Genomic DNA, 57,057 nt, shown 5'->3' on the forward strand with positions numbered 1-57,057 from the left:
GGTCTGCGTCACATCGGATCGCGGAACGGTTCGCGGCAACGCGACCGGAGGGGAGCGTGTACATGTGTGATGTTCTGGGACGGCTGCACACGGCCGGAGTGTCCCGACGAAAGTTGTTGGCCAGTTTCGCCGTCGGCGCGACGGCCGTGGCGGCCACCGCATGCAGTCCCGGTGCCGACATCGCTGTGGCGGCGCCGTCGTCCGATCGCCGGTTCGCGCCGGAACCGTATCGGGGACAGCGGACACGCCTGGTCCTGCTCGGCACCTCGGGCGGTCCTCCCTACTGGCCCGGGAGCGAACGTGAAGGCATCTCCTCCGCCGTCGTGGTCGGAGACCGGTACTACCTCGTCGACGCCGGTCACGGTGTCATGCGACGCCTACGCGGGGCCGAACTCGGACCCAACTTCGACACCGACCTCGACGGACCCCTCGACGCGCTGGGCGGCATCTTCCTGACGCACCTGCATTCCGATCACGTCGTCGACCTCAACAACATCCTCACCGAGGGGATCTACAACGGACTGCAGCACGTGGAGAAGATCCCCGTCTACGGCCCCGGCAATCGCGGAGTGCTTCCACCCCTGTTCGGGGAGGGCCCCGCACCGGAACCCGTGGCACCGGGCAATCCCACACCGGGCACCCGGGAGATGACCGACCTGCTCGTCCAGGCATTCGCCACCGACTTCAACGACCGCCTGTTCGACAACCGCAAGCCCGCCCCCGACGCCCTGTGGGAGGCCTTCGACGTTCCGGTACCGGCGCAGTATCTGGCCGATCCGAACGGCAACCCCTGTCCCGATATGGAACCGTTCACCTTCTTCGAGGACGACCGCGTCCGGGTGTCCGCGACCCTGGTCGACCACGCTCCCGTCTTTCCCGCTCTCGCCTACCGTTTCGACAGCGACGACGGGTCGATCGTCTTCTCCGGGGACACCGGCCCCACCCCCAATCTGGTGAAGCTCGCACGGGGAGCAGATGTTCTGATGCACGAGGTGATCGACCCCGCCTGGCCCGAATCGTTGTTCCCCGAACCCCGCACGGATGCCCAGGAAGGGCTCTACCAGCACCTCGTCCAATCGCACACTCTCATCGAGGATCTCGGCCCGATCGCCCAGGAAGCCGGCGTGGGAACCCTGGTGCTCTCGCACATGGTCCCGGGCAATCGACCCGATTCCACCTGGGAAGGATGCGGCGCCGGATTCGACGGGCGCCTGGTCATCGGCCACGACCTCGACGTGGTCGGCGTCGGAACTCCTGCCTGATCCGGCCCTCTATCCACCCGTGTAGAACGCGCTCGTCCGCTCGGCGGCGGCGCGTGCCTGTTCGGGGTCCTCGCCCGCGGCGATGTCGGCCTCGCACCAGGCCGCGCTGCTGTCGCGGACGAACTGCAGACCTTCCTCGGACATCGACCAGGTCTCGAACTCCTTCGGATCCACCGCCTCCCCCGATTCGATGTGCAGGCCGAGTCCGAGAAGTGCCTGATCCCAACCGATTCCGACCGCACCGGGTCCGTACTGCTCCCAGTGCTCGTCGGGGCGGGCGATGTGTGTCAGCTCCAGGCGCGCACGGTCTCCCGGTTCGGGCAGGACCGATACCTCGATCCAGCTCACCTGGCCTGCGAATTCCCAGGTGGCCGTGAACGTCCGGGGCGGTTCGCAGGTGAGGACCTCGCCACCGGCGTTGCCCTGGAGTTGGTACCGGCCACCGACCTCGAGGTCGCCCTCGACGGGCAGGAACCAGCGGGGGATGCGCCGGGGGTCGGTGCACGCCTCCCACAGGTCCTCGGCGCTCGTGCGGTAGCTGCGCGAGATCGTGACGACCTTGGCCTCGTGGCCCTCGACGGTGCGACGACCGACCGTGCGGCGACTCGTCTCGTTGCTCGTGATCACGTTCTTCATGAGGATTTCCTTCTCTCGTCGGAAGCAGGGAGCGCGGGCGGGACGGCGTCGCGGCTCCGCCGCTCACGCTTGCCGCGCGCGATCTCGGTCTCCAGCGCGTCCAGAGCCGCGAAGACCGGGGGATGCAGACCCGCGAGCCAGTCCTCGAGTTCGACGAGGACCGCGGGATCGAGTTCGTAGTAGCGGCGGGTGCCGTCCTTGTGGACGACGGCGAACCGCTGGTCGCGCAGGATCTTGAGATGTTGCGAGACCGCCGGCTGGGAGATCGAGAACTCCCGGCCGATCGCCGCGACGATCTCGCCGGCCGCCTGCGGACCGCCCGCGAGCAGTTCGAGGATGCGGCGGCGAACCGGATCTGCGAGGACCTCGAACCCGTGCATGGCCCCACTATATAAGTTCCTACTTATATTAGCCAGAAGGACGGTTCCGCTACCTAGACTTCGAGTATGACGACAACGACGCGCGTCTCCGAGGAAAAGGTCGACCGAGCGGTCATCGACAAGCGGGCCCCCTCGGTCGCCCGCCTGTTGATCGATCGAGTGGCCGCCACACCCGACGCCGAGGCCTTCCGCTTCCCCGACGGGAAGGACGGCTGGACGTCGGTCACCTGGGAACAGACCGGCGATCGGGTACGCCTGCTCGCGGCCGGCCTGATCTCCCTGGGTATCGAGCCCGAGGACCGCGTGGCCCTCGCGTCGTCCACCCGCTACGAATGGGTGCTCGGCGACCTCGCCGTCATGTGCGCGGGCGCCGCGACCACCACCGTCTACCCCACCACCCACGCCGACGACGTCGCGTTCATCGTCGCCGACTCCGGCAGCCGGATCGTCATCGCCGAAGACGCCGGTCAGGTCGAGAAGCTCGTGGGCCACCGCGGTGATCTACCCGACGTGGCGAAGGTCGTGGTCCTCGACGGCACCGGCGACGGCGACTGGGTCATCACCTTCGACGAGCTCGCCGAACTGGGCCGCGGCCTGCTCGCCGAGGACTCCGGAGCAGTGCTGAACCGGATCCACAGCATCAGGGCCGAGCACTTGGCGACCCTCATCTACACGTCGGGCACCACCGGTAAGCCCAAGGGCGTACGCCTGCCGCACTCGGCGTGGACCTACGAGGCCGCCGCCATCGACGCGCTGCACATGCTCACCTCCGGCGACCTGCAGTATCTGTGGCTGCCGCTGTCCCACGTCTTCGGCAAGGTGCTGCTCACCCTCCCCCTGCAGATCGGCTTCCCCACCGCAGTGGACGGACGCGTCGACAAGATCGTCGAGAACCTCGCGGTCGTCCGCCCGACCTTCATGGGTGCGGCCCCGCGCATCTTCGAGAAGGCCCACGCGCGTGTCGAGGGAATGATGGAGGAGGAAGGCGGCGCCAAGAAGAAGATCTTCGACTGGGCCGTGGGCGTGGGCCGGAACGTGTCGAAGGCGAAGCAGGCCGGCAGGTCGCCCGGACTGCTCGACAAGCTGCAGCACGGCCTCGCCGACAAGCTGGTCTTCTCCACCGTCCGCGAACGCTTCGGCGGCCGTCTGCGGTTCTTCATCTCCGGTTCGGCGGCGCTCAATCCCGAGGTCGGCGAATGGTTCGACGCCGTCGGCATCCCCGTCCTCGAGGGATACGGCCTCACCGAGACCTCCGCCGCGACGTTCGTCAACCGTCCCTACGCCAACCGCATCGGCACGGTGGGCTGGCCCGTCCCCGGCACGGAGGTCCGCATCGCAGAGGACGGCGAGGTGCTCGTCCGGGGCCCCGGTGTGATGACCGGCTACCACAACCGGCCCGACGCGACCGCCGAGTCGCTCTCCGACGACGGATGGTTCCACACCGGCGACATCGGCAGCCTCGACGACGACGGCTACCTGCGCATCACCGACCGCAAGAAGGACATGTTCAAGACGTCGCAGGGCAAGTACGTCGCCCCGTCGTCGCTGGCAGCGACCTTCAAGGGCATGTGCCCGTATGCCTCGGAGATCGTCGTCTACGGCGAGGGCAAGCCCTACTGCGTGGCGTTGGTGGCGCTCGACCCGGAGTCCATCGGCGAGTGGGCGAACAAGAACGGCGTGAGCGGGTCGTTCGAGGACATCGCGCGGCACGAGAAGACCCACGGACTGGTCTCCGGATACATCGACGAGCTGAACCTGCAGCTCAACCGGTGGGAGCAGATCAAGAAGTTCACGATCATCGAGCGCGAACTGTCGGTCGAGTCGGGCGACCTGACGCCGAGCATGAAGCTGCGCAGGAAGGTCGTCGTCGACAACTTCGCCGACAGGCTGGCAGGCCTCTACGAAGGGTGACGGCCTATCCTGGGTTCCATGATGAGTAGTGCACGACCGAATTTCCTGCAGCGGATCGGCTACATGTTCGGTCGCGCGCTACCGCCCGAGATGCGCGAGTGGGTACGCGAGGACGTCCTCGGGCCCGGCGGAGCACGTCGCTACCTGCTGCGATGGAACCTGCCGATCATCCCGCTGCTCCTGCTGTTCCTGTTCATCCCGGGGCCGGTGTGGATCCCGATCGCGATGATGCTGTTGCTGCTGCTGCCGTGGATCTACTTCTCGGTGGCGTTGATGCCTATCTGGCAACGGCACCGGCTCCAGCAGCACGGCCTCGATCCGGAACTGCTCAGCGCGAAGGCACGCGCCCGCGCCGCGCGCGAACGTGAGGACTACGAGCGCCGTTTCGGCCGCGCGTCCTGACCGGACCTCCCACCGTGCGGGGAACCGCGCCCGCTTATCCTCGCACCATGAGTGACGCCCCTGCCTTCACAGCCACCGCAGACCTCGCCGACGAGATCGGCCCGGACATCCGCAGCTGCGACACGCAGTTCATCCAGTTCGGCGGCCGCACCGAGTTCGTCGGCCCCATCACCACCATCCGCTGCTTCCAGGACAACCTGCTCGTCAAGCAGACCCTCTCCGAGCCGGGCAACGGCGGCGTGCTCGTCGTCGACGGCGGCGGCAGCATCCACACCGCGCTCGTCGGCGACATCATCGCCGGTCGCGGTGTCGACAACGGCTGGGCCGGGGTCATCGTCAACGGCGCGGTCCGCGACTCCGCGATCCTGCGCACGCTCGACATCGGCATCAAGGCCCTCGGCACCAACCCGCGCAAGAGCACCCAGACCGGCTCCGGCGAGAAGAACGTGCCCGTCGAGATCGGCGGCGTGACGTTCAATCCGGGCGAGATCGTCTACAGCGACTCCGACGGCGTCGTCGTCCGCGCCGAGAACTGATCGGCCGAGCGCGCGGGTCGACCCTCTATTCGTGCGCGACCCGCGCGCTCGCCCCGGCGATCTCCACCACGTCGCCCACCTTCAGCTGACGGCCGCGACGCACCTCCACCTCACCGTTGACCGACACCAGCCCGTCGGCGATCACTTCCTTGGCCTCCGCACCCGACTCGATGAGGCTTGCGAGCTTGAGGAACTGACCGAGCCGGATCGACTCGTCACGGATCGGTACATCGAATGCGTCGGACATGGCACCCATTGTCCCCGACACTGGATCCATGGCCCGCCCCAGCATCATCTGGTTCCGTCGTGATCTCCGACTGAACGATCTGCCCACCCTGCTCTCCGCCACCGAGGCCGCCGACGACGTCCTCGCCCTGTTCGTCCTCGACGACGCACTGCTCCGCCCGTCCGGGGCCCGCCGGCGCGACTTCCTCATGGGATGCCTGCGAGCCCTCGACCGGGATCTCGGCGGGCGCCTGCTCGTCGTCGAGGGAGACCCGGTGAAATTGGTGCCGCAGGTCGCCGCCGAATTCGATGCGACCGCGGTCCACATCAGCTCCGACCACGGCCCCTACGGCACGCGACGCGACCGGGCGGTCGCCGAGGCACTCGGCGACGTCCCGTTGGTGGCCACCGGTTCCCCCTACGCCGTCACGCCGGGCCGCGTGACGAAACCCGACGGCTCTGCATACAAGGTGTTCTCGGCCTTCCGTCGCGCCTGGAACGACCACGGATGGCACTCCCCCGCGGCGACCGGCCCGGACACCGCCGACTGGGTGGACCCGAGCGGCTGCTCCGCTCGCGTGCCGATTCCCGAGGCGGGCGACGAACCCGTACCGCCCGCCGGCGAGGCGGCCGCGCTGGAGCGGTGGCGCGAGTTCCTCGACGACGGTCTCGAGCGGTACGCCACCGACCGCGACCGGCCGGCCTTCGACGGCACGAGCGGCCTGTCGCCCTACCTGAAGTTCGGCTGCATCCATCCGCGGACCCTGCTGCACGACATGAGGAACCGGTCGGACGAGGGTGCCGTCACCTTCCGCAGCGAACTGGCGTGGCGCGACTTCTACGCCGACGTCCTGTTCCAGCGGCCCGAGACCGCCCGGACCAACTACAACAGCGACTTCGACGCCATCACCTACGATTCCGGACCCGATGCCGATGCCCTGTTCGCTGCGTGGTGCGAGGGCCGGACAGGATTCCCGATCGTCGACGCCGGGATGCGGCAGCTCCTCGCCGAGGGTGTCATGCACAACCGGGTGCGGATGATCGTCGCGTCGTTCCTGACGAAGGACCTGCACCTGCCGTGGTGGCGCGGGGCACGGCATTTCATGAAGCATCTGGTGGACGGCGATCTGGCGTCCAACCAACACAATTGGCAGTGGACGGCGGGCAGCGGCACCGACGCCGCTCCCTACTTCCGGGTGTTCAATCCGACCCGGCAGGGTGAGAAGTTCGATCCGACGGGTGAATACGTGCGCAGGTGGGTACCCGAACTGCGGAGCATCGACGGCGCTCGTGTGCACAGCCTGCCCGACGGCCCTCCGGACGGATATCCGGAACCGGTCGTCGATCACGCACACGAACGTCGCGTCGCTCTGGACAGATACGAGCGGATTCGCTCGGCCCGATGAAAAAGACGGCGAAACGACCCATCCGGTCGTGGCGGTGCTCCGAACAACTTCTGGACGGACAACGTGTTCGCCGTACACCCAACGAAAGGACACCGCAGTGCGCGCTCTCGTCGAGGCAGCTTTCATGGCCATCCACACCCCGCTCGTCGATGCATACACCTTCCTGATCAGCGTCCTTCCTGCTTGAGTGGATACGGCGCCGGAGTTCGCTCCGGCGCCGTCACCACCGGGTGAGCACTCTGCAAACGGAGGTAGGGCATGGGCATCGAATTCTCGAGCGTCGTCGACGCACCGCGTGACGAAGTGTTCGACTGGCACTCCCGTCCCGGCGCCATCCTCCGTCTGATCCCGCCCTGGCAACCGATGAGCGTCGTCGCCGAGGCCGACTCCCTCGAATCCGGTACCGCCGTCCTCGGTCTCCCCGGCGGACTGCGCTGGATCTCCCGGCACAGACCCGACGATTACGAGCCACCAGCACGTTTCGTCGACGAACTCTCACACGACGGCCTGTGGTCGCGCCCCGCCACCGTCATCGGCTCGTGGCGCCACGAACACCGCTTCGACGTCGTCGACGAATTCCGCACCCGCGTCACCGATCGCGTCGACACACCGGTACCGGGTCGTTTCCTCACCCAGACCTTCCGTTACCGGCACCGTCAGCTCGCCGACGATCTCGCGAGCCACCGCTGGTCGCACGCGCAGGGCATCCGGCCCGCGACGGTCGCGGTGACCGGATCGAGCGGGCTCGTGGGCACCGCCCTGACAGCCTTCCTGTCCACGGGTGGCTACCAGGTCGTCCGCCTGGTGCGCCGGGAACCGCGACGGTCCGACGAACGTCGCTGGGACCCGCAGGATCCGGCGCCCGATCTGCTCGAAGGTGTCGACGCCGTCGTCCATCTCGCGGGCGAGTCGATCGCGGGACGGTTCACCGACTCCCACAAGGCCGCGATCCGCGACAGCCGCATCGAACCGACACGCCGACTCGCCGAACTCGCCGCGAGGACACCCAACGGTCCCGCGACCTTCGTCTCCGCATCCGCGATCGGTCTCTACGGCTACGACCGGGGAGACACGCCACTCGACGAGAACGCATCGCGTGGAACGGGTTTCCTCGCCGACGTCGTCGCCGACTGGGAGGCCGCAGCGTATCCCGCGGAGAAGAAGGGCCTGCGGGTCGTGCACGTACGCACCGGCATCGTCCAGACACCCCGTGGTGGAACGCTGCAGTTGATGCGACCGCTGTTCGCGAGCGGACTCGGAGGCCGGCTCGGCGACGGCCGACAGTGGTTCTCCTGGATCGACATCGACGACCTCCTCGAGGTCTACCACCGCGCCCTCACCGATCCCGGGCTGGCCGGGCCGGTGAACGCCGTTGCACCGCAACCGGTGCGCAACGAGGAGTACACCCGGGTCCTGGCGTCGGTGCTGCACCGTCCCGCGCTGCTGCCCGTCCCCGGTTTCGGCCCCCGTCTGTTGCTCGGCGACGAGGGTGCGCGGGAGGTCGCCCAGGCCGATCAGTTCGTCGTCCCGAAGGCGCTGATCGACGTCGGGCACCGGTTCCGGCGTCCCGATCTCGAAGCGTCGCTGCGCCACCAACTCGGCCACATCCTGGAGGAGCCGTGAGCGGAAAGCGTGTCCTGGTCACCGGAGCGACCGGCTACATCGGTGGCCGGCTCGCTCCGCGCCTGCTCGAGGCGGGTTACCGGGTACGGGTGCTCGCGCGCAGCCCCGACAAACTGCGCGACGTGCCGTGGGCCGGCGACGTCGAGATCGTCCGCGGCGACCTCGACGACGCCGAATCGCTGCGCGAGGCGTGCCGCGACATCGACGTCGTGTACTACCTGGTGCATTCGATGGGTGGCCGCGACGAGTTCGTCGACGCGGAGAAGCGAGCGGCGCAGAACGTCGCCGACGCGGCACGCGACAACGGCGTCTCCCGCATCGTGTACCTCGGTGGGTTGCACCCGGAGTCGGGTGATCTCTCACCGCACCTGTATTCACGTGCCCAGGTCGGACGCATCCTCATGGATTCCGGTGTGCCGACGCTCGTGTTGCAGGCCGGCGTCGTGATCGGTTCGGGTTCGGCGTCGTTCGAGATGATCCGGCACCTGAGCAACCGGCTCCCGGTCATGACGACCCCGCGCTGGGTGAACAACCGGATCCAGCCCATCGCGGTGCGCGACGTCCTGCACTATCTGCTCGCCGCCGCCGATGCACCCCTCCCCCGCAGCGGCACCTACGACATCGGTGGGCCCGACGTGCTGCGGTACGGCGAGATGATGCAGCAGTACTCGGAGGTCGCCGGTCTGACGAAACGCCGGATCCTCGTCCTGCCCGTCCTCACCCCGAAGCTCGCCGGCCTGTGGATCGGTCTGGTCACACCGATCCCTCCGCCCCTCGGTCGCGCGCTCCTCGAATCGCTGTCGACCGACGCGGTGATGCGCAACCACGACATCGACTCGATCATCCCCCCACCGGAATCCGGCCTCACCGGCTACCGCGACGCCGTCCGGCTCGCCCTCGGCCGTATCGAACGGGGAGAGGTCGAGACGACGTGGACGAACGCGTCCCCGGTCGGCGCACCCGCCGATCCGCTTCCGTCCGACCCGGACTGGGCCGGTGAGGTCGTCTTCACCGACGAACGGTCGCTCGAGTCGGATTCGTCTCCGGAGAAGGTGTTCGCCGTCGTCGAGAGCATCGGTGGCGAGAACGGGTGGTACTCCTTCCCGTTGGCATGGACCATCCGGGGCTGGCTCGACCGCTTCGTCGGCGGTGTCGGTCTCGACCGGGGTCGCCGCGACCCGAAGACCCTGCACACCGGCGATGCCCTGGACTTCTGGCGCGTCGAACTGATCGAACGCCCGACGCTGCTGCGTCTGCGCGCGGAGATGCGGGCACCCGGCGGAGCGTGGCTCGAGTGGCGGGTCGAACCGCTGGAGTCGGGGCGGTCGCGCGTGCACCAGCGGGCGATCTTCTTCCCACGTGGAGTCGCCGGCCGTCTCTACTGGTACGTGCTGGTTCCCTTCCACGGCATCATCTTCCGGGGAATGCTCGAGAACATCGCAGGCACCGCCGGCCGCTAGAGCGATCCGCTACGTTCTTCGCCATCCGCCGCAGCAATTTGCCGTAGCGGATGGCGAATTCGTGAGCGGATAGTGCAGAGACAGCGAATCGGGGTGGTGTGCGGATCTTCCTCGGGATCCGCACACCACCCCGGTCGCCCCGAGAGCTACACGGTGCAGAGCGGTCTGATGTCCTGCAGTCCCTCGGTGGTGGGCGAGGTGAGCATCAGGCACGAGTTGTACCCGCTCGCCTCGACGACGTTCCGGATCTCGCGCCACGCGTCGTCACCGACGACGGGTGAACGCGACAGCACGAATCCGGAGATGCGCGTCGGGTCACCGACGAATGCCCACGAGTAATCGTCCGCGAGGTACGTGACGATGTAGTTGCTCGGTCCGTCGAGCGAATCCTGGAACGGCACCCCCGGGAACGACACGTGCAGTGCGGCAGTGTCGTTCACACGGGCGTTCCCGATGATCCCGCGACGATCACCGGTGAACGTGGTGCACGAGTTCTCCACGCGCACGTTGCGTTCGTCGAGCAGCGTGTAGAACGCCGTCGTGTCGCGAGCGCAGTCGATGTTGTAGGGAGCCGGATTGGCGGCGAGCTGATACCACTGCCCCACATACCGGTTCACGTCGAGCTGGGGAACCGGGGTGAGCGGCGCTGCGGCGGCGGGCGTGGCGAACAGGAGCGCGCCTGCGGCGGCGCCGATCGCCGCCGCAAGCCCCCGAACGCCGTGTCGGGACCAACGCATGTCTTCTACCTTTCCGTCGACCGGGTGGTGATTACTGGGGCTGGAGGACACCGTCGATCAGGTACACGGTGGCGTTCTCGGTCTCGATGCCACCGCAGATGACGTTGGCGTCGTTGACGGTCCACATGTCACCCTCACCGGCGACCTCGACGGTGCCGCCCTGGACGGTGGTCTGTGTGCCGGCGATGTCGGCGGGGGTCAGCTCACCGGGAACCACGTGGTAGGTGAGGATGTCGGTGAGCAGAGCCGAATCCGTCTGCAGCGTCTGGACGGTCTCCGGCGGCAGGGCGGCGAACGCGTCGTCGACCGGCGCGAAGACGGTGAACTCGCCACCGTTGAGCGTCTCGACCAGGTTGACGTCGGGGTTGAGTTGGCCGGACAGGGCCTGCGTGAGAGTGGTCAGGATCGGCACGTTTCCGGCGGCCTCGGCGACGGGCTGGTTCGCGAGTTCCTCGACGGACGACGGGCCGGTCGGGTTCGCGGCGACGTAGTCGGCGCAGCCCGGGCCGACGGGGCCGGAGGCCGGAGCAGCGGTTCCCGTTGCAGCAGTGGTGGTTTCCTCGACGATGGTCTCCTCGACGGTTTCCTCCATCGTGGTCTCGTTCGTGTCGCTTCCCGAATCGTCGGAACATGCAGCGACACCCAGGAGGGACATCGCACCGATTCCGACGGCGGCCAGGCTCTTGCGCGCAGTGATGTTCATGATCGTGGTTCCCTTCGTATGCCGTGACCGGAGAAACGGCCACGTCGACCAGGTGTGTCACTGAGCATTCGATCCCCGGGGCGGTGCGGATGGGTCGGATCGAAAGAATTTTTTTCGGATCGGTATCCGGTGTTCGACCCATCCGTATCGCGGTCGGCTCCGAATGCAGGTCATGGACAATGTCGAGGATCTCCGACCGGCTCACGTACTCGTGCTGCCCGGTGGGCGTCCGGTCGGCACCACACCGCCGCGTCCGTGGCATCTGTCGCAGCTGCGCATGCGTCTGTTCACCGATGCCCTGCGCCTGCGGCTGAGCAGGTACGACATCGCGGTCGACCTCGTCGACTACCGGTACTGCGGGTGGAACGACGACCACATGAGCCCGGTCCGCGACGGTCTGCGAGCGATCGAGTCGGTGACCCGGCGTCGTGGGGACGTCCGGCTCGGGTTGGTCGGGCACGCGATGGGTGCGCGGGCGATCGCGCATCTCGCGGCCCAGCACGGGGTCGAGTCGCTCGTCGCCCTGGCACCGTGGTGGCCGGCCGACGACGCTGATCTGATCCCCGCGGGCCGGCACCTGCTGGTCGCGCACGGTACGGAGGACACCCGGACCGATCCGCGGATGGCGCAGAGCCAGACGATGGCGGCGGGAGACCGGGGCGTGAACACGCGCTGGCGTCCTCTGCCCGGAGCCGGGCACTTCCTCCTCACCGACCCGCGCTGGTGGGCCGACACCACAGCCGATTTCCTCACGTGCACACTGTCGGGGAAACCGACCACGTGCCCCGGAGACGACCATGCACCCTGACCTTCCCCGCGCAGTCGCGATGATCGGCGACGACGTCGAGTTCCCGGGTGGCCGGGAGGCGGTCGTGCCGGCGATCTACCGGACCTTCGTCCGCCACGCGCAGGGCTCGGCCGAGCGCCCCTCGCTCGAGTACCGCGGCTTCAGCTGGGTCATGGACGTCGACGAGTCGACGCCTTCGCCCTGGTGGCTGCGCACGCTGATGCGATTCGAGCCGTGGGACCACTTCGTCGCGAGCGATTCCGACACCTTCCGCGGGCGGGTCGAGGACCAGCTCGTGGCCGACGGGATGCGGGTTCCGGGCGGGCGGATCACAGCGCTGCTGAACATCCGGCGCCTCGGTCTCGGATCGGATCCGCTGAACCTGTTCTGGTGCCACGATCCGAGCAACTCGCTCGCGTGCGTGGTCGCGGAGATCCATACGCGACGGAACGGACGGCACTGCTACACGCTGCGCTCGGACGAGATCGACATCATCACCCGGGCCGGAGACATGTTCGCGGTCTCGGTCGCCCTGCGGCGGCCCGGCGTCCCGGTGTTCACCGCGACCGTCAGCGGAGAACGACTGCCGGTCGATCTCGCGACGGTCCTGCGTGCTCGGATGTGGATGGGGTGACGCTCGTGGTCGACACGGTTGCCTTGAGTGGAGGGAATGTCCCGGCTAGGCTTTCCCCCGATGAGCGGACTGAGCCGATGACCGGCGTCGGAGGCCACACCGATACCCTCGGCGAACTGCTCGGGCGGGTGGCCCGGCAAGACCCCACGGCGTTCGCCGAACTGTACGACGCGACGCGTTCCCGAGTCTTCGGCATGGTGCTGCGGGTCCTGCGGGATCCCGGCTACAGCGAGGAGACCACCCAGGAGGTCTACCTCCAGGTGTGGAGGTCGGCCGACAAGTACGACCCGCGTCAGGGTTCCGCTCTGTCGTGGATCATCACGCTCGCCCATCGGCGCGCCGTCGACCGGGTCCGCAGCGAGCAGTCCGGAGCCGACCGCGAGTCGCACTACGGTTCGACGAACATCGACGCGGCCTTCGACTCGGTCAGCGAGGAGGTCGCGCAGCGCGACGACCGCCGCCGGGTGAACGAGTGTCTGGGTTCGCTCACCGAACTGCAGCGACGCTCGGTCGAGCTCGCCTACTACAGAGGCTTTACATACACCGAAGTGGCAGAAGAACTTTCGTCCCCGTTGCCGACGGTCAAGTCGCGCATCCGGGACGGCCTGAAACGACTGAAGAATTGTCTGGGGGTGACTGTGGATGGCTGACGAGGCGAACGATTCCTCGCGCGATCTGCTCGACATGGCACCCGTCTTCGCATTGGATGCCGTCACACCCGACGAGCGTCGGGAGATCGCCGAGCGGCTCGCGGAAGCAGACCCTGAGGTGTCCGAACGGTTCGACGCCGAGGTCCGTGAGGTCCACGAGACCCTCGCAGCGATGTCGGCCGGTACCGCGACCGAGCCGCCGCCCGAACTGCGGGTGCGACTGCTCGATCTGGTCCACGCCGAACTCACCGCGAAGACGCCCGCCGAGAAGACGCACACGCAAGAAGCCGGTGAGCCGGAGACGACCGAGGCACCTCGGGTGGAGGACGATCACCTGCCCCCACCCGCCTCCCTCGACGAGCGCCGGCAGGCCCGGCGGCGGAACTTCCTGCTCGCTGCGGCAGCGGCCGTGATCGTCGCGATCGGCGGCGTCGTGGTGGCCGGTCAGTGGCAGACCACGTCCGAGCCGGGCACGAGCGAGCGGGTCTTCGCCGCCGAGGACGTACGGACCTCGTCGGGCGAGCTCGACGGTGGCGGCACCGCGACCGTGGTGTTCTCCAAGGAGGAGGATGCGGGCGTGCTGGTGATGAACAACGTCGCCCCGCCGGCCGAGGGCAGCGTCTACCAGATGTGGCTGGTCGGTCCCGAGGGCATGGAGCCTGCGGGCACGATGACGCCCGACGACGTCGCGCCGTCGACGACCGCGGTGCTCGAGGACATCTCGGGTGCCACCGCGCTCGCCTTCAGCGTCGAGCCGACGGGCGGGTCGACCCAGCCGACCGCGATCTTCGCCCAACTGCCGCTCGACTGACATGTTCGCGGCAGCGAGCACGTCATCGGCGGGTGCCGATGACGACCGTCGCGTCGGCCTCCTCGGAACCTCGCGTGTCGGCATCGAGTCCGGCCCGGGTCATGAGGTCGCGCACGACGGGCGCCTGCGATGCGGCCGACTCGACGAGCAGCGATCCACCGTCGGTGAGCCACCGGCCCGCGTCGGCGACGAGCCGGCGATGGACGTCCAGTCCGTCGGGTCCGCCGTCCAGTGCGTGTCGCGGTTCGCTGCAGCGCGCCTCCCGCGGCATCGACCCGATCGACCCCGACGGCACGTAGGGCGCGTTGGCGACGAGCACGTCGACGCGACCGCACAGCGCGCTCGGCAATGCGTCGAACAGATCGCCGTCGAACACCCGGTGGGGCGGCAGGTTCAGCCGGGCACACGCGGTGGCGACGGGATCGATGTCGGCCGCGTAGATCTCGCAGGCCTCGACGGCGGTGGCGAGCGCGGCACCGACGGCACCGCACCCGCAACACATGTCGACGATCACGGCGCCGGGTCGCGCGAGCTCGATCGCGCAGTCCACCAGGTACTCGGTGCGGCGACGCGGGACGAACACCCCCTCTCGCACCGCGATGCGCCTGCCGTGGAAGAAGACCTGTCCCAGTACGTGTTCGAGCGGTTCGCCGCCGACCCGCCGCGCGATCAGCCGCTCCAGATCCGCGGGTGTGGGAGCGGCTTCGACGAGCAGCTGCGCTTCCTCCTCGGCGAACACGCACCCGGCTGCTCGCAGTGCGGAGACGACGTCGGCGTGGGTCCGGGGTACGGAGACCATGCGGCACCCTACCGCGCGCGCTCCGGACGGATCTCCTCGTTTTCCGGAGAGGGTGGCAGCTCACATCTCGTGGAGGGGTGGACTCTCCCGATCCTGGGTACTCCCGGGGCTGTCACGAGGAGTGCTGTGCGAGCGAACGATTTCGAGGAGGAGCCGGCGCAGGGTCGCCGGGTCCGACACCGCGACCGGGGAATCACCGCCGGGCGCGTCGTCGCGTTCGAGTTCGATCACCCGCCGGTAGGCGTCCACGCCCGACGGCGTGATCTCCACCCGCATCCGGCGCTCGTCCTCCGGGTCGACGGCACGCGTGACGAAACCGCCGCGGACGAGATGGTCGACGGTCCGGCTCATGGTCTGGTCGGTCACCCGGCACGCGCGCGCCATCTCCCGTTGCGACAGTGGAGCGTGGGCCACCGCGTGCAGTGCGATCACCCCCGCGTGGGTGAGACCTCGTCGCCGCAGCGACTGCTCCCAGGCCTGCTCGACGAGCCGCGCCGCGGTGGACAGCAGACGTCCGGTGGGCCACTCGTCGAGGTCGTCTCCACCCCCATCGTTCAGCACGCTGAATAATCTAGTTCCGACACATTCGTTCACGCCAGGAGGAATCTTGAGCACTGCTACCGAGCCCCCACGCAGAACCAGCCGATGGCGGTGGCTCCTACCCGCCCTGTTGCTCATCGCGTGGCTCGTGGCCGCCGGTGGCGGCGGCCCGTTCGCAGGCAAGCTCAGTGAGGTCGCCTCCAACGACGCGAGCACCTTCCTCCCGGCATCCGCCGAATCCACCCGCGCCGACGAGCTGTACGCACAGTTCAACGAGAGCGAGTTCATCCCCGCGATCGTCGTCGCCGAACGCGACGGCGGGATCACCGACGAGGACCTCGCCTTCCTGGCCACCGAATCCGCCGGACCGCCGCCGATCCCGTCGGAGGACGGTGACGCGGCGCAGATGATCGTGCCGCTCGACGCCTCCGGGGAGGTCCAGGAGGCCGTCGAGGAACTCCGGACTGCCCTCGAAGGCGCACCGAACGGCCTGACCGTCTACGTCACCGGCCCCGCCGGGCAGGCCGCCGACCTGTCGTCGGCCTTCGCCGGCATCGACGGACTGCTCCTGCTCGTCGCGGGCGGAGTCGTCCTCGTCATCCTCATCGTGGTCTACCGCAGCCCGATCCTGCCGTTCGTCGTCATCATCTCGGCGGTGTTCGCTCTCGCGCTGGCCAGCCTGATCGTCTATCTGCTCGCCGATGCCGGAGCCATCGCCCTCAACGGCCAGAGCCAGGGCATCATGTTCATCCTGGTCTTCGGCGCCGCCACCGACTACGCCCTGCTGCTGGTCTCCCGGTTCCGGGAAGAACTGCGCATCGAACAGGACAAGTACGCGGCGATGCGTGCCGCGCTGCGCGGTGCGATCGAACCGATCGCGGCATCGGCCGGCACGGTGATCCTCGGTGTGCTGTGCCTGCTGCTGTCGGACCTGAACTCCAACCGCGGCCTCGGCCCGGTGGCCGCCATCGGCATCGCGACGTCCTTCCTGGCGTCGCTCACCTTCCTGCCCGCCGCTCTCGTCCTGCTCGGTCGCGCCGCGTTCTGGCCCAGTCGGCCCCGCTTCGAGCCGGACACCGATCGCAGCGATCTACAGAGCTCCCACAAGTTCTGGGGCCGCGTCGCCGGCTTCGTCGGATCGAAGCCGCGCCCCATCTGGATCGTGTGCAGCCTCGTGCTCGTCGCGTTCGCACTGTTCGCCCCGCAGTTCAAGGCGAGCGGTGTGGCCTCGTCGGATCTGTTCCTCCTGCAGACCGATTCGAAGTCCGGCCAGGAAGTGCTCGGTGAACACTTCGACGCCGGCACCGGTTCGCCCAGCATCGTCGTCGCCCGCGAAGGCGCACTCGAGGGTGTCGTCAGCGCCACCGAGAGCGTCGAGGGCGTGACGACCGTCCAGCCCGTCCCCGGCCCCGACGGCGCACCGCGTGTGGTCGACGGACTCGTCGCGGTGCAGGCGACCCTGTCGGATCCCGCCGACTCCCTCGCCGCCGAGCAGACCGTCGAGCGCATCCGCGAGGCGGTGGGCTCCGTGCCCGACGCGGAGGCACTCGTCGGCGGACCCACGGCCGTCGACCTCGACACGAAGGACACCGCGACCCGCGACCGCACCGTCATCATCCCGGTGGTCACGATCGTGGTCCTGCTGGTGCTCATCGCACTGCTGCGGGCGATCGTCGCGCCGATCCTGCTGATGCTCACCGTGATCGTCTCGTTCGCGGCGACCCTCGGCGTCTCCTCGCTCGTGTTCAACCACCTGTTCGACTTCCCCGGTGCCGACCCGGTGGTGCCGCTGTTCGGCTTCGTCTTCCTCGTGGCGCTGGGCATCGACTACAACATCTTCCTCATGACCCGCGTCCGGGAGGAGACGAAGAGAGTGGGCACCCGCGACGGAACGCTGCGGGCCCTGACCGTGACCGGTGGCGTCATCACCTCCGCAGGCATCGTTCTCGCTGCCACCTTCTCCGCGCTGGCCGTGATCCCGCTGCTGTTCCTGGCGCAGATCGCGTTCATCGTCGCCTTCGGTGTCCTGCTCGACGCACTGCTCGTGCGGTCGCTGGTGGTGCCGGCCCTGACGATCGACATCGGGAAGAAGATCTGGTGGCCGAGCAAGCTGGCGCGGACCGAACCGTCCGAGCCCGATGCCACCGAGGACGTCGCGACTGCGGGAGCACCCCACTCCTGACAGACTCATGAGCGGATGAGAACGGCCGCGGGACCGGGAATGTGACCCGGTCCCGCGGCCGTTCGTCCCACGGCTGCCGCGTTTGCCCGTTACCGTTCTATTCCATGTCTGCGGATTCCGCCGCTCCTGTCGAGCGCCCGCGTCCGGTGGAGGACGCCCGACCGCCCTCACGGCCGTCGCTGACCGACCGCATCGGTGGACGTCTGTCCGCCGTACCGCACATCCTCGGCCTGATCCTGGGCGTCTACGCGGTCGTGGTCGCGCTGTGGTCGCTCTCCCCGACCCTGCGCTACTGGATCCACGCCCCGCGCGAATATCTCGACGAGTACTACTTCGACGCTCCCGACACGAGCCTGTCGTTCGCTCTCGTGCTCGGCCTGCTCGCCGGTGCCGTCGCCGGCCGCAAGCGCATCGCGTGGTGGATCCTCACGATCTACCTCGGCGGATTCACCATCACCAATCTCGTGATGAGCATCGTCGAGCGCGACCCGAACCACCTCGTCGCGTTGGTCGTCCACCTGCTGATCGTCGCGCTCCTGCTGCTGTCCTATCCCGAGTTCTACACGCGCGTGCGTCGCGGAAACGTCTGGGCCGCACTCGGTGTGCTCGTGGGTGGCCTGGTCGTCGGGACGCTGATCGGCTGGGGTCTGGTGGAGTTGTTCCCCGGCACCCTGCCCCCTCCCGACCGGTTCCTGTGGGCGCTCAACCGCGTCACCGCACTGACGTTCATCGACAACGACCAGTTCGGTGGCCGCCCGAACGGGCTGGTCAACACGGTCCTCGGTCTGCTCGGCGCGCTCGCCGTGCTCGCGGCCGTCGTGGTGCTGTTCCGCTCGCAACGAGCGAGCAACGCGCTCACCGGCAGTGACGAATCCGCCATCCGCGGCCTGCTCGCCCACAGCGACGATTCGCTCGGCTACTTCGCGACGCGCCGCGACAAGGCCGTCGTGTTCGCCCCCAGCGGCAAGGCCGCGGTGACCTATCGCGTCGAACTCGGGGTGTGCCTCGCGAGCGGTGATCCGGTCGGCAACCCCGAGGCGTGGCCGCACGCCATCGACGAATGGCTCGACCTCGCCCGCGCCTACGGCTGGACCCCCGCCGTGATGGGGGCGAGCGAGGACGGCGCGACGGCCTACCACCGGGCGGGGCTGAACGCGCTGCAACTCGGCGACGAGGCAGTCCTGCTCACCCGCGACTTCAGTCTCGCCGGACGCGACATGCGACCGGTGCGGCAGGCCGTCAACCGCGCCCGCAAACACGGTGTGACCGCGCGGATCATGCGTCACCGCGAACTGTCGCCCATCGAACTGTCGGCAGCGATCCAGCGCGCCGAGGCCTGGCGCGACACCGAGAACGAGCGCGGTTTCTCGATGGCCCTCGGCCGGCTCGGTGACCCGCTCGACGGCGACTGCCTGCTCGTCGAAGCGGTCGCGGACGGCAAGGTCGTCGCGATGCTCTCGCTCGTGCCGTGGGGATCGGACGGGGTGTCGCTCGACCTCATGCGCCGCGACCCGCAGGCCCCCAACGGCGTCGTCGAACTCATGGTCTCCGAACTCGCCTCACGCGGTGCCGAATTCGACGTCGAGCGGATCTCGCTGAACTTCGCGGTCTTCCGGTCGGTCTTCGAGGAGGGCGCACGGATCGGCGCCGGTCCGATCCTGCGGTTGTGGCGGTCGATCCTGCTGTTCTTCTCACGGTGGTGGCAGCTCGAGGCGCTGTACCGGTCCAACGTCAAGTACCACCCCGAATGGGTGCCCCGCTTCCTGTGTTTCCGCGACAACCGGCTCATCCCGCGCGTCGCGCTCGCGTCGGCGATCGCCGAGGGCTTCCTCACCCTCCCCACCTTCGGTCGCCGGAACACCCAGCAGCACACGGGAACACACTCGGCGTTCCCCGAAGACCAGGTGGTCGCGGCGGAACTGCACGACGACGGCAGCGCACCCGGCGTCGAACTCACCGACGGCACCCCGGCCGTCGCGCACGGACGTCGCCACCCCGAGCAGGTCCAGGTGCGGATGAACACCCTGCAGCGGATCGTCGAGCACGGTGTCGATCCCTATCCGGTCGCGCACCCCCCGACCCACACGGCCGCCGAGGCCCGGACCGCGAAGTCCGGCACCCCGGTGACCGTGGCGGGACGCCTGCTGCGCATCCGCAACTTCGGCGGTGTGCTGTTCGCGGTGCTGCGCGACTGGTCGGGCGACATCCAGGTCCTCGTCGACCGGCAACGGGTTGCCGGACAACGCTTCCTGTTCGACCTGGGCGACCTCGTCGAGGTCTCCGGCGAGACGGGACGCAGCCGCAGCGGCGAGATCTCGGTGCTCGCCGATTCGTGGCGCATCGACGGCAAGTGCCTGCACCCGCTGCCCGACAAGTTCCACGGTCTCGTCGACCCGGAAGCCCGCGTGCGGCAACGCTATCTGCATCTCGCGATCGACCCCGGCGCACGCGACCACCTCGCGGCGCGCAGCGCGGTGGTGCGGTCGCTGCGCGACGAACTGCAGGCCCGCGGCTATCTCGAGGTGGAGACCCCGATCCTGCAGTCGGTGCACGGCGGCGCGAACGCCGCACCGTTCATCACGCACATCAACGCCTACGACGCCGATCTGTACCTGCGGATCGCGCCCGAGCTGTACCTGAAACGGTTGTGCGTCGCGGGCATGGCGAAGGTCTTCGAGATCGGCCGGGTGTTCCGCAACGAGGGTGCGGATTTCAAGCACAACCCCGAGTTCACGATCCTCGAGGCGTACGAGGCGCACAGCGACTACGAGAAGATGCGGGTCGTCGCACGCGAGTTGATCCAGGCAGCAGCCCGCGCGGCACACGGACGCGAGATCATCCTGCGGCCCGGACCCGACGGCACCCCGGTCGAGATCGACATCTCGGGCGAGTGGCCCGTCAAGACCTTCCACGACGCGATCTCCGAGGCGCTCGGGACGTTCGTCGACGCGCAGACCCCCGTCGACGTCCTGCGACGCCTGTGCGACGAACACGAGATCCCCTACAACCCGGCCTGGGACGCCGGCGCCACCGCGCAGGAGATGTACGAGCACCTCGTCGAATCGAAGACGGAGTTCCCCACCTTCTACACCGACTTCCCGACCTCGGTGTCGCCGCTGACCCGGCCGCACCCCCGCAAGCCGGGGGTCGCGGCGAAGTGGGACCTGGTGGCCTGGGGTGTCGAGCTGGGGACCGCCTACAGCGAGCTCACCGATCCGCTCGACCAGCGTGCCCGCCTCACCGAGCAGTCGCTGCTCGCCGCGGGCGGTGACGAGGAGGCGATGGAACTCGACGAGGAGTTCCTCGAAGCCCTCGAATACGCGATGCCTCCCACCGGCGGCCTCGGCATGGGTGTCGACCGGATCGTGATGCTCGTCCTCGGTGGCAGCATCCGCGAGTCGCTGGCGTTCCCGTTCACGAAGCCGCGACGCTCCTGACGGGTGGTTTCACGTGAAACCGCTCCACCTGGCATCGTGAGGTCGTGCAGCTACTCCTGATCCGCCACGCCGAGCCGAACAACGCCCGCGCCGAGACCGGGGTCGCCGACCCGCCGCTCACGGAGACCGGTCGTCTCCAGGCGTCGCGGTTGCCGGACGCGCTGTCCCCGTACAACATCACCCGCCTGTTCTCGAGCCCGCAGTTGCGGGCCCTGCAGACGGCCGAGCCGGTCGCGGAACGACGCGGGCTCGACGTGGAGAAGATGGAGGACATCGCCGAGTACGACTACGGCCACGACCACTACTTCACGATCGACGCCGCGAAGGACGTCGCACCGGCCGCCTACAAGCGCATCCTGGCAGGTCACCTGCCCGATTTCGTGGACGGGGACGCCTTCCGCACGCGGGTACTGCGAGGGATCGACCACGTGGTGGACACGTGCGACCACGCCGAGACCGTGGCGCTGTTCGTCCACGGCGGGGTCGTGAACATCGTGCTGCAGCACCTGCTCGAGCTGCCCCGGCCGTTGATGTTCCCCATCGAGTACGCGTCGGTGACGCGCATCCTCGTCTCACGCAGCGGTGCGCGCCGCGTCGCGTCGGTCAACGAGACCGGGCACGTGCGCGACACCCTGCGCGTCTGAACCCCGGCAGCCGGCCGCGGGTGAGCCCCCAGCGCCCACCCGCGAGTCGTGGGTTCAGCGCCGTGCGCTCGCGAGGAGATCGCGGGCGGCGGTGCTGCCGTCGAGCAACCGCGACGTGCGGCGCACGATCTTCCAGCTGCCGTCGATCCGGGCGAGTTCGAAACGATTGGCGCTCACCCGCCACACCCGGAACGAATCCGAATCGGTGTTGCGGCGCAGCAGCAGGGAGTGACAGGTCGCGACGGCGGTGTCGCCGTCGACCCGGATGTGCACCGGGTCGAGCAGGTGACCACAGCCCTCCTCGATGTAGTCCTGGTGTGGCCGGGTGCGCACCATCTTCATGATGGCGTCGCGACCCTCCATCAGGCGGATGTCGACGTCGTAGATGGCGTCCTCGGCCCACAGTTCCCCCACCGCCTCGGCGTCACCGGCGTCGACGGCCGGGCCATAGGCCGTGAGGACCTCGTGGATCGCAGCCTTGTCCTCGAGGAGCTGCACGCGTTCGAGGAGGGAGGCCAGCAGGGCGGAGTCGGTCATCTCGATCCTTCCGGACGGGGGCGTCGCCACTCGTTCTACCGGGATCCGGAGCCCTGCCTCCCGGGCCGTCCCGGTGACCGGAAGCGCGGCCCTGACCAGGGGACGACCCAGGCGCCGACGTGATCTTCCCGCGCAGGATTGGTACGGTCACCGCCGGAGGTGCACCGGATGGATGCGGACAGGATCGACGAGCTCGTACAGGGCGGGATACGGACACAGGGCGAGCTCGAGGCCGTCCTGGGCATTCCGCACCCGGCGATCGTCGACAAGGCACGACCACACCTGACCCCGCTCATCAGGCATTTCCTGTCGCTGGCGCGGTTCTTCACGATCGCCACCGCCGACGCCGTCGGCAACTGCGACTGCTCGCCGCGCGGCGACATCGAGTCGGCGGTGCTCGTCCTCGACGACCACACGATCGCGCTGCCCGACCGGCCCGGCAACCGCCGCGCCGACTCGTACCGGAACATCCTCGAGAATCCTCACGTCGGGCTGCTGTTCTTCGTCCCCGGCGACGAGGAGGTGCTGCGGATCAACGGCCGCGCCACCCTGTCGACCGACCCCGACCTGCTCGAGAAGCTGTCGCTGCAGAACAAGCCGGCGCAGCTCGCTGTGATCGTGCAGATCGACGAGGTCTTCCTGCACTGCGCGCGGGCGTTGCTGCGCGCCAAACTGTGGGATCCGTCGACCTATCCCGACCGCGCGGCGGTCCCGTCGATGCGCGACATGCACGCCGAACTCCACTCGATCGAGATCCCGGCCGACGCCGAGCCGGGCAAGCGCGAGCTCTACCGCGAGTTCCTGTACTGACCGGACCACACGCGGCGAGTGCGTCACGATGGTGGGGTGCCCTCTCGGATCGCTCAGATACGCCGCTGGCGCGCCGGCGCTGCACTACGCAGCCGTCTGCGCGACCTGACCGGCGCCCTCGTCGTCGTCACCGGCGGCGGTAGCGGGATCGGCCGGGCGTCGGCGATCGCCTTCGCCGCCGAAGGCGCCATCGTCGTCGTCGCCGACAAGGATCTCGACAGTGCCCGCGAGACGGTGGCGCTCGTGAACGTCCCGGCTCCCGGCGCCGGCGGTTCCGAGGCCGTCTTCGGCGGCGCCGCCCACGCCTACGAACTCGACGTCTCCGACGAACAGCAGGTCCGGAAGTTCGCGCAGACCGTCCGCGAGCGGCACGGCGTCGCCGACGTGCTCGTCAACAACGCGGGCATCGGTGTCATCGGTGCCTTCGCCGACACCCCGCAGAGCGTCTTCGAGAACGTGATGGACGTGAACTTCTGGGGCGTGGTCTACGGCTGCCGTGCCTTCACCGAGCAGATGATCGAAGCCGGCACGGGCGGGCAGATCGTCAACGTCTCGTCGGCGGCGGCGTACATGCCGCAACGCAACCTCGCCGCCTACACGACGAGCAAGGCCGGGGTGTTCATGTTGTCGGAGTGCCTGCGCGCCGAACTGCTCGAACACGGGATCGGCGTGACCGTCGTGTGTCCCGACCTGGTGGACACCAACCTCACCAGGGCGACGGAGTACGTCGCGCCGAACAAGGAACTACGAGCAGCGCGACGCACCCGCACCCTCGCGATGTACCAGCGCCTGCACATCGCGCCGGAGAAGGTGGCCAGGGAGATCGTCGGGGCGGTCCGTCACAACAAACCTGTGGTGACGGTCGCCCCGGGTGCGAAGGTCCGCAAGTGGCTGATGCGCTTCGCGCCCCGTGTCATGCGTGTGGGCGCACGATTCGATATCGACTGATGGTCAGGCCTTGGAGGCGATCCAGTCGTGCAGCCACCGTGTGGCCGTCGTTCCGCGACCGTCGACCACGTAGTTCGAGTAGTCCTGGTGGATCTGCGACTCGTAGAAGGTGCGGATCTTCTGCTCGCGCAGCTCGTTCGCCTCGGGCGTGAGCTGCAGCTGCAGCATCGGGATGCCCCCGGCGGTCATGATGTCGTTGTAGAGCGCGGTCGCCTCGTCGCGGTAGTTCTCGAGCTGCTCGAACGGGCTGCCCGCCGAGATGGCGAGGAAGCCGGCCAGTCGCGTGACGAAGTCCTCCGGCGGCGTCGAGCAATAGAGGTCGCCCACCGCGCAGATGGTGCGCACGTTGGGCGTTACGAATCCGAAGCCTCCCGCGCGGGCACCTCCCGCACCGGTGCCGGCGACGGGCGGACCGACGAACGGGTCGAGTTCGGAGCGCCGCGGATCGGACAGCAGCCCCACCGCGACGAGGCGGTGCGGACCGATCACTCCCAGCCCGGTGCCGATCTCGGCAGCGAGATCGCCTGCGGCATCGGCACCCTGGCTGTAACCGACGAGGGCGAAGTTCGTGAGGGGGCACCGCTCGGCGGTGGCCGCGATGATGCCGCGCGCGTTGTCGACGGCGCGGTTGCGGGAGGCCGCGTACACGTCGCCCTCCCACGGGAAGGCCGTGGCGGGATACGCGACGTAGTCGACACGCGCCCCGGCGGGAAGATCGGACGTGACCTGGGCGAGCATGCCGTTCCCGCGGCCGGGGTCGGGGGTGTTCGAGGTCTCCCACGTTCCGGGCACAGCGACCACGTTCAAGGTCGGACATCCGGGCGGATTCGCTTGCGCCGCAGGAATTGCGACGAATACTGCTGCACATGCCGCCACTGCGGCCACCGTTGCCGCCCACACTCTTCTCATAGCCATGTCCCCGCCCCGCTACTGTCCTGGTGCCGCGTCCCTCCCCGGCAGTATCGAGTAGAAGGATGACATATTCGTGAACCGGATGTGATACATCCGAGTCCGGAACGTTGTCGGGGAACGACGGGGCCGGCGGATCAGCCGCGGACGACGGTCACCTGTCCCCCGCCGATGTTCGTCACGAAGACGTTGCCCGTCCCGTAGTCGACCGCCGTTCCCGGAACCGGTCGCTCGACCGCGCTCCCTTCGGCGGTCGAGGCGGGTTCCGCGACGACGATGTCGGGCCCGAAGAGGTTTGTGACATAGATGTTTCCGCTGAACGGATCGGTGACGACCGCACCCGGGGGAGGCGGTGGCGGGGCCGGAAGCTCCGCCGGCGCGACGGCACGGTCGACGACCGTGACACCGCCCGTACCGACGTTCGTGACGAAGACGCCGTCGGTTCCCGCGTCGAGGATCAGCTCCGGCATCCCGGGGAGCGGAGCCTGGGCGGGCGCCGCAACGGGCTCGGGCGTGACCTCCGTCCGGTGCACCGTGACCGCACCGGTACCGACGTTGGTGACGGCGACGTTGCCGAGCCCGCCGTCGACCCGCATCTCCACGAGCGCGGTGGACACCTCGGTGCGTCCCGGGACACGTCCCTCGGGATGCGTGACCGTCACGGCGCCGGGACCCACGTTGGTGATGCACGCGTTGCCGACACCGCCCTGGAGTCCGAGCAGGCGGGGACCGTCGAATCCGAAAACCGGTGGGACGGGCTCGGCGCCGTCGACCGTCACGAGCCCACCACCGTTGCGGATGCACGCGTCCGCAGGATCCGCGGCCGCGGCGGGAGCCGCCGCGACGGCGGCCACGACGGCACCCGCACCCATCACGACCATCGCCAGTGCCCGTCTCGTAGCCGTCATGCGCAGAACCATAACGGGTGCGACGCCCGGCGACACGGAAATATCACAGCGCAGCGCGTCCGGCGGTTGCTGTTGAACCGCGGAACGATGACCAAGCACCCTGTATGTAAGGGTAGGCATGCTTTACTTCCGCACGTGATGAACTCAGTGCGCCACTGGCCGGACCGTTTCGGCGACCACGCCGTCGCCGCCTTCCGCATCGTCGTCGGTTTCCTGTTCTTGTGCCACGGCACCACGAGCCTGTGGGCGTGGCCGACGGAACCCTACGGCGGAGCCACCGCACAACTCGGCGCATGGCCCGGCTGGTGGGGCGCGATCATCCAGGTCGTGTGCGGCACCGCCCTGATCCTCGGTCTCGGTACCCGGCTCGCGGCCTTCCTCGGCTCCGGATCGATGGCGTACGCCTACTTCTGGGGCCATCAGGCCGACGGCGCACTGCCCATCCAGAACGACGGTGAATCCGCCGCGCTGTTCTGCTGGGCGATGTTCGTCCTGATCTTCGTCGGCTCCGGATCGTGGGCCGTCGACCGCCTCCTCGCGCGGCGGCGCGAGGTGGCCACACCCGAACCGGCGCCGGCCACCGCATCCGACACCGATCCCGCGTCACTCGTCGACGCCTGACCTCACCCACGAACACCGCTGGGCCGCACACCTTCCGGTGTGCGGCCCAGCGGTCGTACCTCGTTCAGCGCTGCGACGCTGGAGCGCTCAACTCTCCGGCGCCACTCGGACGCCGAAAGATTTCCGCGCTCAGCGCTGCGGCATCGTGGTGGTCGCGATCGGCGCCGGCAGTGCCGTCTCGCCCTCGAGGAAGCGATCCACCGCAGCGGCGCACGCGCGACCCTCGGCGATCGCCCAGACGATGAGCGACTGTCCGCGACCCATGTCGCCGGCGACGAAGACACCGTCGACGTTGGTGGCCCACTCCGACGAGCGGGCGACGTTGCCGCGCTGGTCGAAGTCGACACCGAGATCGGTGAGCAGACCGGGCTTCTCGGCACCGGTGAAGCCCATCGCGAGCAGCACCAGATCGGCCTCGAGTTCGAAGTCGCTGCCTTCGACCTTCTCGAAGCGACCGTCGACCATCTGCACCTCGTGCGCCTTGAGCGCGGTGACCTTGCCGTCCTTGCCGATGAATTCCTCGGTGTTGACGGAGAAGACGCGCTCGCCGCCCTCCTCGTGTGCCGACGAGACGCGGTACATGAGGGGGTAGGTCGGCCACGGGGTGGACTCGGCGCGCTGCTCCGGCGGCCGCGGCATGATCTCGAACTGGTGGACGCTCTCCGCACCCTGACGGTGCGAGGTGCCCAGGCAGTCGGCGCCGGTGTCGCCACCGCCGATGATGACGACCTTCTTGCCCTCGGCCGTGATGGTCGGGGCCGGCAGGTCGCCGAGCTGCACGCGGTTGGCGATCGGCAGGAACTCCATCGCCTGGTGGATGCCGTCGAGCTCACGTCCGGGGATCTGCAGGTCGCGGGCGACGGTTGCGCCGCCGGCGAGCACCACGGCGTCGAACTGCTCGCGCAGCTCGTCGGCGGTGATGTCGACACCGACGTTCACGCCCGGCTTGAAGACGGTGCCCTCGGCCTCCATCTGCGCGAGACGGCGGTCGATGAAGCGCTTCTCCATCTTGAACTCGGGGATGCCGTAGCGGAGCAGACCACCGATGCGGTCGGCCCGCTCGAACACCGTCACCGAGTGGCCGGCACGCGTGAGCTGCTGTGCCGCAGCGAGACCCGCAGGTCCGGAGCCGACGACCGCGACCTTGCGGCCGGTGAGCTTCGACGGCGGGACCGGCTTGACGCGGCCGTCGTCGAAGGCCTTCTCGATCAGCTCGACCTCGACCTGCTTGATGGTCACCGGGTCCTGGTTGATGCCGAGCACGCACGACGCCTCACAGGGCGCCGGGCAGAGCCGGCCGGTGAACTCGGGGAAGTTGTTCGTGGCGTGGAGACGCTCGATCCCGTCCTCCCACTTGCCCTTGTAGGCGAGGTCGTTCCACTCGGGGATGAGATTCCCGAGCGGGCAACCGTTGTGGCAGAAGGGGATACCGCAGTCCATGCAACGGCTGGCCTGGGTCTGGAGGGTGTCGAGCGGGAACGGCTCGTAGACCTCCTTCCAGTCGAGGAGTCGCAGCGGGACGGGCCGGCGGACCGGGGTCTCGCGGGAACCGTGCTTGAGGAAACCGGTGGGATCAGCCACGAGCAGCCTCCATGATCGCCTCGTCCACGTTCGCACCACGGATGGTGGCGTCCTTGATAGCCATGAGTACCTTCTTGTAATCGCGAGGCATGACCTTCGCGAAGTGGCTGACCTGTTGTGACCAGTCGGCCAGGATGCGGGCTGCGACCTCGGAGCCCGTTTCGTCACGATGCCGTTCGACGGCGCCCTTGAGCCACGCGAAGTCCTCGCCCTCGAGATCCTCGAGGTCGACGAGCTCGGTGTTCAGGTTGTTCTCGAAGTCCTTGTCCGGGTTGTACACGAACGCGACGCCACCGGACATGCCCGCACCGAAGTTGCGGCCGGTCTTGCCGAGGATGACGACCTTGCCACCCGTCATGTACTCGCAGCCGTGGTCGCCGACGCCTTCGACGACGGCCGTGGCTCCGGAGTTGCGGACCGCGAAGCGTTCACCCGCGATGCCGCGGATGAGGGCCTCGCCGCCGGTGGCACCGAACAGGATGACGTTGCCGGCGATGATGTTGTCCTCGGGTACGAAGCCCTCGGCCGCATTGTGCGGCGGACGCACGATGATGCGACCACCCGACAGGCCCTTGCCGACGAAGTCGTTCGCGTCGCCGTGGAGCCGCATCGTGATGCCGCGCGGGACGAACGCACCGAAGCTGTTGCCGGCCGAACCCGTGAAGGTGATGTCGATCGTGTTGTCCGGCAACCCTTCCGCACCGTACTTCTTGGTGAGCTCGTGGCCGAGCATCGTGCCGACGGTGCGGTTGACGTTGGTGATCGGGGTGTCGAACGAGACCGGCGTACCCGACTCGAGAGCGGGCTGCGCCTTCGCGATCAGCTCGTTGTCGAGTGCCTTGTCCAGGGCGTGGTACTGCTCCTTGGTGCAGTGCATGTCCTGCTCCCCGTAGATCGGGGAGGTGACCTTCTCGAGCAGCGGCGACAGGTCGAGCTTCGACGCGCGGTAGTGCTCGACGGCCTTGCGGGTGTCGAGGACGTCCACCTGGCCGATGGCCTCGTCGAGGCTGCGGAAACCGAGCTCGGCGAGGTACTCGCGCACCTCTTCGGCGATGTACAGCATGAAGTTCTCGACGAACTCCGGCTTGCCGGTGAACCGCTTGCGCAGCACCGGGTTCTGCGTCGCGACACCCACGGGGCAGGTGTCGAGGTGGCACACGCGCATCATGATGCAGCCCGAGACCACGAGCGGCGCGGTCGCGAAACCGTACTCCTCGGCGCCGAGGAGAGCGGCGACGACGACGTCGCGGCCGGTCTTCATCTGGCCGTCGACCTGCACGACGATGCGGTCGCGCAGACCGTTGAGCATCAGCGTCTGCTGGGTCTCGGCGAGACCGATCTCCCAGGGAGCACCCGCGTGCTTGAGGGAGGTCAGCGGCGACGCACCGGTGCCACCGTCGTGGCCCGAGATGAGCACGACGTCGGCGTGTGCCTTCGACACACCCGCGGCGACCGTGCCGACGCCGAGCTCGGAGACCAGCTTCACGTGGATGCGGGCCTTCGGGTTGGCGTTCTTCAGGTCGTGGATCAGCTGCGCGAGATCCTCGATCGAGTAGATGTCGTGGTGCGGCGGCGGCGAGATCAGGCCGACGCCCGGCGTCGAACCACGGACCTCGGCGACCCACGGGTACACCTTGTGCGGCGGCAGCTGGCCGCCCTCACCGGGCTTCGCGCCCTGCGCCATCTTGATCTGGATGTCGGTGCAGTTGCTCAGGTAGTGCGCGGTCACACCGAAGCGACCCGAGGCGACCTGCTTGATCGCCGAGCGCCGCCAGTCGCCGTTCTCGTCCGGGGTGAAACGGCTCGGGTGCTCGCCGCCCTCACCGGAGTTCGAGCGGCCACCGAGACGGTTCATCGCGATCGCGAGGGTCTCGTGCGCCTCGGCCGAGATGGAGCCGTAGCTCATCGCGCCGGTCGAGAAGCGCTTGACGATCTCGCTCGCCGGCTCGACCTCGTCGATCGGCACCGGCTGACGCACGCCCTTCTTGAACTCGAACAGACCGCGCAGCGACGCGAGTCGCTCCGACTGGTCGTCGACGAGCTTCGTGTACTCCTTGAAGATCGAGTACTGGCCGGTGCGGGTCGCGTGCTGGAGCTTGAACACCGTGTCCGGGTTGAACAGGTGGTACTCGCCCTCGCGACGCCACTGGTACTCGCCGCCCACCTCGAGCTCGCGGTGCGCGCGCTCGGACTGGCGGTCGAGGAAGGCCGTGCGGTGACGGGCCGCGACGTCCGCGGCGATCTCGTCGAGACCGACGCCGCCGAGCTGCGACTGCAGACCGGTGAAGTACTCGTCGACGAGTTCCTGCGACAGGCCGATGACCTGGAACAGCTGCGCACCGGTGTAGGAGGCGAGCGTGGAGATGCCCATCTTGGACATCACCTTGAGCACGCCCTTCGAGGCCGCCTTGATGTAGTTGGCGATGGCCTTGTCGAGGGTCATGCCCTCGGGCAGGTCGCCGTTCTGCAGCAGCTCGTCGATGCTCTCGAACGCCATGTACGGGTTGACCACGGCCGCACCGAAACCGCACAGGGCGGCGATGTGGTGGACCTCGCGGGCGTCGCCGGCCTCGACGAGCAGACCGACCTTGGTGCGGGTCTTCTCGCGGACGAGGTGGTGGTGCACGGCGGAGGTGAGCAGCAGCGACGGGATCGGCGCCAGCTTCTCGTCGGACTCGCGGTCGGACAGCACGATCAGGCGTGCGCCCTTCTCGATGGCCTGCGAGACCTGCTCGCGGATCGAGGCGAGCGCGCGACGCAGACCCTCACCGCCCTCCGCGACCGGGTACAGGCCGCGGATGATGACGCTGTTGAAGCCGGGGAACTGCTTCTCGTCGTTGACGTGGATGAGCTTCTGCAGGTCGTCGTTGTCGATGACCGGCGCGCCGATGAGGATCTGCCGGCACGACGCCTCGGTCGGGTTCAGCAGGTCGCCCTCGGGGCCGAGCATGCCGCCCATGCTGGTGACGATCTCCTCGCGGATCGCGTCGAGCGGCGGGTTGGTGACCTGGGCGAACAGCTGCGAGAAGAAGTCGAACAGCTGACGCGGACGCGACGACAGCACGGCGATCGGCGTGTCGGTACCCATCGAGCCGAGCGCCTCGGCGCCGGCGGCCGCCATCGGCTTGACGAGGAGGTCGACCTCTTCGCGGGTGTAGCCGAAGACCTGCTGACGCAGCACGACACGCTCGTGCGACATGTAGGTGTACTTGCTCTCGGGCAGATCCTCGAGGCGGGTGACGCCGTTGGCGACCCACTCCTCGTAGGGATGCTCGGCGGCGAGCTCGCGCTTGATCTCCTCGTCCTCGACGATACGGCCCTTGGCCGTGTCGACGAGGAACATGCGGCCCGGCTGCAGGCGGCGCTTGCTGACGATCTTCTCGGTGGGGATGTCGAGCACACCCACCTCGGAGGCCATGACGACGAGGCCGTCGTCGGTGACCCAGGCACGCGAGGGGCGCAGGCCGTTGCGGTCGAGCACGGCGCCGATGACGGTGCCGTCGGTGAAGCACACCGAGGCCGGTCCGTCCCACGGCTCCATGAGGGCCGCGTGGTACTCGTAGAACGCGCGACGGGTCGGATCCATCGAGTCGTGGCGCTCCCACGCCTCGGGGATCATCATGAGCACGGCGTGCGGCAGGCTGCGGCCACCGAGGTGCAGCAGTTCGAGCACCTCGTCGAAACGCGCGGTGTCGGACGCGCCCGGCGTGCAGACCGGGAAGATCTTCTCGAGCTTGTCGCGACCGCCGAAGACCTCGGTGTCGATCAGTGCCTCACGGGCGCGCATCCAGTTGGCGTTGCCCGTGACGGTGTTGATCTCGCCGTTGTGGGCGACGCGACGGAAGGGATGCGCGAGCGGCCACGACGGGAACGTGTTGGTGGAGAACCGCGAGTGCACGAGGCCGAGCGCCGAGACGACGCGCTCGTCCTGCAGGTCGCGGTAGAAGCCCTTCATCTGGGGCGTGGTGAGCATGCCCTTGTAGACGAAGGTCGACGCCGACAGGCTGGGGAAGTAGACGGTCTCGCTGCCGGGACCGTCCTCGCCCGCGCCGTGGTGGCCGAGCTCGTGCTCGGTGCGCTTGCGCACGACGTACGCGCGGCGCTCGAGCTCGAGGCCGGTGAGCGCGCGGGCGCCGGAGGCGATGAAGATCTGCCGGAAGGTGGGCATGGCGTCCTTGGCCATGGAACCCAGCTCGGAGTCGTCGATCGGCACCTCGCGCCAGCCGAGGACCTCGAGGCCCTCTTCGGCGACGATGCGGTCGACCTCGGCGGCCGCGGCGTCGGCCTTGGCGGTGTCCTTGGGCAGGAACGCGATACCGGTCGCGTATGCGCCTTCGGCGGGAAGATCGAAGTCGACGACTTCACGGAAGTAGGCGTCGGGGACCTGGATCAGGATGCCGGCGCCGTCGCCGGTGTTCTGTTCCGCTCCCGCTGCACCGCGGTGTTCGAGATTCACCAGGGCGGTGATCGCCTTCTCCACGATGTCGCGACTGCGACGACCGTGCATGTCGACGACGAACGCGACGCCACAGGAGTCGTGCTCGTTCGCCGGGTGGTAGAGCCCTCGAGGCCCGGGGAGATGAGTCATACCTAGCCTTCGTTGATGCGATAGCACCGACGACCAGCAGCGCTGATGGCCATCTACTGCCGTAGACGGGTATCGGCCGGGTGCCCGATACCTTCGACATCGCCAGTATCCGCTCATCCGCGACGGTGCGGGTGCCTTTTTCGGCAGCACGAGCGTGGACCCGGCGACCGGTGGGACGTCGTGGTCCCACCGTCTTCGAAATGAACGATATGCCAGGTGGCGGGGGGTAATGCAAGCAAGCCTGCCCTATTCTCCCGCCCACCTGCGGAAACGCAGCCGTAACGCACCGGAATCGCGGGCGTCACCCGGCTGTGGAGAGCAACATGTGCACCATTCGGGACACGCCGTCGCGCGGGTCCGGTCCGTCGTCGTGCGAGGTGCAGCGATGCAGGATCAGTCCGTCCAGGTAGTCGATGAGAACCCGCGCGGCGGTGGCGGAATCGTCGACGCCGAGGCCCGCGAGCACGGTTCCGATCCATCCGCGCAGTTCGCTGCGGCGGGTCTCGACCCCGGCACGCAGTTCCGGCGTCGCCATCGCCTCGACGAACATCGCGAAGCGTGCGCGGGTTCGCACGAGGTCGTCCCCCGTCACGAACATCACATATCCGTGCATCAGGTCTTCGAGCTCACGCGCGTCGCCCGGCAACGCGGCGCCGATCGCGGCGAGCTGGACCCGGTCCTGCTCGAGGAGCCTGTCGAGCACCCCTTCTACGAGGGCCTGACGGGTGCGGAAGTAGTTGGACGTGGAGCCGGCGGGCACACCCGCGATGGCATCGACGCGGCGATGGGTGAGGGCACGCAACCCTTCGGTCCCCACGAGATGGATCGCAGCGTCGAGCACAGCTGTGCGTTTGTCGGTCGCCGACCGAGGACGTTTGTCGGTCACGACTCGATCCTACGAGATTCACTACAGGAGTAGTGACACGACTACTACATCCGTAGTACCGTTCGGGTCATGGCCACACGACACGGCAAAGCAGCGATCCTCGGCGGGGGGATCGGCGGGCTCACCGTCGCCAACGCGCTCATCCGGCGCGACTGGCACGTCGACGTCTTCGAACGTGCACCCTCCTTGCCGGACACCGGCACCGCGCTCGGCATGTGGGCCGAGGCCCTCGACGCCCTGACCACCGCCGGCTGCGGCTCCGGCCTCGGTGGGCAGGTCGAGAAGCTCGGTGTACTGCAGGACGGCGCCGCCTTTCTCCGGTGGGACGGCCGGGTGATCGGACGCATCCGCTCCATGGCGCGACCGGTCGTCCTGCTCTCCCGGCCGAAACTGCTCACGATCCTGGCCGAGGGACTCCCGTCCGATCTCGTCCGGTTCGGAGCGCCGGCACCCGGGTTGCCCGATCTGGCCGCCTACGACGTCGTCGTCGCAGCGGACGGCATCAACAGCGCGACGCGCGACCGGCTGTTCGGTCCCGCCTACCGTCCCGTGTACACCGGCTATTCGGCGTGGCGCGGCTGGGTGCCGGGCACGGTGTCGACGACGAGCGAGTCGTGGGGACCGGGCGCGCTGTTCGGCATCACCCCACGCGACGGGGAGCTGACCAACTGGTTCGCCGCCGTGCGCGCCCCGGCCGGCGGAACGGGGAGCATCGACGAACTGCACGAGCGCTACCGCGACTGGCACCCGGCCGTGCGCGACGTACTCGACCGGATCGACCCCGCCGACGTGCTGCACCACGACCTGTACGAATCGCCCCCGCTGCCGTCCTTCGTCCACGGCAACGTCGCATTGATCGGTGACGCCGCTCACGCGATGGCACCGAATCTCGGTCGCGGCGCGTGCGAGGCGATGATCGACGGCGCGACGCTCGCGGTCCTGCTGTCCGAGCATCCGGTGGCCGAGGCCCTGGAGCGGTACGACCGCGCCCGGCGGCGCCGCACCCAGCGATTGGTACGCGCGTCCCGAACTCTCGCCCGGGTGGCGACCGCACGCCGGTTCACGGCCCTGCGCGACCCGTTCGTGGGCGCGGCGGCGCGGTTCGGCCGATGATGCGATTCGCGCCCTGACCTGGGCGTAAATAACAACTGGCCGCAGCGATGAGAATCAGCTGCGGCCAGAGGTAACGAAAGAATAACTTGGGGCACCCGAACTTCGGAAGACGAGCTCAGGTGAGGTTTGTCACACGGCGTCTCGATCCCACACGCGGTGGGTACCCAGCTGCTCCAGCACCTGCGCGACGGCCGTTTCCGGTCCGTCCACGATCTCGACACCCGGTGCCTTCAACTCTTCCAGTGCCGCCGCACCGGCGCCCCACGCGGCCAGGGCCTTGTGATGCCGGAACATCTCGTCGACGAGGATCCGGACCCGCGTGTCGGGGACGGTCGTCGCCATGATCACGGCGTCGAACTCGATCGAGCGGGCCGTGAGGAAGGTGCGCGAGATCGGCACGACTCCGCCGAGCATCCCGCCGTGCGGGGCGACGACCAGCGGGACGCAATCGGCCGCGTCCACGGCCTGCACGGCCGCGAGCACCTGGTCGACATCGGTGGTGTCGTCGGCGACGATGCCGATCAGACGACCCTGTACGGGCCACGTCTGGCCGACCTGCGCCAGCGCGGGGCTCTGCGGGAGATCGGAGACCTCGACGGTCGGCTTCGGCGCCGGCAGACCGAGACCGGCCGCCACCTTCTCGCACAGCCCGGCGTCGATGTTCGCCAGGATCTGCAGCTGCCGTTCCTTGATGGACTGCTCGTAGCACTTACCCAGCTCGAAGGTGTAGGCGTAGGCCACGTGGTCCTGTTCGATCTCCGACAGGCTCAGGTAGAACTGGCGGACCTGCGTGTAGTGATCGTCGAACGACCGGGAGACCTCACGCTCCTTCTTCGCCGCCGGCACCTCCACCGGCAGGTCGACGAAGGCACCCTCGGTGACACCGGCCATGAACGGGCATCCCGCGTCGAGCGAGTTCGGCTTGTACGGAGCGACACCCGTGTGGACGGCGTGCTGATGGAAGCCGTCCCGGAACATGTCGTTGACGGGTGCGTGCGGACGGTTGATCGGGATCTGCCCGAAGTTCGGTCCGCCGAGTCGCGTCAGCTGGGTGTCGAGGTACGAGAACAGGCGGCCCTGCAGCAGCGGGTCGTCGGTGACGTCGATGCCGGGGACGAGGTGGCCCGGGTGGAAGGCGACCTGCTCGGTCTCGGCGAAGAAGTTGGTGGGGTTGGCGTTGAGGACCATCGTGCCGATGATCTGCACGGGAGCCAATTCCTCGGGGACGATCTTGGTGGGATCGAGCAGGTCGATGCCCTCGAAAGTCTGCTCCGGGGTGTCCGGGAAGACCTGCACACCGAGATCCCACTCGGGGTAGGCACCGGCCTCGATCGCGTCGGCGAGGTCGCGGCGGTGGAAGTCGGGGTCGAAGCCGTTGATGAGCTGGGCTTCCTCCCACACCAGCGAATGCACGCCGAGGCGCGGCTTCCAGTGGAACTTCACCAGCGCGGTGTCGCCCTCGGCGTTGACCACGCGGAAGGTATGGACGCCGAAGCCCTCCATCATGCGGTAGGAGCGCGGGATACCGCGGTCGGACATGTTCCACATCGTGTGGGCCGTGGCCTCGGTATGGAGCGAGACGAAGTCCCAAAAGGTGTCGTGGGCGCTCTGTGCCTGCGGGATCTCACGATCCGGGTGCGGCTTGCCCGCGTGGATGATGTCGGGGAACTTGATGGCGTCCTGGATGAAGAACACCGGGATGTTGTTGCCGACGAGGTCGAAGGTGCCTTCCTCGGTGTAGAACTTCGTCGCGAAACCACGGGTGTCGCGCACCGTGTCGGCCGAGCCACGGGAGCCGAGCACCGTCGAGAACCGCACGAACACCGGTGTCTCCACGTCCTTCTGGAGGAACTGGGCACGCGTGATCGAGCTAGCGGCGCCCGTTGCGCGGAAGACGCCGTGGGCACCGGCGCCGCGGGCGTGCACCACGCGCTCCGGGATGCGTTCGTGGTCGAAGTGGGTGATCTTCTCGCGGAAGTGATGATCCTGCAACAGGATCGGACCACGCCGGCCCGCCTTGAGGGAGTGGTCGGTATCCGTCAGCCGCGCACCCTGAGCCGTCGTCAGGTACTCCCCCTGCTGGGCACGACCGCGCGGCAGATCCGCGGGAGTGCCGGTGGCCGTCCTGACCTCGGGCTCGGCCTGGTCGGGCTTGGGCTCGGGCGGAGTCGTGGGCGTCGTGGGTTCCTCCACGGGCGGCACGGTGGACGAAGGAACACCGGGGATCTTCGGGGTGTCGGCGGGCATGGGAACTCCGATTCGTGTGCTGTCGTCTGTCGAGTGGATATCCGGGGCTGGACACGTCTTTCCCACGACTACCCGGGACGACCGAGATCAAACTCGGTCAGCGAATTCCGTCCCACAACGTCCGCAGATCGGCTTCGTGGTCGTCGACGGTCCCGCACGTGTCGCCGAAGAGCATCTCGGTGCGTTCGTCCCCGTACGGCGGCCATCCCGGCGAACCCGTGGTCGCGAAATCCACCCACGCCCGGTGCATCCGCGTCGCCAGTTCCTGCGGAGGCGCGGAACCCGCGAGCGCCGCGGCCTGAGGGAGACGGAGATTGTCGAACACGAAACCGATGTCGAGTGCGTGCGTCGCGCCGAGCCGGCCGTCGAACAGCGGCGACTTCCAATCGAACCGGTAGACATGGGTTTCGGCGCCGTGTGCGGCACGCGCCTCCGCGACCCGGAGCACCGGGATGCGGTACATCCAGTCGCGCACGATGTGCATGGCCGTATCGCCGGGACGAACATCGGGCCGAGCGCGACGGTAGGCGTCGAACGCCTCCGGATCGGTGAGTCCGTAGGCGGCGACGAGTCCGCGTGCAGCGGCCTCGTCGAGCAGTCCGTCGACCCCGAAGGGCACGAAGAACAACGTCATCTCGTCGTCGTTGTGGCCGATGAGCACATCGACGTCGGATCCCGCGCCCTTCCCCACGAGATCGATCGGCCGGCCCGGGAGCACGGTCCCGTCCACGCACGGTTCGAAGGCCATCGAATCGGTGGCGATCTCACCCCAGGTCGACGGGTCGCGCTCACCGCGGATCCGGGCCGTGAGCCGTTCCTGCGCGTCGACGAGCACCTTCGGCTCGATCCCGGCGAACGCCGCGCGGGTCGGGGCGACGCCGAGCATGTCGCCCAGCGCACCGGCGACCGTCCGCGCGGTGCCGGCCGACATCACCGAATGTCCGGCGCCGCTCTGGGCGATCGCGCGACGGAACAGCCCGCGGGCGGCGGGCATCGCCAGCAGCGAGACCACACTCATCGCCCCTGCGGATTCACCGGCGATCGTCACGCGGTCCGGGTCGCCACCGAAGGCCGCGATGTTGTCGCGGACCCATTCGAGCGCGGCGACCTGATCGAGGAGACCGCGGTTCGCCGGCGCGTCGTCGAGGAGCGCGAATCCCTCTGCGCCGAGCCGGTAGTTGATGCTGACGAAGACGACACCGTCGCGCGCGAAGTTCGTACCGTCGTACAGCGCCACCGCGCTGCTGCCGTGCGCGAACGCGCCGCCGTGGATCCACACGATCACGGGCAGCGAGCCGGAGAGATCGGGACTCCACACGTTGAGGCCGAGGACGTCCTCGCCCGGGATCGACGGTTCGTGCAGGAGCCGGTCGATCGGTGGGGCGTACGGCGCCTTCGGGGCGGTGGGACCGAACTCGGTCGCGGGACGCACGCCGTCCCATCGGGGAACAGGTGCGGGCGCCGCGAATCGCAGCTCATCGAAGGGTGCGGCGGCGTACGGGATGCCCTTGAAGACGGCGGTGCCGCCGACGGTCGTACCGCGTACTCGGCCGCCGGTGGTGTCGACGACGGGTTCCATCCACGCTCCTCCTTCACCGGTTCCGGCGTCAGCATGGCACGGAAGACGTTCGCTCGAACCCGATTCGCGGCACGAGAACGGTCCGGCGGGTTGTCGTCACCCACCGGACCGTCGGGTCGTCACTGCGTCGTCCGGGTCAGAAGTCCTCGTCGATGCAGGCGAGCCGGTCGCCGGCCTGCCCGGCCTCACCCGGTGCGGTCATGGTGTGCTGAGCGTGGAGCACCACCGAGTTGGCCTCGCCGTCGCGGAACTCCCAGTCGACGGTCGTGGACGCCTCGGCGTTGCCCTGCGCGTCGGTGGTGATGTCGAGCCAGATCTCGTTCTGCGGATTGGCGTAGGCGGGATCGGTGGACGGCGAGTCGGGGCTCGCCGCCGGGTCGACCTGGTTCTGGTAGTGCGGTCCCGAATCGGACGGGTTCGGCCCGCACGGCTGCGTGTGGACGTGCGCCCCGAAGTCCCGATCGGGTTGCAGACCCATCACCCTGAGGGTGACGGTGGTCCGGCCGTCCTCCTCCTCGGATTCGACGTCGAAGGTCGCGCCGACCGGCACGGCCGCTTCGTCGTAGGTGAAGGCGTTGTCGTCGTCGCCTCCCTCGTTCGGGAGACCGAAGGCGTCGCCGCTCATCCCGGGCAGCGGCGTGGGCATGGAGTCGGTGGTGGTGGTCGTGAGCGAAGTGGGTGGGGTCTCGACGGTGGTCTCGGTGTCGGTGGACGAGTCGTCGCTGCTGCACCCGGCGGCCACGAGCGTGGCGACGGAGAAGCCCGCGACGAGACATGCGTGGCGTGTGTTCATGACTTCGACGTACCCCGAGGGGGCCGTCGGCGAACCTGGCCGCAGGGAACGTTCCCGCGCCGCGGGCGCGCAGGTCCTGCCCGGCGCTACGTCCCGGCCTCGCCGTCCTCGGCCTTCTGTGCCTCGACGATCGCGGCGAGATCCTCCGCGACCTTCTTCTCCACGGCGCTCCTGCTCACGCCGGCCGCCGAGAGCACACCGTCGCCGTTCTCGAGTTCGAGGAGCGCGAGGAGGATGTGCTCGGTGCCGATGTAGTTGTGCCCGAGTCGCAGGGCTTCGCGGAAGGTCAGTTCGAGGGCCTTGCGGGCGCCCGCGTCGTACGGGATGAGTTCGGGGACGTCGCTCGACGGTTCGGGGAGCGTCGCCACCGCGGCAGAGCGCAGCGCCGCAAAGTCGACATCCTGGGCCGCGAGTGCGCGCGCGGCGAGCGACTCGGTGTCGAGGAGCAGACCGAGGATCAGATGGACGGGCGTGATCTCGGGGCTACCCGTGGCACGCGCTTCGTTCATCGACGCCATCACGGTGTTCTGCGCGCGCGGCGTGAATCGCGAGAACCCCTGCTCGGGGTCGAGGTCGTTGTCGCTCTTCGACACGAACCGTTTCTGCGCGGCCTGCTTGGACACGCCCATGCTCTGGCCGATCTCGGACCACGACCTGCCGGACCGTCGGGCCTGGTCGACGAAGTGCCCGATCAGATGATCGGCGACCTCACCGAGGTGGTCGGCCGCGATGACGGCATCGGACAGTTGCTCGAGCGGATCGTCGTGGACCTTCTTGATCGCGTCGATGAGGTCGTCGAGCCGGATGGGGTGGGAAGGACGAATGGGTTCCATGCGTCAACTCTAAGTTGACGCATGGAACCCGTCAACCATCGGTTGACGATCATGCTCAGCCGGGACGTATCGCCGCCCGGAACTCCTTGATCGGCCAGACGTCCTGGTCCTCGCCGTAGACGATGCGGCCGTCCACGTCGAACTCGAGCAACGTGTTGATGCAGATGTTCGTCGACCCCGGCAGGATCAGACGGCTCCGAGCGCGACCGCTCACGGTGATCTCGGCACCGTTCTCGTCGACCGCGGTCAGATCCAGCGACTCGATCCAGCCCCGCTCGGGATCGCGACCGGCCTTCCGGTGCCCGCCGCGCACCGCGACGACGTCCTCTCCCCGGCGCACGTAGCCCGAATGGATGTCGTCGCTGACATCGGTGGGCGCCGAATAGGTGAGCAGACCGAGCTGCGGATCGGCCAGCCACGTGTAACCGACACGGCGGTAACCGCGTTCGGTGCGCGGCCCCCACGAGCGGTCGCGCATCGCGTAGCAGTCGACGTCGATGCGTTCGCCGTCGAGCACGACGGTGCCGGTGACGCGTCCCGTCTGGTCGTAGTGCGACGCCGACGGATACGGCGGCGACCCGCTGCGCAGCGGCACCGGTCGTTCGAGTCCGACGAAGTGCAGGTCGGCGGTGATGCGGTCGCGATCGTCGTAGCGGACCGAGTACTCCATCCCCGGCTGCACGACCGTGATGGTCGCGCCTGTGGGGCTCGTCAGCACACCATCTTCGAACTTCGCGGCCTTGAGGTGCGAGAACCCTTCGAAGAAGGGAACATTCCACGGTTCGCTACCGGTGTGGTCCCACAACCACAATCCCCCGCCGGTCGTGCCGGCGTTGGCCCGGACGCTCACGTACACCCAGGCGCCGATGTTGCGCTCCGGCACGAAGAACGAGAACCAGAAGGTCTCCGTCTCGTAGAAGTTGTCGGAGACGGGATGCAGGCCGTCGTCCTCCGCCGTGAATCCACCGTCCGTCGTGAATTCTTCGGCAACAGTGGAATCCGTCATTCCGGAAGTCCTCTCAACGGAGCCGGCCGCCCCTCGCCGCGCACGCGGTCGCGCACGGCGATCATCGCGGCGAGTCTGCGCTCCATGTCTTCCCGCGACATCACGATGTCGTCTCCCCCTTCACCTCGGTCGAGCCTTGCGAGACGTTCGCGTTCGGCCTCGATCTCCTCGTCGAGGAGAGATCCCGCCAGATCGCGGGTCAGCAGATCCTGATCGGCCCAGTCGTCCTCCGGGATCTGCGTGATCGGTTCCTCCATGTCGGATTCCCTCTCGTCGGGCCGGATCACGCACGCGGAAAGTCGAACAACCCCCGCGCGTTGAGTTCGACGATCTTGTGAACGTCCTCGTCGGGCACCAGTCGCATCTGTTCCTGAACGACCTTGCGGCTGTTGGGCCAGTTCGAGTCGGAGTGCGGGTAGTCGCCCTCCCAGGTGATGTTGTCGATGCCCACCGCCGCACGGTTGTCGACACCGAACTGGTCGTCGATGAAGCAGCCGTAGATGTGCTTCGCGAACAACTCCGACGGCCGGACGCTCTGGTCGATGTTCTGGTAGTAGCGGTGCTTCTGCCAGGTCTGGTCCATCCGCTCGAGCATGTAGGGCACCCAGCCGATGCCCCCCTCGGAGAGCATGAACTTCAGGCGCGGATGCCTGTGGAAGACCGGCGAGAACAGCAGGTCGGCGGTCGCGTACATCGAGTTGCAGCCGAAGAGCGCGATCATCACCGCCATCGGCGCTTCGGGAGCGGTGATCGGCGCCTGACCCGATGTGCCGAAGTGCACGCACAGCGGCTGGCCCGTCTCCTCCACCGCCGAGAACAGCGGATCCCAGTGATCGGTGTGGAAGGACGGCAGACCGAGCGGGACAGGGTTCTCCACGAACGAGATGGCACGCGAACCCTTCGCCGCGGTGCGCTGCACCTCCTTGACGGCCTCCTCCACCGACCACAGCGGCAGGATCGTCAGCGGGATCAGACGATCGGGCGCAGTGGGGCACCATTCGTCGAGGATGTAGTCGTTCCACGCCTGCACGCAGAGCAGGGCCAGTTCCTTGTCCTGCCCCTCGAGGAAGACCGTGCCGGCGAACCGGGGAAAGGACGGGAACGACAGGGTGGCCTGCACACCGTCGATGTCCATGTCCTGCACACGGGCCTTCGGGTCGTAGCAACCCGGCAGCATCTCGTCGTACCGGGTGGGTTCGACGCCGTACTCCTCGGGCTTCTTGCCCGCCACCGCGTTGAGGCCGATGTACGGGTAGATGCGTCCCTCGTACTCCCACACCTGCGCGATCTTGGTCGCGGCGTCGAGTGCGCGGTCGCCGTCGCCGACGTGGATGGCCTTCGGCAGCTCCTTCTCGACGATCTTCGGGCCGGCCTCGAGGAACTTCGACGGCAACCGATCCGACCACAACGCCGGGTGCTCGATCAGGTGATCGTCGGTGGAGATCAGGTGCATGTGGTCCTGCAATGGCATTACGTCCTCCTGGATGTGCGGTGAGCTCGCGACGGCGAGCTCAGGCCCGGTCCCATTCGATCGGCAGTGAGGTGAGTCCGAGCTGGCCGCCGGTCTCGGTGAGCTCGACACCCGGAACGAGGCGGTACTCCGGGATCCGCTTGTGCCACTCCTCCAGAGCGATACGCAGTTCGCGTCGCGCGAGGTGGGAGCCGAGGCAGCGGTGCGGGCCCGCGCCGAAGGCGATGTGGTTGTTCGGTGAGCGTTCGATGTCGACCTCCGCAGCGTCGTCGAAGGCCTCCTCGTCGCGGGTCGCGCCGCTCAGCGGGAAGTTCACCATGTCGCCGGCCTTCAGCTGCACACCCTGGAGCTCGGTGTCGTGCATGACCTTCCGGGCCGGAACGACGATCGCGTAGGCGCGGAGGAACTCCTCGACCGCGCTGGGGATGATCGACGGATCCTCGACGATGCGCGCCCGATCCTCCGGATGCGACGCCAGGTGATAGAACGTCCATCCCAGGGTCGCAGCCACCGTGTCGAGTCCGGCCATGAACATCAGGAGGCAGAAGGAGAGCAGATCCTCGTCCTTGACGGGTGCACCGTCGATCTCGAAGGTCAGTGCCTTGCTGACGATGTCGTCCTTGGGTTCGGCACGCCGCTCGGCGATGATCGAGGCGAACCGTCCCATCACGGCCTGCATGGCCGCGAACTGGCGCTCCCCGTGGGCTTCGAGATCGTCCGCGGTGGCGTGCAGGATCGCGTGCTCCCATTCCATGAACTGATCGAGTTCCTCGACCGGCATGCCCATGAGCTCGAGGAAGATCGTCGCGGGGAAGACCTGCGCGAACTCGCGCATGAAGTCCACCTGGTTGTCCGACCGCGACGCGATGTCGTCGGCCAATCCCGCTGCGCACTCACGGATGTGCGGTTCGAGCGACTCCACCCACTTGGGTGAGAACAGTGGGCCGAGCTGCCGTCGCCACTGGTGGTGCTCGTCGCCGTCGAGCATCTCCGGGATCCACTTGAAGGCCGGGTCCGGGTCGAGCGGGGTGACGACGCTGTTCGAGAAGGTGTCGGGCCGCTGGAGCAGGTCGAGGATGCCCTCGTAGTTCACCACCGAGTAGAAACCCGGACCGAATTCGTTCCGGTAGACGGCGGATTCGCTGCGCAGCTCGTCGTACTTCTCGAACCACGTGCCGGCCTTCTGCAGTTCGGTGTAGTTGAAGTTGTGGACGGGGCAACCGGAGGCGGTGGCTCGGTCGGATTCGGCTCGCGTCATGTCAGATCCTTACGAAGAGAAAGTATGAGTGGACTCAGCCGCCGCCGGCGGCGCTCAGTGTCCTCAGCCGCCGCTCGCGGCGCTCCAGGTGACGGCCTTGGTTTCCAGGTACTCGTCGAGTCCGGCTGCGCCCCATTCGCGTCCGAGTCCCGACTGCTTGTAGCCACCGAACGGAACGTGCGGGGTCACTCCTCCGCCGCCTCCGTTGATCGACACGAAACCGGTGCGGATGCGCTTGGCGATGCCGTAGGCGCGCGCCGGGTCGGCGGCGAACACGCTTCCCCCGAGGCCGAATTCGCTCTCGTTGGCGAGACGGACGGCGTGATCGTCGTCGTCGAACGGGATGATGACACCGACCGGGCCGAAGAACTCCTTCTGCGCGATGTCCATCGAGTTGTCGACGTCGACGAACAGGGTCGGTTCGACGAACCAGCCCTTGTCGAGTCCGGCGGGGCGACCCCCGCCGAAGGCGATCTTCGCGCCCTCCTCGACCCCGCGGGCGATGAGCTTCTCGACCTTGGTGCGCTGCGCCTCGCTGATGAGCGGGCCCATCATGACGCTCGGATCGGCGGGGTCGCCGACCGTGATGGTTCCCAGTCCCGCGGTCACGTAGGCGACGAGTTCGTCGTAGCGGGAACGGTGCACGAGGGTGCGGGTGAACAGCGAGCATCCCTGCCCGGAGTGGGTGACCATGTTGCCGATCACCGATTCGGCGACCTTCGCCAGATCGGCGTCCTCGCAGATGATGTTGGCCGACTTGCCGCCGAGTTCGAGGACGACCTTCTTCAGGGTGGGAGCGGCCTGTTCGTAGACCGCGCGGCCCACCGTGTCGGATCCGGTGAAACTCACCAGATCGACGTCGCGGCTGGTCGTGAGTTCGCGACCGGCCTCGGTGTCGCCCGTGACGATGTTCAGCACCCCCGGCGGGAGCCCGGCCTCCTCGGCGATCGTGCCGAGGATGAGTGCCTCGAGAGGCGTCGTGGGTGCCGGCTTGAGGACCGCGGTGCATCCGGCGGCGAGCGCGGGCGCGACCTTCATGATGTTGAGGAAGAGCGGGAAGTTGTACGCCGAGATCAAGGCGGCGACACCGGCCGGTTCGCGCAGCACGACACCCTGCCCGATGCCCTGACCGATGGTCGGGAGCACGGGCTTCTCGAATTCGAAGGACGGCAGGATGCGTTCGGCCATGTCGCGGAAGTGCTGCAGTGGGATACCCACCTGCAGGTACTCGGCGAGCGCCCGGGTGGAACCGGCCTCGGCGATGCTCAGGTCGACCAGTTCGGCGCGGCGCTTGTCGAGGGCATCGGCCATGCGCAGCATCACCTGGGCGCGTTCGTGCGGGGTCATGAGCGGCCACGGTCCCTCGTCGAACGCGCGCCGGGCGGCGGCGATCGCCCGGCGGACGTCGGAGACGGTGGCCTGCGGGGCGCGGCCGACGAGTTCGCCGTTGGCGGGATTGTGGACGTCGAGGATCTCGCCGCCGTCGCTGTCGACCCAGGCACCGTCGATGAACAGCCGGGAAAAGTCGTGTGTCACAGGTTTCTCCGTACTGGGCGGGAACTGCGTGCGCAGTTCAGATGGCCGGGGTGGCGGGACGATTGCGCACGTAGCCGCCGGCATCGACGCGCATCTGCATGCCCGTGATGTACCGCGACTCGTCGGAGAGCAGGAACAGCACCGTGTCGGTGACGTCCTCGGGTTCGACGTAGGGAACGTTCATCACGCTCATGACGGGGAAGACCGGCAGGGCGTCCTCGAGGGTGGGCGACTCGAGATCGGGCCGGAACTGCCGGTACATGATCTCGCTGTTGAGCATGTCGGTGTTGCAGTTCGTCGGGTGCACCGCGTTGACGCGAATCTTCTTCGGACCCACAACGACCGACAGGTCGTTGACGAACGACGAGATCATCCGCTTGGCCAGGGAGTAACCGAGTCCGCCCGTGCCGTTGGTGGGATTGTCGGTGGCGCCGGGGAGCAGGGCTGCGAGGCTGCCGGTGGCCACGATCGACCCGCCGTCGGCGAGGTGCGGAAGACTGGCCTCGACCGCGTTGACGACACCGACGAAGTCGACGGTGAAGGCGTCCATGAAGGCCTGCGGATCGTCGGTGCCCAAGGGGCAGATGCCCGCCTGGGCCACGACGCCGTCGAGCCGGCCGAATTCCTCGACACCGCGCTGCACGGCGTCGAACAGCGCCTGGCGGTCGCGGACGTCGGCAACGGTGGTGAGCAGTGTGCCGCCGGCCTCCTCGACGAGGCGGGTGGTCTCGGTGAGATCCTCCGGCGACGCCAGCGGGTAGGCGTTGGTCTTGATGTTGTCGCAGAGGTCGACGCCGATGATCTTCGCGCCTTCGCGCGCCAGACGCACTGCGTGAGTGCGTCCCTGACCGCGGGCGACGCCGGTGACGAAGACGACTTTGTCCTGCAAACGGCCCATGAGGGGTGTCCTTTGCTTCGGATCCGATGGGGAGGAGAGGTGTGAAGAAACGGACGAGATCGGTTGTCGTACAGACTGTTCACACAGGTAACGAGAGTTCAGGAGAGCGTGATGGCCCGTTCGGGGCAGGCGGCGACGCCGGCGCGCACCGCGGCGTCGACGGGTTCGGAGACCTCGCGGTCGAGCGGCAGGGCGTATCCGTTGTCGTCGATGTCGAAGACCTCGGGGGCGGCTTCCCAGCAGCGCGCGTGGCCGGAGCATTTGGCGGTGTCGATCGTAAGTCTCATGAAGCCCTGCTTTCGACGTGGACGAAAGAGACGAAGTACTGACGGTCGCGGCAGATCATGAGACCGAATCCCCCGATCGGTCTCACTGCCTGAGACTCATTGGACACACCGTAGCAACATCGGATGCGTAAGTCGAGACCTGGATCACACTTTTTACCAAGTTTACTATGTGGCCGATTACGTGTCCCGGACGAGTCGGGACGACCACCGTTAGGGTGAGGTGGTGCCGATGGACGACTCCGTGACGACCAGTGAGATGAGCCTGCGCGATCGCCTCGTCCGCGCCGCCGACGAGGAGATCCGGCACCGCGGCACCGTGTCCGTGAGCATGACCGCGGTCGCCGAACGCGCAGGTGTCTCCCGAGCGACGGCCTTCCGGCAGCTCGGCGGAGCCCAGGAAATGATCGTCCAGGTGGGGCTGCTCCGCGCCGAGCGTCATATCGAGCGCGCACTCGAACGATCGGCCGGCCAGGGCGACATCTTCGCCAAGATGGAAGACACGATGGCCTACAACGCCCGGGAACTCCCCGAGGACCCGGTGATCGTCGCTCTCATGGCCCAGCATTCAGTGTCGGCACGCCATCCCGACATCCTCGCCGTCACCTCGGCGGTCTCCGAGCCCCTGCTCCGCACCGGACAGGAGGCGGGACTCATCCGCACCGACATCCCACTGGAGGAACTGCTCGAATACCTCATCGAGCAGACCTATCTCGCGGCCGAGGACCCCAAACGGTCCGACGAGGCCGCACGGCTGCGTTTCCGCAGATATGTCGTGCCCGCCCTGCGTCCTCAGCCCTCCGAGGACGGTGGTGATGCCGCACGCGAGGACCTCGAGAAGGCCCTCGCGGCGGCCACCGAGGCACTCGCCGCCGCGAACCGCGCGGCACGCAGGTTGAGGCACGACGCCACCGAATGACGTGACGCTCCAGGGTGATCCTGACGTCACGGGGTGGCCGTGGACCGTATTACGTGACGGCCCCGGCGATCTTGAGTTCGATGAGCTTGTCGTCGTCGAACCCGAGTTCGCGCAGGATGTCGTCGGTGTGTTCGGCGAACTGGGGTGCCCGCGTCATCTTCACCGGCGCATTGTCGAACTTCACCGGGCTGGCCACGAGCTTCTGCGGCTTACCGTCGGCGTCGACCACCTCCACGATCCGCCCGTTCGCCACAAGCGCTTCGTCGTGGCCGAGATCCCAGCCGTCCTGCACCGGTGCCCACTGCCCGGTCAGGGACGCGAACACCTCGAGCCAGTCGTCGTAGTCGCGTTGCGCGATCGCGTCGGCGAACCAGCCGCCGATCTCCTCGGCGTGCTGGAAGATCGCCTCCATCGTCGCGAACCGCTCGTCGTCGACGAGGTGCTCGAGACCGAGAGCGGTGACGAATTCGTTCCAGTAGCGCGTGGGCTGGAGCATCGAGAACTGCAGCCAGCGCCCGTCGGCGGTGCGGTACGAGCCGCTGAGCGGATTGCCGGGCGCGGCGGTCGTCCGCTGCACCTTCGGCAGCGGACCACCGGTGAACAGCGAGAGGTTGACGGAGAACTGCGTGGCCCAGGCTCCCACCGCGAGCAGCGAGACGTCGACCTCCGACGGCTGCCCCGTCCGTTCCCGGCCGGCGATCGCGGCGGCGATCCCGCCGGCGATGGTCATGCCACCGATGTTGTCGCCGTACGCGCCCGACGGCATGAACGCCATGTGGTCGGCATCCGGCGGCATGACACCGTCGGCGCTTCCGCCGCGCGCCCAGAACGCCGTGGCGTCGTAGGCACCCTTGTCGGCGTCGGGACCCTCGGTGCCGAAACCGCTTCCGGTGACGTAGATGATCTTCGGGTTGATCGCCCGGACGTCCTCGAGGGTGATCGAGAGCTTCGCGCGCGGTCCGGGGAGGTAGTTCGTCAGGAAGACGTCGCTGCGCCGGATCAGTTCCTCGAGGACCGGTCGCGCCTCGGGGTTGGCGAGGTCGATCCCGATGCTGCGCTTGCTGCGGTTGGGTCCTTCCATGATCGGCGCGAACGACGATCCCGCCTTGCTCGCGTCGAGCCCGAGCACACGGACGAGTCCGCGCTGGGCGTCACCGTTCTCGGCGTGCTCGACCTTCACGATGTCGGCTCCCCAGTCGGCGAGCACTGCGCCCGCGGCGGGAACGAAGGTGAACTGTGCGACCTCGAGAATGCGGATGCCCTCCAAGGGACGGTCCATGACGACTCCTGAACTGGTCGGTTACGGATGTTCGGGATGTTCTTCGTTAGCGGGTCCGGAGGAGCATCGCGCCGGACGGCACGCCACCACCGGCGGTCACGACGGCGACCTTCGCGTCGGCGACCTGCACCCCGGGAGACTGTCCTCTCAGCTGCAGCACCGCCTCGCGGACGAAGCCGTAGCCGTGGGTGCGACCGGCCGACAACTGGCCGCCGTGCGGGTTGAGGGGCAGCACACCGTCGACGGAGATGCCCTTGCCGCCGTCGATGAAGTCGGCGGCACCACCGAATTCGCAGAAACCGAGACCTTCGAGCCACGACAGCGCGTTGAACGTGAAGCCGTCGTACAGCAGGGCCACGTCGACGTCGTCGGGTCGCAGATCCGTGCGGCTCCACAGATGTGCGGCCGGGCCGAGCGACTGCGGAAGGTGCGTGAGCGTGCCCTGATCCCAGGACAGGTTCTCCGTGATCTGGGTACCGACGGCCTCGACGAGCACGGGTTCGTGCCGCAGATCCGCGGCGGCGTCGATCGCGGAGACGACGACGGCGACCGCCCCGTCGACGGGGACGTCGCAGTCGTACAGCCCGAAGGGGGTCGAGACGACGCGGGCCGAGAGATAGTCGTCCATCGTGAGCGGATCCCGGTACACCGCTTCGGGATTGGCCGAGGCATGGTCGCGGGCCGTGACGGCGATCGCGCCCAGGGCGTCCTTGGCGTCGCCGTAACGACGGAAGTAGTGCGAGGCCTGGCACGCGATCCAGTTGGCGGCGGACACCGCGCCGAAGGGGTGCCGGAACTCGAGCATGCCCGAAGCCCTGCCGCTCCCGCCCGACCACTTCCCGGCCTTCATCAGTTCGGAGTGCGTCGACTCCCAGACGGTGCGGAAGCACAGCACGTGGCGGCACAGACCGGATGCGACGGCGAGCATCGCCGCGACGATCGAACCGTTCTGCCCCGGCAGGTCGCCGCCTCCGTTCACCCACACCGGGCGGATGCGGAGGGCCTGCTCGACCGGCATGATGCCGCCCTCGGAGATGCCTCCGGGGGCCGCGCCGGGATAGGTGGACAGGCCGTCGATGTCGGCGAGCGTGAGGCCGGCGTCCTCCACGGCCCGCAGGCACGCGTCGACGGTGAGGGTCAGCGGATCCACCATCAGGCGTCGGCCGACGGCGGACTGTCCGACACCGGTGATCGCGACCCGGTCCTCGAACCTGTCGGTGGAGACAGGGGTCCGGACATGCGCGCGCACGTCCTCGGGTTCCGGCAGCGGGCCGGGTTCGTCGCCGGCCTCGGGGTCGGGTTCGAACAGCGGCAACCAGATGTCGTCGGCGGCCTGTTCGAAGACGACCCGCACGCGGTCGCCCACCGCGACCTCACCCGGTTCGCATCCGACGATGTTCGTCGTGAGCCGGACGCTCGGGTCCTCCTCCAGCGCGACGATCGCGATGACGTAGGGCGGTGGTAGATCCGGAAGCCACGACTGGGCGTTGACGGTCGCGCCGACGACGACGGCGCGTCCCGAGACGGGCTGCAGCGAAATCTCGCGCGATGCGCACTCCGAGCACAGCACCGCGGTGGGATGCATGAGCTTTCCGCAGGCATCGCACTGTGCGACCCTCAGGACACCGTCGGCGCCGGAGGCCCAGAACCCCGCTGTGGTCAGGGTGGGTTGAGGCAACGGTCTTCGGGACGCTCCCACAGATAACCTCCCTGTCCGATCACCAAGTTAGACAACTTGGGGACGGATGCTAGCACCGACTATGACCCACGTCACCATTCGTTCCGAAGCTCGCGGGAAACCGCGTCGAACACTACCCAGACCGCATCGAGATATATAACCTAGTGCACAACCATCGGGGTGACAGCGCACGAAGGAGCAGGGCACGAACATGACCGAGAACCGAGGCGCACTCGAACCGGCCCTGCTGGAGTGGGTGTCCGAGACGGCCGGCGGAAACATCGTCGAGATCGACCGGCGACCGGGCGGCGGCCGCCGCGAGGCGTGGATCGTGGACGTCGAGACCGGCGACGGCACGATCCTTCCGCTCTTCCTGCGCTACGACCGGCTCGATCCTGCGCAACGCGGAGACCCGTTCACCCTGCACCGCGAAGCGCACTTCTACCGCGCCTTCGCCGATTCCCCGGTTCCGGTGCCCCGCATCGTCGGAGTCCACCCCACCGAACAGGCCATCCTGTCCGAGCGAGTTCCCGGGCAGGCCTGGTTCTCCCGGATCCGCGACGAGGACGAACGCGTGTCGGTGGCCTCCGATTTCATGCGCATCCTGGCCGAGATGCACCGCGTCGACCCGAACCGGTTGCAGCTGCCCGACCAGCATCCGGAGACGGGACTGCGACAGCTCGTCGCGCAGGAGATCGACACCTGGGAGACCGTCTACCGCGACGCCGGCGGGAAGGCCGATCCGCTGATCGAATTCGCACTGACCTGGGTGAAGCGGAACATCCCGGACGTCGACGGCCCCGTCGTCATCGTCCAGGGCGACACCGGTCCGGGGAACTTCCTCTACGAGAACGGCAGGGTCACCGCGGTTCTCGATCTCGAACTCGGTCATCTCGGCGACCCGCACGACGACCTCGCCTGGGTCACGACCCGCGCGGTCCAGGAGCCGTTCACCGACATCCACGATCGCTTCGCCGACTACGAACGCGCATCCGGGACCACGGTCGACCTCGATCGGGTGCGCTACTACCGGGTGCTTGCGGAACTGCGCATCGTGATCCTCGGCCAGGGGAACGCCGCCCATCCGGATCCGTTGGCCGAGGTGGGAAATGCGTTGCCGTACGGGCTCCTTCACCGCCGCCTGCTCGTCGAGGCCCTCGCCGACGTCCTCGGCATCGAACTCGACACCCCGAACGACGTCGAGGCGGAATCGACCGAGCGCGAATGGTTCTACGACGCCGCCCTCGAACAGATCCGGCACATCATCGTGCCGCGCAGCGAGGACGCCTTCGTCATCCAGCGCAGCAAGGGACTCGCTCGCATCCTGAAATATCTCCGCGACGCGGATCGGTACGCCGATCGCATCACCGAGCGCGATCTGGACGACCTCGAAACCGCACTGGGGTCGCGACCCGACACCGTCGTCGACGGCACCACCGTGCTGGTCGAACGGCACCTCGCCGGTGAGATCCCCATCGACGACGTCCTGACGGTGTTCGCCCGCCAGATCGCCGGTCGCACCCAGCAGTTGCGTTCGGCCATGGGCGTTCTCGCCGAACGACACTTCGACGTCCTGTAGGCACCGTGGAGACCCGAGCGATCCGCAGCCCGAAGGCCGCGGAAGTGGTGGCGCGGACCCTGCGCCGGATGATCGTCGAGGGAGCCCTCGTCGACGGTGATCATCTGCCGCACGAGGCAGAACTCATGGAGCACTTCGCGATCAGCCGGCCCACCCTGCGCGAGGCCGTCCGGGTACTCGAGGCCGAACGTCTCGTCGAGGTGCGGCGAGGTTCCCGGGCCGGAGCGCGGGTGCGGGTTCCCGGTTCGGAGGTCGTCGCGCGACCGGCATCGTTGTTGCTCGAATTGTCCGGCGCCACAGTCGCCGACGTGTTCGACGCTCTCGAGGCGGTGGAACCTCCCGCCGCACGTCTCCTCGCGATCACCGGGACCGAGGCGGCGTTCGACGAACTCGAGCGCTTCGTCGACGAGGAGATCCCCGCGGCGTTCACGACGCGCGATCTCGGTGTGGCGGCCGCACGGTTCCATCTCCGGATGGTGCAACTGTCCGGGAACGCGACGCTGGCGCTCGTCGCGGGGATGCTGCACGAGATCTTCGCCCGGCACACCGGTGAGGTGGCACGCGAACGCATGTCGCTCGCGAATCCGGATGCCGCGGAGAACTTCATGCTGCTCGTGCGGTCGCTGCGACGCCTGATCCGGTTGCTGCGCCTCCACGACGGCGACGGGGCGTTCGAGCACTGGCAACGGCACATGCACGCGTCCCGGCTGCTCACCCTCGAGGGGGATGCCGGCACCCCGGTGCGCGATCTCCTCGACTGATCAAGGGTGCGAGGCCGCCGTAGCGGACAGCGTGGTCTCGATGCGCGTGCCCTCGCCTCCCACCGCGAGCACGTCACCGAAGCCCTCGACCAGCGACTCGACGAGGACGGGCAGGTCGGGGACGGCAGCGGAGTCGGCGTTGATTCCGATGCAGCAGTGGTTCGTGTGCGACATCAGCGTGATGTTGACGGCCGAGCCGACGGTGGGAGCGAACGGGTAGTACCTCAGCACCTCCGCCCCGGCCATGTACAGCGGGATCGGGGAACCCGGGACGTTCGACGCGAGAAAGTCGATGTGCTCGAGGATTCCACCCAGCACACCGGCCGGGAGCACGTTCAGCACACCCGCGATGGCGGACGAGAGCGGCACGGCCGGTTCGTCCCGCCACGACCGGACGATCCGGTCCACCCGGTGCATCGACGCGACCGGATCCGCGATGTCGAGGGGAAGAGCGAACCGCGCCAGGGTGATCCTGTTGCCTCCGATCGCGTCGCCCTCACGCCGGAGACTGATCGGCAGCGTCGTCCTCAGTTCGGCGACCTGCGCGCCGTGCCGGGAATGGTAGTGCCTCAGCCCCAGCAGGATTCCGGCCAGGAAGGCGTCGTTGAGCGAGGAGTCCGCTGCCCGTCCGGCCCGTCGCAGCGCGTCGAGCGGCAGATCGAGGGCCGCGACCTCCCGAACCGTGCTGCGGCCGACCATCACCGGGGACAGTGTCGTGAACACCGGCTGCACGAACCGGGCCGTCGAACGGGCCGTGTCCACCACGCTGCGCAGCGCCGCGACCGGATTCGTCACCGACCGCAGACCGGAACGCACGAGCCACGGCACACCTCTCCCCATCATCTCGCCGGCCGTCGAGAGGTACCAGCCCACGGAATCGGCGAGGTCCGATGACGGAGCCGAGGTCGGCGGATCCTCGGGCAGTGGCCCGCGGTCGGTGCCGTCGCGCTCGAAGTCGACCATCTCGTTCGCGATCTGGATGCCGCCGATGCCGTCGGTGAGCGAGTGGTGCACCTTGAGGACGATCGCGGCGCGACCGTCGTCGAGGCCGTCGACGATCGTCGCCTCCCAGAGGGGACGGTCCTTGTCGAAGGCCGACATCGCCGCGGCGCGCACGAGCGGGAGCACGGCGTCCAGTCCCCCGGGATGCGGAAGCGCGATGCGCCGCAGATGCCAGGACAGATCGAAGTCGGGATCGTCCACCCATCGCGGTGGGGTCCGTCCGAACGGGGATTCGACGAGCTTACGGCGGAAGCTCGGCACCGCACGTGTTCCGCGCTCCATCATGCGGACGAAGCGCTCCTGGTCGGGTGACCGGTCGAGCAGCGCCACCGCGACGATCGTGGACCGCAGGACCGGATCCTTCTCCATCCGCCAGGACATCAGATCCGCCTGCGACATGTGCCGACCGTCCGCACCCATGCGCACCACCTCCCCCGCCTCCGGTTCTCCTCGCACGGTAACCGCCGCGATGTGCGGATACCGGCGATATCGGCCCGCGAACAGCACCGATGGGCCGGATCGAGGACCTTTCGCTCACGCTGACGCAAACCCTGGTCCCCCGCCGACGGATCGCACAGGATCGGTGACGACTTCGACGCCGTCGAAGTTCGCTCCCCTGTAGCCAGAACCGTGAGGAAGTCATGCCCCGTCTACGTCGTGCCGGATCGACGGCCATCATCGCGCTCCTTCTGACCGCGGTCGCGGCATGTAGCTCCGGTTCCTCGGGCGACGGCCTCGCTTCCGACAGTGCGCTGCCCACCGAGATCCCGGCGGGCACCAAGCTCGTCATCGCCGACCAGGGTGAGCGGCAGCTGTCCCTCCTCACCGGCTCCGGACAGCTCGACGCGCTGCCGTTCGAGCACGAGTTCGCGACCTTCCAGGGCGCACCCGCGATCCTCGAGGCCTTCCGCGCCGACGCGGTCGACGTCGCGTGGGCCGGCGAGATCATGACCGTCCAGTCGCTGGTCGCCGGTGACGACGTGCAGGTCGTCGCGGCCATGCAGACGAACAACAGCCTCAACATGGGCATCGCCCCGAACGCTTCGGACATCACGACGCTCGCGGACCTGAAGGGCAAGCGCATCGGCTACGCCGAGGGCACCTCGCAGCAGGCCTTCGTGCTCCGCGGCCTCGACAAGGCCGGCCTGTCGGTCGACGACGTCGAGCTCGTGTCGATGTCGCTGCCGGACTTCCCGGACGCACTGCGCTCCAACCAGATCGACGCCGCCCCGATGAGCGAGCCGGTCTTCTCCCGCTACATGCAGACCCCGGGCGCGACGTCGCTGCCGCGCCCCGAGATCGAGGACCTCAGCGAAGGCATCTCGTACCTCTACTCGAGCAAGAAGGCCCTGTCCGACCCGGCGACCGCCGCAGCGGTCCGCGCCTACGTCACCGCGTACATCACGTCCGTCGATTGGGCCAACAACAACCGCGACGCGTACATCGACACCTACTTCGTGAAGAGCCAGGGCCTGACGGCCGAGGACGGCGAGCGCATCCTCGACACCTCCGGGACCACCACCTTCCCGCACCTCGACGAGGAGCTCATCGCGACCCAGCAGCACACCATCGACGTGATCGATGCCGCCGGTGAACTGCCCAAGCCCGTCGACGCCGCCGACGCCTTCGACCTGCGCTTCGACGAGGTCGTCACCGAAGCGGTCGCCGAGACCGGCGCCTCCCACACCCGCAGCTGACCTTCCGAGGGGAAATCCGACATGACGAACCGCCAGCTCAACCTCAACGCCTTCATCTACCCGACCGGCCACCACGAGGCCTCGTGGCGCCATTCCGGCAGCGTGCCCGAGCGTCTCTACGACGTCACCTACTTCCAGGAGCTCGCCCGCCTCGCGGAGAGCGCGAAGCTCGACGCGGTCTTCTTCGCGGACGGTCCGGCCCTGCGCACCGAGGTGAAGTACCGTCCGGACTACGGCCTCGAACCGATCACCACGCTGGTCGCGATGGCCACGGTCACCACGCATCTCGGGCTGATCGCCACGGCGTCGACCACCTACTACGAGCCCTACAACCTCGCCCGGTTGTTCTCCTCGCTCGACCACATCTCCGGTGGCCGCGCCGCCTGGAACATCGTCACCACCGCCACCGACGCAGCGGCAGCGAACTTCGGGTACACCGAACACCCCGACGTGCACGAACGGTACGCCCGGGCACGCGAATTCGTCGACGCCGCGATCAAGCTGTGGGATTCGTGGGAGGACGACGCACTCGTCCTCGACAAGGCCGCCGGCGTCTACGCCGACCCGGACAAGATCCACCGCATCGACGTCGAGGGTGACTACGTCAAGGTGCGCGGCCCATTCGGTTCGACCCGCTCCCCGCAGGGACGACCGGTGCTCGTGCAGGCCGGTTCCTCCAACGACGGGCGCGATTTCGCGTCGACCTACGCCGAGGCGATCTTCACCGCGCACCAGCGCATCGAGGACGCCCAGGCCTTCTACACCGACATCAAGACCCGCGCAGCGGCATTCGGGCGCAACCCCGATCACGTGAAGATCCTTCCCGGCCTGAGCCCGTTCATCGGTGCGACCGAGGCCGAGGCGAAGGAACTGCAGCGCGAGTTCAACGAGCTGACCATCGTCGAATACGGCCTCGGGCAGCTCCAGAAGATGGGCCGCATCGACGTGTCCCGACTCGAGCTGGACGAGAAGGTGCCGGTCGAGTTGTTCGCCGGCGCAGGCGACATCACCGACAACAACAACAGCCGCCGCCTGGTCTTCGCGAAGATCGTCGAGCGCGAACAGCCGACCCTGCGTCAGCTGCTGCACAAGCTCGCCGGCGCACGCGGCCACAACGTCGTCGCGGGCACGCCGGTGCAGATCGCCGACATCATCGAGGAGTGGTTCACCAACGGTGCCGCGGACGGCTTCAACATCATGCCGCCGCAGTACCCGCAGGGCCTCGAGGCGTTCGCTTCCCAGGTGGTGCCGATCCTGCAGAAGCGCGGCCTGTTCCGGACCGAGTACACCGGCACCACGCTGCGCGACCACTACGGCCTGCCGCGTCCGGAGAGCCAGTACGCACGCGAGCTCGCGGCAGCCGGCGTCTGATCGAACCGACGAAAGGACTGGAGCCATGAGCGTCTCCGCCGTCGAACCCCGGCGTTTCGGCAGTGGCCTGGCCGGTGACGCCGACACCGACTAGAAGCCCGATCCCGGCGCGACGGCCGACCTGTCGCCGCGCACGACCCGCAGCCGCCTCGCCCCCGGCAAGCCGATCAGGTTCGGCCTGGCGATCGGCCCGGCGCTGC

At 68.1% G+C, this 57,057-nt stretch carries 51 protein-coding genes (1 of these 51 cut by a window edge); 24 read left to right on the forward strand and 27 right to left on the reverse strand.

Annotation, left to right across the window (positions count from 1 at the left end; all coding sequences use genetic code 11):
- Positions 1-116 precede the first annotated feature (116 nt).
- The gene (locus B9C99_RS02395) at positions 117-1,262 is read left to right on the forward strand and encodes an MBL fold metallo-hydrolase (protein ID WP_016695383.1); all 1,146 of its coding nucleotides are present in this window, start codon (positions 117-119) and stop codon (positions 1,260-1,262) included.
- A 9-nt stretch (positions 1,263-1,271) separates the two neighbouring features.
- Here the strand turns inward: B9C99_RS02395 and B9C99_RS02400 are convergent, their stop codons facing one another.
- Both B9C99_RS02400 and B9C99_RS02405 read right to left on the reverse strand, forming a co-directional pair.
- Positions 1,272-1,898 (reverse strand): SRPBCC family protein, encoded by a 627-nt coding sequence (locus B9C99_RS02400; protein ID WP_016695040.1) that lies wholly within the window; start codon positions 1,896-1,898, stop codon positions 1,272-1,274.
- On the reverse strand, positions 1,895-2,278 hold the full coding sequence (locus B9C99_RS02405; RefSeq protein WP_016695037.1) for a helix-turn-helix transcriptional regulator: 384 nt from the start codon (positions 2,276-2,278) through the stop codon (positions 1,895-1,897). The genes B9C99_RS02400 and B9C99_RS02405 overlap by 4 nt, the downstream gene beginning before the upstream one ends.
- 66 nt (positions 2,279-2,344) lie before the next feature.
- On the opposite strand from B9C99_RS02405, the gene B9C99_RS02410 reads away from it, so the two are divergent.
- From B9C99_RS02410 to rraA, 3 genes are read left to right on the forward strand one after another with little or no spacing between them, the layout of a single operon-like run.
- Complete coding sequence (locus tag B9C99_RS02410) at positions 2,345-4,189, forward strand: long-chain fatty acid--CoA ligase (RefSeq protein WP_088896862.1); 1,845 nt, start codon at positions 2,345-2,347, stop codon at positions 4,187-4,189.
- 18 nt (positions 4,190-4,207) lie between these two features.
- Positions 4,208-4,591 (forward strand): DUF5313 family protein, encoded by a 384-nt coding sequence (locus B9C99_RS02415; RefSeq protein ID WP_059382037.1) that lies wholly within the window; start codon positions 4,208-4,210, stop codon positions 4,589-4,591.
- A gap of 47 nt (positions 4,592-4,638) precedes the next feature.
- Positions 4,639-5,127, forward strand: coding sequence for a ribonuclease E activity regulator RraA (rraA, locus tag B9C99_RS02420; protein WP_016695034.1), 489 nt, complete (start codon positions 4,639-4,641; stop codon positions 5,125-5,127).
- A 25-nt stretch (positions 5,128-5,152) separates the two neighbouring features.
- On the opposite strand, the gene B9C99_RS02425 is transcribed toward rraA, so the two are convergent.
- Positions 5,153-5,374, reverse strand: a complete 222-nt coding sequence (locus B9C99_RS02425; protein WP_006553353.1) for an RNA-binding S4 domain-containing protein — start codon at positions 5,372-5,374, stop codon at positions 5,153-5,155.
- A gap of 28 nt (positions 5,375-5,402) precedes the next feature.
- Between B9C99_RS02425 and B9C99_RS02430 the strand changes: the two genes are divergently transcribed.
- From B9C99_RS02430 to B9C99_RS02440, 3 genes are all read left to right on the forward strand, one after another.
- Complete coding sequence (locus tag B9C99_RS02430; RefSeq protein ID WP_088896863.1) at positions 5,403-6,758, forward strand: deoxyribodipyrimidine photo-lyase; 1,356 nt, start codon at positions 5,403-5,405, stop codon at positions 6,756-6,758.
- Between the two features lie 258 nt (positions 6,759-7,016).
- A complete protein-coding gene (locus B9C99_RS02435) occupies positions 7,017-8,381 on the forward strand; it encodes a TIGR01777 family oxidoreductase (protein WP_088896864.1) in 1,365 nt (454 codons plus the stop codon).
- Positions 8,378-9,841, forward strand: coding sequence for an SDR family oxidoreductase (locus B9C99_RS02440; protein ID WP_016695028.1), 1,464 nt, complete (start codon positions 8,378-8,380; stop codon positions 9,839-9,841). Before B9C99_RS02435 ends, B9C99_RS02440 begins: the two co-directional genes overlap by 4 nt.
- Positions 9,842-9,987: 146 nt before the next feature.
- Here the strand turns inward: B9C99_RS02440 and B9C99_RS02445 are convergent, their stop codons facing one another.
- Together B9C99_RS02445 and B9C99_RS02450 are read right to left on the reverse strand one after the other, a co-directional pair.
- Positions 9,988-10,578, reverse strand: coding sequence for a lipocalin family protein (locus B9C99_RS02445; RefSeq protein ID WP_088896865.1), 591 nt, complete (start codon positions 10,576-10,578; stop codon positions 9,988-9,990).
- Between the two features lie 31 nt (positions 10,579-10,609).
- Complete coding sequence (locus B9C99_RS02450; RefSeq protein ID WP_016693418.1) at positions 10,610-11,281, reverse strand: fasciclin domain-containing protein; 672 nt, start codon at positions 11,279-11,281, stop codon at positions 10,610-10,612.
- 172 nt (positions 11,282-11,453) lie between these two features.
- Between B9C99_RS02450 and B9C99_RS02455 the strand changes: the two genes are divergently transcribed.
- The 4 genes from B9C99_RS02455 to B9C99_RS02470 all read left to right on the forward strand — a co-directional run bounded on the left by B9C99_RS02455 (position 11,454) and on the right by B9C99_RS02470 (position 14,163).
- Positions 11,454-12,089 carry a S9 family peptidase gene (locus tag B9C99_RS02455; RefSeq protein ID WP_026061405.1) on the forward strand — a complete coding sequence of 212 codons (636 nt, stop codon included), beginning with the start codon at positions 11,454-11,456 and terminating at the stop codon, positions 12,087-12,089.
- On the forward strand, positions 12,079-12,702 hold the full coding sequence (locus B9C99_RS02460; RefSeq protein ID WP_026061406.1) for a DUF1365 family protein: 624 nt from the start codon (positions 12,079-12,081) through the stop codon (positions 12,700-12,702). The genes B9C99_RS02455 and B9C99_RS02460 overlap by 11 nt, the downstream gene beginning before the upstream one ends.
- Positions 12,703-12,779: 77 nt before the next feature.
- A complete protein-coding gene (locus B9C99_RS02465; RefSeq protein ID WP_016693421.1) occupies positions 12,780-13,352 on the forward strand; it encodes a sigma-70 family RNA polymerase sigma factor in 573 nt (190 codons plus the stop codon).
- The gene (locus B9C99_RS02470; RefSeq protein WP_088896866.1) at positions 13,345-14,163 is read left to right on the forward strand and encodes an anti-sigma factor; all 819 of its coding nucleotides are present in this window, start codon (positions 13,345-13,347) and stop codon (positions 14,161-14,163) included. Before B9C99_RS02465 ends, B9C99_RS02470 begins: the two co-directional genes overlap by 8 nt.
- A gap of 22 nt (positions 14,164-14,185) precedes the next feature.
- Here the strand turns inward: B9C99_RS02470 and B9C99_RS02475 are convergent, their stop codons facing one another.
- Positions 14,186-14,962, reverse strand: coding sequence for a putative protein N(5)-glutamine methyltransferase (locus tag B9C99_RS02475; protein ID WP_016693423.1), 777 nt, complete (start codon positions 14,960-14,962; stop codon positions 14,186-14,188).
- A gap of 60 nt (positions 14,963-15,022) precedes the next feature.
- Complete coding sequence (locus tag B9C99_RS02480) at positions 15,023-15,523, reverse strand: MarR family transcriptional regulator (protein WP_016693424.1); 501 nt, start codon at positions 15,521-15,523, stop codon at positions 15,023-15,025.
- 46 nt (positions 15,524-15,569) lie between these two features.
- Here B9C99_RS02480 and B9C99_RS02485 point away from each other — a divergent pair, with 46 nt between their 5' ends.
- The 3 genes from B9C99_RS02485 (at position 15,570) to B9C99_RS02495 (ending at position 21,765) form a co-directional block, all read left to right on the forward strand.
- Entirely contained in the window at positions 15,570-17,684 is a 2,115-nt protein-coding gene (locus tag B9C99_RS02485; protein ID WP_172414846.1) for an MMPL family transporter, read from the forward strand.
- Positions 17,685-17,830: 146 nt separating this feature from the next.
- Entirely contained in the window at positions 17,831-21,121 is a 3,291-nt protein-coding gene (gene lysX, locus B9C99_RS02490; protein ID WP_016695704.1) for a bifunctional lysylphosphatidylglycerol synthetase/lysine--tRNA ligase LysX, read from the forward strand.
- Positions 21,122-21,165: 44 nt separating this feature from the next.
- Positions 21,166-21,765, forward strand: coding sequence for a histidine phosphatase family protein (locus B9C99_RS02495; RefSeq protein WP_016695705.1), 600 nt, complete (start codon positions 21,166-21,168; stop codon positions 21,763-21,765).
- 54 nt (positions 21,766-21,819) lie between these two features.
- On the opposite strand, the gene B9C99_RS02500 is transcribed toward B9C99_RS02495, so the two are convergent.
- Entirely contained in the window at positions 21,820-22,302 is a 483-nt protein-coding gene (locus B9C99_RS02500; protein ID WP_088896867.1) for a nuclear transport factor 2 family protein, read from the reverse strand.
- A gap of 168 nt (positions 22,303-22,470) precedes the next feature.
- On the opposite strand from B9C99_RS02500, the gene B9C99_RS02505 reads away from it, so the two are divergent.
- Both B9C99_RS02505 and B9C99_RS02510 read left to right on the forward strand, forming a co-directional pair.
- Positions 22,471-23,112 carry an MSMEG_1061 family FMN-dependent PPOX-type flavoprotein gene (locus tag B9C99_RS02505; protein WP_088896868.1) on the forward strand — a complete coding sequence of 214 codons (642 nt, stop codon included), beginning with the start codon at positions 22,471-22,473 and terminating at the stop codon, positions 23,110-23,112.
- A 36-nt stretch (positions 23,113-23,148) separates the two neighbouring features.
- On the forward strand, positions 23,149-24,060 hold the full coding sequence (locus B9C99_RS02510; protein WP_088896869.1) for an SDR family NAD(P)-dependent oxidoreductase: 912 nt from the start codon (positions 23,149-23,151) through the stop codon (positions 24,058-24,060).
- Positions 24,061-24,063: 3 nt separating this feature from the next.
- Here the strand turns inward: B9C99_RS02510 and B9C99_RS02515 are convergent, their stop codons facing one another.
- Positions 24,064-24,969: a cutinase family protein gene (locus B9C99_RS02515; RefSeq protein ID WP_301179087.1), complete on the reverse strand. Its 906-nt coding sequence runs from the start codon at positions 24,967-24,969 to the stop codon at positions 24,064-24,066.
- Between the two features lie 137 nt (positions 24,970-25,106).
- A complete protein-coding gene (locus B9C99_RS02520; RefSeq protein WP_253249958.1) occupies positions 25,107-25,877 on the reverse strand; it encodes a hypothetical protein in 771 nt (256 codons plus the stop codon).
- A 138-nt stretch (positions 25,878-26,015) separates the two neighbouring features.
- On the opposite strand from B9C99_RS02520, the gene B9C99_RS02525 reads away from it, so the two are divergent.
- The gene (locus B9C99_RS02525; RefSeq protein WP_088896872.1) at positions 26,016-26,498 is read left to right on the forward strand and encodes a DoxX family protein; all 483 of its coding nucleotides are present in this window, start codon (positions 26,016-26,018) and stop codon (positions 26,496-26,498) included.
- Positions 26,499-26,627: 129 nt separating this feature from the next.
- On the opposite strand, the gene B9C99_RS02530 is transcribed toward B9C99_RS02525, so the two are convergent.
- From B9C99_RS02530 to B9C99_RS02540, 3 genes are all read right to left on the reverse strand, one after another.
- Positions 26,628-28,079 (reverse strand): glutamate synthase subunit beta, encoded by a 1,452-nt coding sequence (locus B9C99_RS02530; RefSeq protein WP_088896873.1) that lies wholly within the window; start codon positions 28,077-28,079, stop codon positions 26,628-26,630.
- The gene (gene gltB / locus B9C99_RS02535; RefSeq protein WP_088896874.1) at positions 28,072-32,667 is read right to left on the reverse strand and encodes a glutamate synthase large subunit; all 4,596 of its coding nucleotides are present in this window, start codon (positions 32,665-32,667) and stop codon (positions 28,072-28,074) included. Before gltB ends, B9C99_RS02530 begins: the two co-directional genes overlap by 8 nt.
- Before the next feature lie 301 nt (positions 32,668-32,968).
- Entirely contained in the window at positions 32,969-33,553 is a 585-nt protein-coding gene (locus B9C99_RS02540) for a TetR/AcrR family transcriptional regulator (RefSeq protein WP_088896875.1), read from the reverse strand.
- 69 nt (positions 33,554-33,622) lie between these two features.
- On the opposite strand from B9C99_RS02540, the gene B9C99_RS02545 reads away from it, so the two are divergent.
- Positions 33,623-34,666 (forward strand): FAD-dependent monooxygenase, encoded by a 1,044-nt coding sequence (locus B9C99_RS02545; RefSeq protein ID WP_088896876.1) that lies wholly within the window; start codon positions 33,623-33,625, stop codon positions 34,664-34,666.
- Positions 34,667-34,795: 129 nt separating this feature from the next.
- On the opposite strand, the gene B9C99_RS02550 is transcribed toward B9C99_RS02545, so the two are convergent.
- The 11 genes from B9C99_RS02550 to B9C99_RS02600 all read right to left on the reverse strand — a co-directional run bounded on the left by B9C99_RS02550 (position 34,796) and on the right by B9C99_RS02600 (position 46,574).
- Positions 34,796-36,913 carry a catalase gene (locus B9C99_RS02550; RefSeq protein WP_088896877.1) on the reverse strand — a complete coding sequence of 706 codons (2,118 nt, stop codon included), beginning with the start codon at positions 36,911-36,913 and terminating at the stop codon, positions 34,796-34,798.
- A 97-nt stretch (positions 36,914-37,010) separates the two neighbouring features.
- On the reverse strand, positions 37,011-38,492 hold the full coding sequence (locus B9C99_RS02555; protein ID WP_088896878.1) for a carboxylesterase family protein: 1,482 nt from the start codon (positions 38,490-38,492) through the stop codon (positions 37,011-37,013).
- Positions 38,493-38,628: 136 nt separating this feature from the next.
- On the reverse strand, positions 38,629-39,285 hold the full coding sequence (locus B9C99_RS02560) for a superoxide dismutase family protein (RefSeq protein ID WP_016691136.1): 657 nt from the start codon (positions 39,283-39,285) through the stop codon (positions 38,629-38,631).
- Positions 39,286-39,371: 86 nt separating this feature from the next.
- Positions 39,372-40,118 carry a Clp protease N-terminal domain-containing protein gene (locus tag B9C99_RS02565; RefSeq protein ID WP_016691135.1) on the reverse strand — a complete coding sequence of 249 codons (747 nt, stop codon included), beginning with the start codon at positions 40,116-40,118 and terminating at the stop codon, positions 39,372-39,374.
- Positions 40,119-40,173: 55 nt separating this feature from the next.
- On the reverse strand, positions 40,174-41,124 hold the full coding sequence (locus tag B9C99_RS02570; RefSeq protein WP_016691134.1) for a hypothetical protein: 951 nt from the start codon (positions 41,122-41,124) through the stop codon (positions 40,174-40,176).
- On the reverse strand, positions 41,121-41,381 hold the full coding sequence (locus B9C99_RS02575; RefSeq protein ID WP_037189688.1) for a hypothetical protein: 261 nt from the start codon (positions 41,379-41,381) through the stop codon (positions 41,121-41,123). The genes B9C99_RS02570 and B9C99_RS02575 overlap by 4 nt, the downstream gene beginning before the upstream one ends.
- Positions 41,382-41,407: 26 nt before the next feature.
- Positions 41,408-42,595, reverse strand: coding sequence for an amidohydrolase family protein (locus B9C99_RS02580; protein WP_026060930.1), 1,188 nt, complete (start codon positions 42,593-42,595; stop codon positions 41,408-41,410).
- Positions 42,596-42,635: 40 nt separating this feature from the next.
- The gene (locus tag B9C99_RS02585; RefSeq protein ID WP_088896879.1) at positions 42,636-43,853 is read right to left on the reverse strand and encodes a cytochrome P450; all 1,218 of its coding nucleotides are present in this window, start codon (positions 43,851-43,853) and stop codon (positions 42,636-42,638) included.
- A gap of 63 nt (positions 43,854-43,916) precedes the next feature.
- Positions 43,917-45,389, reverse strand: coding sequence for an aldehyde dehydrogenase family protein (locus B9C99_RS02590; RefSeq protein WP_088896880.1), 1,473 nt, complete (start codon positions 45,387-45,389; stop codon positions 43,917-43,919).
- Positions 45,390-45,426: 37 nt separating this feature from the next.
- Entirely contained in the window at positions 45,427-46,287 is an 861-nt protein-coding gene (locus tag B9C99_RS02595; protein ID WP_016691129.1) for a mycofactocin-coupled SDR family oxidoreductase, read from the reverse strand.
- 98 nt (positions 46,288-46,385) lie between these two features.
- A complete protein-coding gene (locus B9C99_RS02600; RefSeq protein WP_016691128.1) occupies positions 46,386-46,574 on the reverse strand; it encodes a ferredoxin in 189 nt (62 codons plus the stop codon).
- A 229-nt stretch (positions 46,575-46,803) separates the two neighbouring features.
- Between B9C99_RS02600 and B9C99_RS02605 the strand changes: the two genes are divergently transcribed.
- Positions 46,804-47,490: a TetR/AcrR family transcriptional regulator gene (locus B9C99_RS02605; protein WP_016691127.1), complete on the forward strand. Its 687-nt coding sequence runs from the start codon at positions 46,804-46,806 to the stop codon at positions 47,488-47,490.
- Between the two features lie 49 nt (positions 47,491-47,539).
- Here B9C99_RS02605 and B9C99_RS02610 read toward each other — a convergent pair whose 3' ends face one another.
- Together B9C99_RS02610 and B9C99_RS02615 are read right to left on the reverse strand one after the other, a co-directional pair.
- The gene (locus B9C99_RS02610) at positions 47,540-48,769 is read right to left on the reverse strand and encodes a CaiB/BaiF CoA-transferase family protein (protein WP_016691126.1); all 1,230 of its coding nucleotides are present in this window, start codon (positions 48,767-48,769) and stop codon (positions 47,540-47,542) included.
- A gap of 46 nt (positions 48,770-48,815) precedes the next feature.
- Positions 48,816-50,468: an OB-fold domain-containing protein gene (locus B9C99_RS02615; protein ID WP_088896882.1), complete on the reverse strand. Its 1,653-nt coding sequence runs from the start codon at positions 50,466-50,468 to the stop codon at positions 48,816-48,818.
- A gap of 190 nt (positions 50,469-50,658) precedes the next feature.
- Between B9C99_RS02615 and B9C99_RS02620 the strand changes: the two genes are divergently transcribed.
- Entirely contained in the window at positions 50,659-52,026 is a 1,368-nt protein-coding gene (locus B9C99_RS02620; RefSeq protein ID WP_088896883.1) for a phosphotransferase family protein, read from the forward strand.
- A 5-nt stretch (positions 52,027-52,031) separates the two neighbouring features.
- Positions 52,032-52,787 (forward strand): GntR family transcriptional regulator, encoded by a 756-nt coding sequence (locus B9C99_RS02625; RefSeq protein WP_016691123.1) that lies wholly within the window; start codon positions 52,032-52,034, stop codon positions 52,785-52,787.
- On the opposite strand, the gene B9C99_RS02630 is transcribed toward B9C99_RS02625, so the two are convergent.
- Entirely contained in the window at positions 52,788-54,209 is a 1,422-nt protein-coding gene (locus B9C99_RS02630; protein ID WP_037189686.1) for a wax ester/triacylglycerol synthase domain-containing protein, read from the reverse strand.
- Positions 54,210-54,430: 221 nt separating this feature from the next.
- On the opposite strand from B9C99_RS02630, the gene B9C99_RS02635 reads away from it, so the two are divergent.
- The 3 genes from B9C99_RS02635 to B9C99_RS02645 form a co-directional block, all read left to right on the forward strand.
- Positions 54,431-55,486: an ABC transporter substrate-binding protein gene (locus tag B9C99_RS02635; protein WP_016691121.1), complete on the forward strand. Its 1,056-nt coding sequence runs from the start codon at positions 54,431-54,433 to the stop codon at positions 55,484-55,486.
- A gap of 21 nt (positions 55,487-55,507) precedes the next feature.
- Complete coding sequence (locus B9C99_RS02640; protein WP_088896884.1) at positions 55,508-56,857, forward strand: LLM class flavin-dependent oxidoreductase; 1,350 nt, start codon at positions 55,508-55,510, stop codon at positions 56,855-56,857.
- A gap of 121 nt (positions 56,858-56,978) precedes the next feature.
- Positions 56,979-57,057, forward strand: the 5' portion of a protein-coding gene (locus B9C99_RS02645) for an ABC transporter permease (RefSeq protein WP_088896885.1). 716 nt of this gene lie beyond the right edge of the window; 79 of the gene's 795 nt are visible here — the first part of the coding sequence; its start codon is at positions 56,979-56,981; the stop codon falls past the right edge of the window.

Source organism: Rhodococcus sp. BUPNP1, assembly GCF_002215235.1.
GTDB lineage: Bacteria > Actinomycetota > Actinomycetes > Mycobacteriales > Mycobacteriaceae > Rhodococcus.

What these genes read in the sequence shown, in the direction of transcription:
- B9C99_RS02400 (WP_016695040.1), bottom strand. Translation starts at nt 1,898, where the DNA reads ATGAAGAACGTGATCACGAGCAACGAGACGAGTCGCCGCACGGTCGGT.
- B9C99_RS02405 (WP_016695037.1), bottom strand. Translation starts at nt 2,278, where the DNA reads ATGCACGGGTTCGAGGTCCTCGCAGATCCGGTTCGCCGCCGCATCCTC.
- B9C99_RS02410 (WP_088896862.1), top strand. Translation starts at nt 2,345, where the DNA reads ATGACGACAACGACGCGCGTCTCCGAGGAAAAGGTCGACCGAGCGGTC.
- B9C99_RS02415 (WP_059382037.1), top strand. Translation starts at nt 4,208, where the DNA reads ATGATGAGTAGTGCACGACCGAATTTCCTGCAGCGGATCGGCTACATG.
- rraA (WP_016695034.1), top strand. Translation starts at nt 4,639, where the DNA reads ATGAGTGACGCCCCTGCCTTCACAGCCACCGCAGACCTCGCCGACGAG.
- B9C99_RS02425 (WP_006553353.1), bottom strand. Translation starts at nt 5,374, where the DNA reads ATGTCCGACGCATTCGATGTACCGATCCGTGACGAGTCGATCCGGCTC.
- B9C99_RS02430 (WP_088896863.1), top strand. Translation starts at nt 5,403, where the DNA reads ATGGCCCGCCCCAGCATCATCTGGTTCCGTCGTGATCTCCGACTGAAC.
- B9C99_RS02435 (WP_088896864.1), top strand. Translation starts at nt 7,017, where the DNA reads ATGGGCATCGAATTCTCGAGCGTCGTCGACGCACCGCGTGACGAAGTG.
- B9C99_RS02445 (WP_088896865.1), bottom strand. Translation starts at nt 10,578, where the DNA reads ATGCGTTGGTCCCGACACGGCGTTCGGGGGCTTGCGGCGGCGATCGGC.
- B9C99_RS02450 (WP_016693418.1), bottom strand. Translation starts at nt 11,281, where the DNA reads ATGAACATCACTGCGCGCAAGAGCCTGGCCGCCGTCGGAATCGGTGCG.
- B9C99_RS02455 (WP_026061405.1), top strand. Translation starts at nt 11,454, where the DNA reads ATGGACAATGTCGAGGATCTCCGACCGGCTCACGTACTCGTGCTGCCC.
- B9C99_RS02460 (WP_026061406.1), top strand. Translation starts at nt 12,079, where the DNA reads ATGCACCCTGACCTTCCCCGCGCAGTCGCGATGATCGGCGACGACGTC.
- B9C99_RS02465 (WP_016693421.1), top strand. Translation starts at nt 12,780, where the DNA reads ATGACCGGCGTCGGAGGCCACACCGATACCCTCGGCGAACTGCTCGGG.
- B9C99_RS02470 (WP_088896866.1), top strand. Translation starts at nt 13,345, where the DNA reads ATGGCTGACGAGGCGAACGATTCCTCGCGCGATCTGCTCGACATGGCA.
- B9C99_RS02475 (WP_016693423.1), bottom strand. Translation starts at nt 14,962, where the DNA reads ATGGTCTCCGTACCCCGGACCCACGCCGACGTCGTCTCCGCACTGCGA.
- B9C99_RS02500 (WP_088896867.1), bottom strand. Translation starts at nt 22,302, where the DNA reads ATGACCGACTCCGCCCTGCTGGCCTCCCTCCTCGAACGCGTGCAGCTC.
- B9C99_RS02505 (WP_088896868.1), top strand. Translation starts at nt 22,471, where the DNA reads ATGGATGCGGACAGGATCGACGAGCTCGTACAGGGCGGGATACGGACA.
- B9C99_RS02515 (WP_301179087.1), bottom strand. Translation starts at nt 24,969, where the DNA reads ATGAGAAGAGTGTGGGCGGCAACGGTGGCCGCAGTGGCGGCATGTGCA.
- B9C99_RS02520 (WP_253249958.1), bottom strand. Translation starts at nt 25,877, where the DNA reads ATGACGGCTACGAGACGGGCACTGGCGATGGTCGTGATGGGTGCGGGT.
- B9C99_RS02525 (WP_088896872.1), top strand. Translation starts at nt 26,016, where the DNA reads ATGAACTCAGTGCGCCACTGGCCGGACCGTTTCGGCGACCACGCCGTC.
- gltB (WP_088896874.1), bottom strand. Translation starts at nt 32,667, where the DNA reads ATGACTCATCTCCCCGGGCCTCGAGGGCTCTACCACCCGGCGAACGAG.
- B9C99_RS02545 (WP_088896876.1), top strand. Translation starts at nt 33,623, where the DNA reads ATGGCCACACGACACGGCAAAGCAGCGATCCTCGGCGGGGGGATCGGC.
- B9C99_RS02550 (WP_088896877.1), bottom strand. Translation starts at nt 36,913, where the DNA reads ATGCCCGCCGACACCCCGAAGATCCCCGGTGTTCCTTCGTCCACCGTG.
- B9C99_RS02555 (WP_088896878.1), bottom strand. Translation starts at nt 38,492, where the DNA reads ATGGAACCCGTCGTCGACACCACCGGCGGCCGAGTACGCGGTACGACC.
- B9C99_RS02560 (WP_016691136.1), bottom strand. Translation starts at nt 39,285, where the DNA reads ATGAACACACGCCACGCATGTCTCGTCGCGGGCTTCTCCGTCGCCACG.
- B9C99_RS02565 (WP_016691135.1), bottom strand. Translation starts at nt 40,118, where the DNA reads ATGGAACCCATTCGTCCTTCCCACCCCATCCGGCTCGACGACCTCATC.
- B9C99_RS02570 (WP_016691134.1), bottom strand. Translation starts at nt 41,124, where the DNA reads ATGACGGATTCCACTGTTGCCGAAGAATTCACGACGGACGGTGGATTC.
- B9C99_RS02575 (WP_037189688.1), bottom strand. Translation starts at nt 41,381, where the DNA reads ATGGAGGAACCGATCACGCAGATCCCGGAGGACGACTGGGCCGATCAG.
- B9C99_RS02580 (WP_026060930.1), bottom strand. Translation starts at nt 42,595, where the DNA reads ATGCCATTGCAGGACCACATGCACCTGATCTCCACCGACGATCACCTG.
- B9C99_RS02585 (WP_088896879.1), bottom strand. Translation starts at nt 43,853, where the DNA reads ATGACGCGAGCCGAATCCGACCGAGCCACCGCCTCCGGTTGCCCCGTC.
- B9C99_RS02595 (WP_016691129.1), bottom strand. Translation starts at nt 46,287, where the DNA reads ATGGGCCGTTTGCAGGACAAAGTCGTCTTCGTCACCGGCGTCGCCCGC.
- B9C99_RS02600 (WP_016691128.1), bottom strand. Translation starts at nt 46,574, where the DNA reads ATGAGACTTACGATCGACACCGCCAAATGCTCCGGCCACGCGCGCTGC.
- B9C99_RS02605 (WP_016691127.1), top strand. Translation starts at nt 46,804, where the DNA reads ATGGACGACTCCGTGACGACCAGTGAGATGAGCCTGCGCGATCGCCTC.
- B9C99_RS02610 (WP_016691126.1), bottom strand. Translation starts at nt 48,769, where the DNA reads ATGGACCGTCCCTTGGAGGGCATCCGCATTCTCGAGGTCGCACAGTTC.
- B9C99_RS02620 (WP_088896883.1), top strand. Translation starts at nt 50,659, where the DNA reads ATGACCGAGAACCGAGGCGCACTCGAACCGGCCCTGCTGGAGTGGGTG.
- B9C99_RS02630 (WP_037189686.1), bottom strand. Translation starts at nt 54,209, where the DNA reads ATGGGTGCGGACGGTCGGCACATGTCGCAGGCGGATCTGATGTCCTGG.
- B9C99_RS02635 (WP_016691121.1), top strand. Translation starts at nt 54,431, where the DNA reads ATGCCCCGTCTACGTCGTGCCGGATCGACGGCCATCATCGCGCTCCTT.
- B9C99_RS02640 (WP_088896884.1), top strand. Translation starts at nt 55,508, where the DNA reads ATGACGAACCGCCAGCTCAACCTCAACGCCTTCATCTACCCGACCGGC.